General features: G+C 67.8%; 50 protein-coding genes and 1 riboswitch (2 of these 51 running past the window's edge). Of the genes, 22 read left to right on the plus strand and 28 right to left on the minus strand.

The genetic code is table 11. From position 1 onward, the window contains the following. The 8 genes from araA to ALI44B_RS06625 all read right to left on the minus strand — a co-directional run. Positions 1 to 1,032, minus strand: the 5' portion of a protein-coding gene (gene araA, locus ALI44B_RS06590) for an L-arabinose isomerase (protein WP_077053815.1). The gene continues 486 nt to the left of window position 1, outside the view; only the first 1,032 of its 1,518 coding nucleotides appear in the window; its start codon is at positions 1,030 to 1,032; its stop codon lies off the left edge, out of view. After that, positions 1,032 to 1,742 carry an L-ribulose-5-phosphate 4-epimerase gene (locus ALI44B_RS06595; protein ID WP_077053816.1) on the minus strand — a complete coding sequence of 237 codons (711 nt, stop codon included), beginning with the start codon at positions 1,740 to 1,742 and terminating at the stop codon, positions 1,032 to 1,034. Before ALI44B_RS06595 ends, araA begins: the two co-directional genes overlap by 1 nt. After that, positions 1,739 to 3,574 carry a ribulokinase gene (gene araB, locus ALI44B_RS06600; RefSeq protein ID WP_083709613.1) on the minus strand — a complete coding sequence of 612 codons (1,836 nt, stop codon included), beginning with the start codon at positions 3,572 to 3,574 and terminating at the stop codon, positions 1,739 to 1,741. Before araB ends, ALI44B_RS06595 begins: the two co-directional genes overlap by 4 nt. A 232-nt stretch (positions 3,575 to 3,806) precedes the next feature. Next, positions 3,807 to 5,429 carry a DUF2142 domain-containing protein gene (locus ALI44B_RS06605; protein ID WP_077053817.1) on the minus strand — a complete coding sequence of 541 codons (1,623 nt, stop codon included), beginning with the start codon at positions 5,427 to 5,429 and terminating at the stop codon, positions 3,807 to 3,809. Positions 5,430 to 5,468: 39 nt separating this feature from the next. Beyond that, positions 5,469 to 6,506 carry a LacI family DNA-binding transcriptional regulator gene (locus tag ALI44B_RS06610; protein WP_077053818.1) on the minus strand — a complete coding sequence of 346 codons (1,038 nt, stop codon included), beginning with the start codon at positions 6,504 to 6,506 and terminating at the stop codon, positions 5,469 to 5,471. 1,295 nt (positions 6,507 to 7,801) lie between these two features. Beyond that, positions 7,802 to 9,238 carry a GH1 family beta-glucosidase gene (locus ALI44B_RS06615; protein ID WP_077053819.1) on the minus strand — a complete coding sequence of 479 codons (1,437 nt, stop codon included), beginning with the start codon at positions 9,236 to 9,238 and terminating at the stop codon, positions 7,802 to 7,804. Further along, the gene (locus ALI44B_RS06620; protein WP_238592100.1) at positions 9,231 to 10,505 is read right to left on the minus strand and encodes an ROK family protein; all 1,275 of its coding nucleotides are present in this window, start codon (positions 10,503 to 10,505) and stop codon (positions 9,231 to 9,233) included. The genes ALI44B_RS06615 and ALI44B_RS06620 overlap by 8 nt, the downstream gene beginning before the upstream one ends. 285 nt (positions 10,506 to 10,790) lie before the next feature. Continuing rightward, complete coding sequence (locus tag ALI44B_RS06625; RefSeq protein ID WP_077053821.1) at positions 10,791 to 11,207, minus strand: CBS domain-containing protein; 417 nt, start codon at positions 11,205 to 11,207, stop codon at positions 10,791 to 10,793. A gap of 171 nt (positions 11,208 to 11,378) precedes the next feature. Here ALI44B_RS06625 and xylA point away from each other — a divergent pair, with 171 nt between their 5' ends. Both xylA and xylB read left to right on the plus strand, forming a co-directional pair. Then, positions 11,379 to 12,569, plus strand: coding sequence for a xylose isomerase (gene xylA, locus ALI44B_RS06630; protein ID WP_077053822.1), 1,191 nt, complete (start codon positions 11,379 to 11,381; stop codon positions 12,567 to 12,569). 270 nt (positions 12,570 to 12,839) lie between these two features. After that, positions 12,840 to 14,240, plus strand: a complete 1,401-nt coding sequence (xylB, locus tag ALI44B_RS06635) for a xylulokinase (RefSeq protein ID WP_077053823.1) — start codon at positions 12,840 to 12,842, stop codon at positions 14,238 to 14,240. A 120-nt stretch (positions 14,241 to 14,360) separates the two neighbouring features. Here the strand turns inward: xylB and ALI44B_RS06640 are convergent, their stop codons facing one another. The 5 genes from ALI44B_RS06640 to ALI44B_RS06660 all read right to left on the minus strand — a co-directional run bounded on the left by ALI44B_RS06640 (position 14,361) and on the right by ALI44B_RS06660 (position 19,058). Next, positions 14,361 to 15,530, minus strand: a complete 1,170-nt coding sequence (locus tag ALI44B_RS06640; RefSeq protein ID WP_077053824.1) for a glycerate kinase — start codon at positions 15,528 to 15,530, stop codon at positions 14,361 to 14,363. Between the two features lie 226 nt (positions 15,531 to 15,756). After that, positions 15,757 to 15,990 (minus strand): hypothetical protein, encoded by a 234-nt coding sequence (locus ALI44B_RS06645; RefSeq protein ID WP_077053825.1) that lies wholly within the window; start codon positions 15,988 to 15,990, stop codon positions 15,757 to 15,759. After that, entirely contained in the window at positions 15,987 to 16,325 is a 339-nt protein-coding gene (locus ALI44B_RS06650; RefSeq protein WP_077053826.1) for a hypothetical protein, read from the minus strand. Before ALI44B_RS06650 ends, ALI44B_RS06645 begins: the two co-directional genes overlap by 4 nt. A 181-nt stretch (positions 16,326 to 16,506) precedes the next feature. Then, positions 16,507 to 17,667: a cystathionine gamma-synthase gene (locus tag ALI44B_RS06655; RefSeq protein WP_077053827.1), complete on the minus strand. Its 1,161-nt coding sequence runs from the start codon at positions 17,665 to 17,667 to the stop codon at positions 16,507 to 16,509. Between the two features lie 26 nt (positions 17,668 to 17,693). After that, on the minus strand, positions 17,694 to 19,058 hold the full coding sequence (locus ALI44B_RS06660; RefSeq protein ID WP_077054039.1) for a cystathionine beta-synthase: 1,365 nt from the start codon (positions 19,056 to 19,058) through the stop codon (positions 17,694 to 17,696). Positions 19,059 to 19,239: 181 nt separating this feature from the next. Between ALI44B_RS06660 and ALI44B_RS06665 the strand changes: the two genes are divergently transcribed. The 3 genes from ALI44B_RS06665 (at position 19,240) to ALI44B_RS06675 (ending at position 22,088) form a co-directional block, all read left to right on the plus strand. After that, positions 19,240 to 20,511, plus strand: coding sequence for an Nramp family divalent metal transporter (locus ALI44B_RS06665; protein WP_496507418.1), 1,272 nt, complete (start codon positions 19,240 to 19,242; stop codon positions 20,509 to 20,511). A 141-nt stretch (positions 20,512 to 20,652) separates the two neighbouring features. After that, positions 20,653 to 21,366 (plus strand): DUF3105 domain-containing protein, encoded by a 714-nt coding sequence (locus ALI44B_RS06670; RefSeq protein WP_077053828.1) that lies wholly within the window; start codon positions 20,653 to 20,655, stop codon positions 21,364 to 21,366. Then, on the plus strand, positions 21,366 to 22,088 hold the full coding sequence (locus tag ALI44B_RS06675; protein WP_083709615.1) for a DUF305 domain-containing protein: 723 nt from the start codon (positions 21,366 to 21,368) through the stop codon (positions 22,086 to 22,088). The genes ALI44B_RS06670 and ALI44B_RS06675 overlap by 1 nt, the downstream gene beginning before the upstream one ends. A gap of 88 nt (positions 22,089 to 22,176) precedes the next feature. Here the strand turns inward: ALI44B_RS06675 and ALI44B_RS06680 are convergent, their stop codons facing one another. The 6 genes from ALI44B_RS06680 to ALI44B_RS06705 all read right to left on the minus strand — a co-directional run bounded on the left by ALI44B_RS06680 (position 22,177) and on the right by ALI44B_RS06705 (position 28,983). Then, positions 22,177 to 22,482, minus strand: coding sequence for a VOC family protein (locus ALI44B_RS06680; RefSeq protein ID WP_202969357.1), 306 nt, complete (start codon positions 22,480 to 22,482; stop codon positions 22,177 to 22,179). A gap of 292 nt (positions 22,483 to 22,774) precedes the next feature. Then, positions 22,775 to 23,449, minus strand: coding sequence for a sortase domain-containing protein (locus tag ALI44B_RS06685; protein WP_083709616.1), 675 nt, complete (start codon positions 23,447 to 23,449; stop codon positions 22,775 to 22,777). 52 nt (positions 23,450 to 23,501) lie between these two features. After that, positions 23,502 to 25,346 carry an ABC transporter ATP-binding protein gene (locus ALI44B_RS06690; RefSeq protein ID WP_077053830.1) on the minus strand — a complete coding sequence of 615 codons (1,845 nt, stop codon included), beginning with the start codon at positions 25,344 to 25,346 and terminating at the stop codon, positions 23,502 to 23,504. 238 nt (positions 25,347 to 25,584) lie between these two features. Continuing rightward, the gene (locus tag ALI44B_RS06695) at positions 25,585 to 26,583 is read right to left on the minus strand and encodes a carbohydrate ABC transporter permease (RefSeq protein WP_077053831.1); all 999 of its coding nucleotides are present in this window, start codon (positions 26,581 to 26,583) and stop codon (positions 25,585 to 25,587) included. Further along, a complete protein-coding gene (locus ALI44B_RS06700; protein WP_077053832.1) occupies positions 26,580 to 27,548 on the minus strand; it encodes a carbohydrate ABC transporter permease in 969 nt (322 codons plus the stop codon). Before ALI44B_RS06700 ends, ALI44B_RS06695 begins: the two co-directional genes overlap by 4 nt. Positions 27,549 to 27,630: 82 nt before the next feature. After that, positions 27,631 to 28,983, minus strand: a complete 1,353-nt coding sequence (locus ALI44B_RS06705; RefSeq protein WP_077053833.1) for an ABC transporter substrate-binding protein — start codon at positions 28,981 to 28,983, stop codon at positions 27,631 to 27,633. Between the two features lie 378 nt (positions 28,984 to 29,361). Between ALI44B_RS06705 and ALI44B_RS06710 the strand changes: the two genes are divergently transcribed. Both ALI44B_RS06710 and ALI44B_RS06715 read left to right on the plus strand, forming a co-directional pair. Then, entirely contained in the window at positions 29,362 to 30,375 is a 1,014-nt protein-coding gene (locus ALI44B_RS06710) for a LacI family DNA-binding transcriptional regulator (RefSeq protein ID WP_077054042.1), read from the plus strand. A 158-nt stretch (positions 30,376 to 30,533) separates the two neighbouring features. Next, positions 30,534 to 32,885 (plus strand): arylsulfatase, encoded by a 2,352-nt coding sequence (locus ALI44B_RS06715; RefSeq protein WP_077053834.1) that lies wholly within the window; start codon positions 30,534 to 30,536, stop codon positions 32,883 to 32,885. Between the two features lie 67 nt (positions 32,886 to 32,952). On the opposite strand, the gene ALI44B_RS06720 is transcribed toward ALI44B_RS06715, so the two are convergent. Together ALI44B_RS06720 and ALI44B_RS06725 are read right to left on the minus strand one after the other, a co-directional pair. Continuing rightward, the gene (locus ALI44B_RS06720) at positions 32,953 to 35,592 is read right to left on the minus strand and encodes a LamG-like jellyroll fold domain-containing protein (protein WP_202969358.1); all 2,640 of its coding nucleotides are present in this window, start codon (positions 35,590 to 35,592) and stop codon (positions 32,953 to 32,955) included. 123 nt (positions 35,593 to 35,715) lie between these two features. Then, on the minus strand, positions 35,716 to 37,266 hold the full coding sequence (locus ALI44B_RS06725; RefSeq protein ID WP_077053836.1) for an FAD-binding oxidoreductase: 1,551 nt from the start codon (positions 37,264 to 37,266) through the stop codon (positions 35,716 to 35,718). An 86-nt stretch (positions 37,267 to 37,352) separates the two neighbouring features. Continuing rightward, positions 37,353 to 37,450, plus strand: a riboswitch (TPP riboswitch). Here ALI44B_RS06725 and thiM point away from each other — a divergent pair. The 4 genes from thiM (at position 37,443) to ALI44B_RS06745 (ending at position 40,709) form a co-directional block, all read left to right on the plus strand. Further along, positions 37,443 to 38,309, plus strand: coding sequence for a hydroxyethylthiazole kinase (gene thiM, locus ALI44B_RS06730; RefSeq protein ID WP_077053837.1), 867 nt, complete (start codon positions 37,443 to 37,445; stop codon positions 38,307 to 38,309). (Overlaps the previous riboswitch by 8 nt.) Then, positions 38,306 to 38,962 (plus strand): thiamine phosphate synthase, encoded by a 657-nt coding sequence (gene thiE, locus ALI44B_RS06735; protein ID WP_077053838.1) that lies wholly within the window; start codon positions 38,306 to 38,308, stop codon positions 38,960 to 38,962. The genes thiM and thiE overlap by 4 nt, the downstream gene beginning before the upstream one ends. Then, positions 38,959 to 39,891: a bifunctional hydroxymethylpyrimidine kinase/phosphomethylpyrimidine kinase gene (gene thiD, locus ALI44B_RS06740; protein WP_083709619.1), complete on the plus strand. Its 933-nt coding sequence runs from the start codon at positions 38,959 to 38,961 to the stop codon at positions 39,889 to 39,891. Before thiE ends, thiD begins: the two co-directional genes overlap by 4 nt. Before the next feature lie 41 nt (positions 39,892 to 39,932). After that, a complete protein-coding gene (locus ALI44B_RS06745; protein WP_077053839.1) occupies positions 39,933 to 40,709 on the plus strand; it encodes a 3-oxoacyl-ACP reductase in 777 nt (258 codons plus the stop codon). A gap of 24 nt (positions 40,710 to 40,733) precedes the next feature. On the opposite strand, the gene ALI44B_RS06750 is transcribed toward ALI44B_RS06745, so the two are convergent. From ALI44B_RS06750 to ALI44B_RS06780, 7 genes are all read right to left on the minus strand, one after another. Continuing rightward, entirely contained in the window at positions 40,734 to 41,075 is a 342-nt protein-coding gene (locus ALI44B_RS06750; RefSeq protein ID WP_143459019.1) for a hypothetical protein, read from the minus strand. A gap of 163 nt (positions 41,076 to 41,238) precedes the next feature. Then, on the minus strand, positions 41,239 to 42,471 hold the full coding sequence (locus ALI44B_RS06755; RefSeq protein ID WP_077053841.1) for an MFS transporter: 1,233 nt from the start codon (positions 42,469 to 42,471) through the stop codon (positions 41,239 to 41,241). After that, a complete protein-coding gene (locus ALI44B_RS06760) occupies positions 42,471 to 42,959 on the minus strand; it encodes a MarR family winged helix-turn-helix transcriptional regulator (protein WP_077053842.1) in 489 nt (162 codons plus the stop codon). The genes ALI44B_RS06755 and ALI44B_RS06760 overlap by 1 nt, the downstream gene beginning before the upstream one ends. Before the next feature lie 185 nt (positions 42,960 to 43,144). Continuing rightward, complete coding sequence (rplL, locus tag ALI44B_RS06765; RefSeq protein ID WP_077053843.1) at positions 43,145 to 43,528, minus strand: 50S ribosomal protein L7/L12; 384 nt, start codon at positions 43,526 to 43,528, stop codon at positions 43,145 to 43,147. 51 nt (positions 43,529 to 43,579) lie between these two features. Continuing rightward, positions 43,580 to 44,095, minus strand: a complete 516-nt coding sequence (gene rplJ / locus ALI44B_RS06770) for a 50S ribosomal protein L10 (RefSeq protein WP_077053844.1) — start codon at positions 44,093 to 44,095, stop codon at positions 43,580 to 43,582. Between the two features lie 299 nt (positions 44,096 to 44,394). Next, the gene (locus tag ALI44B_RS06775) at positions 44,395 to 45,984 is read right to left on the minus strand and encodes a sensor histidine kinase (protein ID WP_238592103.1); all 1,590 of its coding nucleotides are present in this window, start codon (positions 45,982 to 45,984) and stop codon (positions 44,395 to 44,397) included. After that, a complete protein-coding gene (locus tag ALI44B_RS06780) occupies positions 45,981 to 46,736 on the minus strand; it encodes a response regulator transcription factor (protein ID WP_238592109.1) in 756 nt (251 codons plus the stop codon). Before ALI44B_RS06780 ends, ALI44B_RS06775 begins: the two co-directional genes overlap by 4 nt. Positions 46,737 to 46,894: 158 nt before the next feature. On the opposite strand from ALI44B_RS06780, the gene ALI44B_RS06785 reads away from it, so the two are divergent. The 11 genes from ALI44B_RS06785 to ALI44B_RS06835 form a co-directional block, all read left to right on the plus strand. Then, a complete protein-coding gene (locus ALI44B_RS06785; protein WP_077053846.1) occupies positions 46,895 to 48,451 on the plus strand; it encodes an FtsX-like permease family protein in 1,557 nt (518 codons plus the stop codon). A gap of 54 nt (positions 48,452 to 48,505) precedes the next feature. Then, positions 48,506 to 49,177, plus strand: a complete 672-nt coding sequence (locus tag ALI44B_RS06790; RefSeq protein ID WP_077053847.1) for an ABC transporter ATP-binding protein — start codon at positions 48,506 to 48,508, stop codon at positions 49,175 to 49,177. 92 nt (positions 49,178 to 49,269) lie between these two features. Continuing rightward, on the plus strand, positions 49,270 to 49,551 hold the full coding sequence (locus ALI44B_RS06795; RefSeq protein ID WP_077053848.1) for a DUF4190 domain-containing protein: 282 nt from the start codon (positions 49,270 to 49,272) through the stop codon (positions 49,549 to 49,551). A 194-nt stretch (positions 49,552 to 49,745) separates the two neighbouring features. After that, positions 49,746 to 50,372 carry a hypothetical protein gene (locus ALI44B_RS06800; RefSeq protein ID WP_077053849.1) on the plus strand — a complete coding sequence of 209 codons (627 nt, stop codon included), beginning with the start codon at positions 49,746 to 49,748 and terminating at the stop codon, positions 50,370 to 50,372. A 65-nt stretch (positions 50,373 to 50,437) separates the two neighbouring features. After that, positions 50,438 to 51,313 (plus strand): hypothetical protein, encoded by an 876-nt coding sequence (locus ALI44B_RS06805; RefSeq protein ID WP_077053850.1) that lies wholly within the window; start codon positions 50,438 to 50,440, stop codon positions 51,311 to 51,313. An 83-nt stretch (positions 51,314 to 51,396) separates the two neighbouring features. Next, positions 51,397 to 52,461: a permease gene (locus tag ALI44B_RS06810; protein WP_238592112.1), complete on the plus strand. Its 1,065-nt coding sequence runs from the start codon at positions 51,397 to 51,399 to the stop codon at positions 52,459 to 52,461. Continuing rightward, a complete protein-coding gene (locus tag ALI44B_RS06815) occupies positions 52,454 to 53,383 on the plus strand; it encodes a TIGR03943 family putative permease subunit (protein WP_143459021.1) in 930 nt (309 codons plus the stop codon). Before ALI44B_RS06810 ends, ALI44B_RS06815 begins: the two co-directional genes overlap by 8 nt. Next, positions 53,373 to 54,827, plus strand: a complete 1,455-nt coding sequence (locus ALI44B_RS06820) for a hypothetical protein (RefSeq protein ID WP_077053852.1) — start codon at positions 53,373 to 53,375, stop codon at positions 54,825 to 54,827. The genes ALI44B_RS06815 and ALI44B_RS06820 overlap by 11 nt, the downstream gene beginning before the upstream one ends. Positions 54,828 to 54,887: 60 nt before the next feature. Further along, positions 54,888 to 56,120 carry a sensor histidine kinase gene (locus ALI44B_RS06825; protein ID WP_077053853.1) on the plus strand — a complete coding sequence of 411 codons (1,233 nt, stop codon included), beginning with the start codon at positions 54,888 to 54,890 and terminating at the stop codon, positions 56,118 to 56,120. Between the two features lie 28 nt (positions 56,121 to 56,148). Beyond that, positions 56,149 to 56,565: a hypothetical protein gene (locus ALI44B_RS06830; RefSeq protein WP_077053854.1), complete on the plus strand. Its 417-nt coding sequence runs from the start codon at positions 56,149 to 56,151 to the stop codon at positions 56,563 to 56,565. Positions 56,566 to 56,715: 150 nt separating this feature from the next. Further along, positions 56,716 to 57,671: the 5' portion of an MDR family MFS transporter gene (locus tag ALI44B_RS06835; RefSeq protein ID WP_496507419.1), read on the plus strand. 796 nt of this gene lie beyond the right edge of the window; 956 of the gene's 1,752 nt are visible here — the first part of the coding sequence; its start codon is at positions 56,716 to 56,718; its stop codon lies beyond the right edge, outside the window.

A 57,671-nucleotide genomic window follows, 5' to 3' on the forward strand; every position in this document is an offset into this window, starting at 1 on the left:
TTCGAGGTGGTAGGTGTAGTCCTCCATGAGGCTCGCACCACCGGGCAGGCCGGCACCCATCACGTTGGCGGTGCGCACGAGGATGGCGGTCTTCCAGTCGCCCTCGGCACCGAAACCGTAACCCTCGGCCATGAGGCGCTGGACGGCCAGGCCGGGCAGCTGACGCAGGGCACCGAGGTCTTCGAAGCTCGTCGTGAAGGCGTGGAAACCGCCCGCCTCGAGGAACGTGCGCAGGCTGATCTCGATGGCGGCGCCGTAGCGCAGCGACTCGTGGCGTTCGGCACCCTTGCGCAGCTCGGGGACGACGTCGTAAAGCTCCTCGTATTCGGCGACGAGCGCGTCGATGTCGGCATCCGATGCGGCGTGCACGGCCTCGGCCAGCTCGTTGACGCCCCAGGTGTTGACCTGAACTCCGAAACGGATCTCGGCCTCGGTCTTGTCGCCCTCGGTGACGGCGACGTAGCGCATGTTGTCACCGAAGCGGGCGAGCTTCATCGAGTTCGTCGCGGCCCAACCGGCGGCCGCACGCATCCAGGTGCCGACCTGCTCCTGCACGACGGGGTTCGACACGTGGCCGACGACCGTCTTGCGCGAGATGCCGAGGCGGGTCTGGATGTAACCGAACTCGCGGTCGCCGTGGGCGGCCTGGTTGAGGTTCATGAAGTCGAAGTCGATCTCGGACCAGGGCAGCTCGACGTTGGCCTGCGTGTGCAGGTGCAGCAGCGGCTTCTGCAGCGCGTCGAGACCCGAGATCCACATCTTGGCGGGGCTGAACGTGTGCATCCAGGCGATGAGGCCGATGACCTTGTCGTCGGAGTTCGCGTCGAGGGCTGCGCGCCGGATGGACTCGGAGTCCTTCAGCACGTCCTTCCAGACGATCTTCACGGGCACGGATGCCGCGGCACCGAGTTCGCGCGCGATGACCTGGGACTGCTCGGCGACCTGACGCAGGGTCTCCTCGCCGTAGAGGTTCTGACTTCCCGTGAGGAACCAGACTTCGTAGGCGTCGAGGGTGGTGGTGAGTTTCGGCATCAGTTGATCTGTCCTTGAGGCTGCTGTCCGTAGACGTTCTGGTAACGGTCGAAGAGGGAGTCGATGGCATCCGTGGGGATGGCGGTGGGCTCGCCGAGCTGGCGGGCGAGGTGCACGCTGCGCGCGACGTCCTCGACCATGACGGCGGCCTTGACGGCGTCTTTCGCGTCGCGCCCGATGGTGAACGGGCCGTGGTTGGCCATGAGCACGGCGCGGCTGCGGTGACCCGTGAGGGTCTCGACGATGCCGCGGCCGATGGAGTCGTCGCCGATGATGGCGAACGGGCCAACGGGGATCTCGCCGCCGAACTCGTCGGCCATGGCCGTGATGACGCACGGGATGGGTTCGCGGCGCGCGGCCCAGGCCACGGCGTAGGTGGAGTGCGTGTGCACGACTCCCCCGACCTCGGGCATGTGGCGGTAGACGTAGGCGTGCGCGGCCGTGTCGCTCGAGGGCGAGCGGTCGGAGACGGGCGTGCCGGGGATGACGTCGCCGTTCAGGTCGCACAGGATCATGTTCTCGGGCGCCAGGTCGTCGTAGCTCACACCGGACGGTTTGATGACGAAGAGGTCGGCGCCGGGCACGCGGCCCGAGACGTTTCCGCCGGTCCACACGATCAGGTTGTAGCGGACCAGTTCGTTGTGCAGGCGGGCGACATCGGCGCGCACGCGGGCGATCTGGACCTCGAGTTCGGGGCCGTAGGTGCTCATGCGTTCACCCCGCTGTTCTCGTCGAGGGCGGATGCTTCGGTGTCGAAGGCGTCGGCGGCCGAGGCGGAGGTGCCCGCGTCGACGGCGGCTGCAGCATCCTGAGCGGTCTGCGGCGCGTCGGTCTCGCCGAGCACGGCGCGGCGGATGGCCTTCAGGCGGTGCATGACGTCGTTGCCGCCGCGACCGAAGTAGTCGTAGAGCGTGGAGTATTCGGCGAACAGCGCGTCGTAGGCGTCGGCGCGCTCGGCGTCGGGCGTGTAGACGGCGCGGTCGACCTTGCCCATGGCCTGGCTGGCGGCCGTGATGTCGGCGTAGGCACCGGCGGCGACGGCCGCGTGGATGGCGGAGCCGAGCGCGGGGCCCTGGTCGCTCGCGATGATCGAGATGGGCATGCGCAGGATGTCGGAGTAGGTCTGCATGAGGAACGCGTTCTTCAGCAGGCCGCCGGCGACGATGAACTCGGTCACGGGAACGCCCGAGGCATTGAACGTCTCGACGATGACACGCGTTCCGAAGGCCGTGGCCTCGAACAGCGCGCGGTAGACCTCTTCGGGGCGCGTCGTCAGCGTGGTGCCGAGCACGACGCCCGACAGCTCGTGGTCGACGAGAACCGAGCGGTTGCCCGACTGCCAGTCGAGCGCGATGAGGCCGTGGCCGCCGACGGGCTGGTCCTCGATGAGGGTGGTCAAGTATTGGTGGATGCTGAGGCCACGCGCCTCGGCTTCGGCGTAGTAGGAGCCGGGGACCTGGTTCTTCACGTACCACGCGAAGATGTCGCCGACACCGGACTGGCCGGCCTCGTAGCCGTAGAGGCCCGAGACGATGCCACCGTCGACGACGCCGCACATGCCGGGCACGACGGCCAGGGTGTCGGAGTTCATGACGTGGCAGGTGGAGGTGCCCATGATGGCGACCATCTGGCCGGGGTTGGTGGCCTGGGCGGCGGGGGCCGAGACGTGCGCGTCGACGTTTCCGACGGCCACGGCGATGCCCTCGGGCAGGCCGGTCCAGGAGGCGGCTTCGGCGCTCAGGCGGCCGGCGGCGTCGCCCAGCTGACCGATGGTGTGGGCCACCTTGGTTTCGGCGAAGTCGGCGAAGTCGGGGTTGAGCGCGCCGAGGAACTCCTGCGACGGGTATTCGCCGTTCTGCAGAATGCCCTTGTAGCCAGCGGTGCAGGCGTTGCGCACGTATTCGCCCGTGAGCTGCCAGACGATCCAATCGGCCGCTTCGACCCAGTGGTCCATGCGGTTGTAGAGCTCGGGGTCTTCTTCGAGCAGCTGCAGGCCCTTGGCGAATTCCCACTCGCTCGAGATGAGGCCGCCGTAGCGGGGCAGCCACTCTTCGCCGCGTTCGGCGGCGAGCTCGTTGATGCGGTCGGCCTGCGGCTGCGCGGAGTGGTGCTTCCACAGCTTGACGTAGGCGTGCGGTCGGTCGGCGTATTCGGGCAGCTCGTTGAGCGGCGTGCCGTCGGCCAGGGTCGGGACCATGGTGCAGGCGGTGAAGTCGGTGCCGATGCCGATGACCTGCGACGGGTCGATGCCCGCCTTCTGAACGGCCTCGGGGACGGCGGTCTTCAGCACGTCCACGTAGTCGGAGGGCACCTGCAATGCCCAGTCCGGCGAGAGCGTCTTGCCGGATGCCGCGAGCGTCGTGTCCATCACGGCGTGCGGGTAGTCGAGTGCTGCTGAGGCCAATTCGGTGCCGTCGGAGACGCGCACGACGACCGCGCGGCCCGAGAGGGTGCCGTAGTCGACGCCGATGACGTACTGCTCCGCCTGATCGCCCGCGGGCGTGGCGGCTGCCGTCGGCTGGCCATGGTCGGTGTTGCTCACTGAGACTCCTTTGTCGTGTCAGGTTCAGCGCCTCAGCCGATTGCAGGTCGGGGAGGATGTGCTGGGATGTGACCGGTCACATCGTTGACAAACACTACCCCCAATCTCGAAACATTTGTCAATTCGGCTATGTCTCGATTCGGTAAACGAACACCCCCGTTCGGGGCGAGCGACGGCGCGGATGGCGTCACACCGGTGTCACACGGGTGTCACACCGCCTGGGGCCGTGTGGTCAGACCGTTGCGGCTGTGGCGGCGCGTGTGGGCGCCCGTGAGGGAGCGATGGCTGACACGAGCCACAACCCGACCGCGAAGCACACGGCTCCACCGGCCACGAGCACGGTGGGGCCCATGATGCCCGCGGCGGGAATCCACTCGGGTGAGGTGAAGAAACCCGCCCACGTGCCGTCGGTGCCGATGGCGAACCGGCGGAACGCGTAGAGGAAGGCGTAGCCCTGGACGGCCAGGTTGACGACTCCGACCGCGACGAGCGCGAACCCTCCGACGGCGGACCCGCCTCGAACCGGCACGGCCGGTACATCGCTCCGCTGCGAAGCGAAATCAGCAGCAGCCTCACGAACGGGGACCAATGGGGTGCGCCCGGACGCGGCGGATCCGAGTGCCGGCCGGCGCGAGCGCATACCGAGCGCCAGCGCCGCTAAGGCAATTGCGACGACCGCGAACGGCAACGAATAGCGGCCCTGCCAGATATAGCCGTAGTCGGCCGCGGTGACGGCCTGCAGAATGGCGGGCACGAGCACCGTGGCTCCGGCGGCCAGGACGATCGCGAGACGGAAACGCAGGGTGCCGGCGATCAGTCCGGCGAGGAGGGCCAGGACGGCGAGGACGAGCCAGAGCACGTAGAACTGTTCGGGCAGGACGGTGTCGAGCCATCCGAACACCCCGACAGCATTGCGGCCGTAGTCGGGCGTCAAGGCGAAGGTGTGCCAGAAGGCCTCTGCCACGTCGGGGCGTTCTGCGCCCGACGACGGGATGTAGCCGCTGCCCGAGCTGACGAAGAACGCCCACCACAGCGCGAAGACGACCGCGGCGGCGCCGGCGAGAAGGACGAGACGATTGACAGTGGATCGCCAGATCTCGCGCAGCGGTGGCACACCCACAGAGACGGCCACGAGCACCAGGATCATCAGCAGGATCGCGGGTGAGATGCTGCGCAGATTGCAGAGGAACGCCGCGGCCGCCGTCGTGACCGCGACTGCGCCCGGTGTCGCGGCGAGGCGCCTCGACGCCAGAGCCACGAGCAGCACCAGCGCGGCACCGGCCGACGACACCTCGGCACCGCTCGGGTTGACGAGGCCGCCGAGATACACGGCGAAGGGGGTGAGGCCGACCAACATTACGGCCAGCGTGGTCCGAGGCCGCGAGGAGACGAGGGCCGCGACCGTGAACGTGATCGCCCACAAGGCCGAGGACAGGAGGGCACTGACGAGCCGCATGGCAATGACGGCGACGTCGCCCGGAACGATGAGCGACGGCCATCCGACCAGTGCGTAATAGACCGGGTTGTAGGCCGCGACACCGCTCTCGGCCGTCATCGTGTCGGTCGAGGCCATCAGCTCGTTCGGCGCGCAGGCCGCCGACTCGGTCGCCGTGAAGACGTAGCAGCGCAGGGAACCGCCCGGCTCGCCGAGGGTGCCGGGCAGCTGGAACGATCGGATGCCGGGTGAAGCCGTCTCGGTGCCGTCGAAGTCGCCGCGCACGGTGGCAGCAGCCTTCATGATGTGCCCGGATTCGTCGGGGCCGGAGGCGGGAGGGGACGCGAGCGCCCAGGCGGCCATCATGATGAAGAGGCCGAGCCAGACGAGAAGGGCACGCACAACGACTCGGCGCGTCACTCGGCGATTCTTTCCACGAACGAGAGTCTAGATGAGCGCCTAGAAGCTGGGGCCCGCCGTCGACCCGCGCACCACGAGCTCGGCGGTCATGCCCTCGATGTTGACGACCTCCGGTTCGGAGATGTTGCCGAGCAGCTGCGCCACGCAGCGGCGGCCCAGCTCGGTGAAGTCCTGGCGCACGGTCGTGAGGGGCGGCCAGAAGTGCGCCGCCTCGGGAATGTCGTCGAAACCGACGATGCTCACATCGCGCGGGCAGTCGAGCCCCTCATCCCGGATCGCGTGAATCAGCCCCAGCGCCATCTGGTCGTTCGACGAGAAAATCGCCGTGAAGTCGCGGAACCGCAGCAGCTCGCGGCCCGCCCGGTAGCCGAAGTCGGCCGACCAGTCGCCGAGAATCGGGGCCGTCGTCGGGATGTCTTGCGCGCTCATCTCCTCGAGGAAACCGGCCATGCGTTCCTCGGCCTCGATCCAGTCCTGCGGGCCGGCCAGGTGGTAGATCATGCGGTGGCCGCGTTCGATGAGGTGCCGGGTGGCCAGGCGCGCCCCACCCCGTTGGTCGACCGAGACGGTATGCGGCGAATCCGACGACGACTGCATGGTGACGTAGGGAACCGAGACCTGCAGCTCGGAAATGACGTCGAACACGCGTTTCTGCGGGGCGATCACCACAATGCCCTCGACCGATTGAGACACGAGGTGGTTCAGGGCATCCTGAATGCCGGATGTCTCGGTGTTGTGCATATTGGCCGTGCTGACGTAATAGCCCGCCTCACGTGCGGCGTCTTGGATGGCGCCGATGCTCGAAGCCGGCCCGTAATGCGAGGCGCTCGTGGCGGCCAGGATGCCGATGGTGCGCGACTTCGACGTCACGAGCGTGCGAGCCGCACGGTTGGGCCGGTACTGCAGCTGCTCCATCACCTGGAGCACACGCTCCTTGGTGGCTTCGCGGATGCTCGGGTGGTCGTTGAGCACGCGGGACACCGTCTGATGCGAGACCCCCGCCGCTTTTGCGACGTCGCGGATGTTGGGCGCGCGAGGCGGGCTCACGGAATCCGCAGCCCCCGACAGCTCTGTCATGTTCGAACCTCGCACGATATGTGCACGGTCACATCGGCCGCACCCCCCAATTATGCCCCGGGCCGAGGACCCCGCTGCATCATGGTTTGGGTTTCGGTTCAGGACGAAGGGCGACGAAGCCGCATACGAACGTGACCATCAGCAGCAAGACGTCCGAGAGCACAAAGCTCCCCCTGAGCGAAAGTACGAGCCAGTAACACGCAAAGTAGGCGAGCCCCGTGAAAACGAGGCGCGGAATTCGTCTCGACATGGCTCAACCCAGCAAGCTCGCGACAGCGAGAGTACCGACTGACGTGACGACCCCGCAGGTCATGGAATTGCGTGAACACCACTTTTGGAGTGCCGTGTACCCCTGCCCGACGACTCCCCAGATGTTGGGACCCGAGCGGCTTTGAGCCGCGAACACGACTTTGCCGTTGATGTAGAGGCGGTAGTACTGGCCGCATGTGGAGGGATTTCTCCCCGTCCAGTCATATGACTTCGTCATTCCACCCGAGTAGGTGCACGTTGCCCGCGTGTATCCCGATGCCATGCGCGTAGTTGGGGCCGGGGATGTCGCAGGCGTCAGGAGCCGGTAAGAACCGTCGCGCTCGACTTCTTCCAGCGTCAATGGCTGAAGGATCACCGGGGATGAGCGCTCGCTGGCCTGGGCGTGAGGGACTGTCACTGGGTTCACTACGGTCACGGCAATGACGGCCGCAGAAAGGAGAATGCGTGTAGAAAGAAGTTGAACGGTCATGGAAACCTCGCTGTTTCGGGGAGCGCCGGAGACGTTCCTAAAACAGTGATATGCCTGCACCCTGACGACCACTTCAGGCTCGGTTCCGTTGAGGTGCTAGACAACTCGGGCACGACCGTTTTCCACGCAAAATGGCCGATGTGGAACCTTGAGGCAGCCACTTCAGGCGTCGATGGCGCGCCACTTCGCCCGACCCACGGGGAGACACGCCGCGGTTTTCAAGAGCGCTCACACGGAATCACCGCGACCGGATGCAAATATTCTGATTTTCGACCGGCGAACATCGCCCTTGGGCCGATAAAGACTTGGGGAAGCGTCCGCACTATCACGCGAGGAGGAGTCGTTGAGTGAAACGAAAGGCCGCCCACACGGGGCTAGCTGGGCCTATTTCCTCATTCTCGCCCCTGCGTTTGGCGCACTCGCCATCTGGAATGGCTCGACGGGGTCAGTCGGTGTTGGCATCGCATTCGCCACCCTGAGCGTTGGCCTCGCCATCTACGCCCTCCTGAAGCGACGCTCCGCGCGACGCCGCGACCGCTGACCTCGCGGCCGACGCTCAGTCGGGGATGCGGTTGGTGGCGGCGAGCTCCGAGTACCAGAGGGCAGAGTCCTTGGGGGTGCGCTCGAGCGTGTCGTAGTCGACGCGGACGATGCCGAAACGCTTCGAGTAGCCGTAGGCCCACTCGAAGTTGTCCATGAGCGACCAGACCTGGTAGCCGCGCAGGTCCACTCCGCGCGACAGGGCCTTGTGTGCGGCCGTGATGTGGCGGCGCAGGTAGTCGGTGCGGTCGGCGTCGGGCACGCGACCATCCACGACCTGGTCGTCGAAGGCGGCGCCGTTCTCGGTGATCATGAGCGGCAGGTTCGGGTAGGCCGTCGACACGCTCACGAGCAGCTCTTCGAGGCCAGAAGGGTCGATGTTCCAGCCCATCTCGGTGTGCGGGCCGGGCTGCTCGAGGAATTCGATGTCGGATGCCGCGGGCCAGGGCGAGACGGACGCTTCACCGTGCCCGTCGGCGCTCTGCTTGGGGCTCACGCCATCCCACACCCGCACGAGGTTGGTGGAGTAGTAGTTGACGCCCAGCAGGTCGAGGGGCTGCTTGATGAGGTCGAGGTCGCCGTCGTGCACGAAGGACCAGTCGGTGACCTCGCGCGTGTCGGCGATGACATCCGCGGGGTATTCGCCGTCGAGCAGCGGGCCGAGGAAGACGCGGTTGCCGAGGCCGTCGATGCGGCGAACAGCCTCGGCGCCGGTCTCGCCCTCTGGACGCAGCACGTGCAGGTTGAGCGTGATGGAGAACTGAGGATCGTTGGTGACGACCTCTTTCAGCGCAGTGACCGCGAGGCCGTGCGCGAGGTTGAGGTGGTGCACGGCCGCGAGGGAGGCGGCGTAGTCGTTCAGGCCGGGCGCGTGCACGCCGGAGGCGTAGCCCAGGTAGGCCGAGCACCAGGGTTCGTTGAGTGTGGTCCACGTGCCGATGCGGTCGCCGAAGGCCTCTCCCACGATGCGGGCGTAGTCGGCGAAGGCGTAGGAGGTGGCCCGGTTCGTCCAGCCGCCCTCGTCTTCGAGGGCCTGCGGCAGGTCCCAGTGGTAGAGCGTGACGATGGGGGTGATGCCGCGTTCGATGAGGCCGTCGATGAGGCGCGTGTAGAACGCGATGCCCTCGGGGTTGGCGGGGCCACGACCGGTGGGCTGGATGCGGGGCCACGAGATCGAGAAGCGGTAGGCCTGCAGGTTGAGCGACTTCATCAGGTCGAGGTCGTCGTCGAGGCGGTGGTAGTGGTCGTCGGCCTGGTCGCCCGTGTCGCCGTTGTGCACTTTGCCGGGCGTGTGGCTGAAGGTGTCCCAGATGGAGGGGCCGCGGCCGCCCTCGTTCACGGCGCCTTCGATCTGGTAGGACGCCGTGGCGGAGCCGAAGACGAAGTCGGCCGGGAACTGCAGCCCGGCGTTGCGGTAGTCGTCGCGGTAGTCGGTGGTTGCCACATCAGTCATCGGAGGTGCCTTTCTGTTCGTCGACGGCGGCGGTGCCGTCGGCGCGGGCGTGCGCAGCCCGCTGGTCCATTATTGCAGGGATGAGAGCGCGATCATGCCCGCTTGGTTTCGCGCCGGCGCGTCGGGCGAACCGCGCGGGATCGGCGATCACGGCCGAAAACGGCATTTCGGCCGCCCCGATGAGCAGCAGATCGCTGCCCAGCTCGGCCGACACGATGCTGACGCCCTCCCACGACGCCGCGAGCGTCTGCGCGCCGACCTGGCGCTCGAGATAGGCGGGATCGCATTCGGCGAGCGCGGCCAGAAACCCTCCCAGCACGACGCGTTCGGGGTTCAAGACGTTGATGGCGTTGCGCAGGGCGACCGACAGGATGTCGAGCTCGCGGCGAATCTCGGCGTGCACCCGTTCGTCATCCGACCGCCGCAGCGCGCTCGCGAACTCCTCGGGGTCAGCGCCATCGAGCCCCAGCAGGCCGAGCAGCCGCGCGCGACTGACCTCCTCCTCGAGCGTGCCCCCCGTGGTGGGCGACGACGGGCCGTGCGGCGCCGTGACGAGATTGTGCCCGAACTCGCCCGCGAAACCGTTGAGGCCGCCGAGGGGCGCACCATTGGCCACCACTCCCCCACCGATGCCCGAGGCGCCGCCGTTGAGGTAGATGAAGTCGTTGTGACCGCGGCCCGCGCCGAAGAGTTGCTCGGCTTGCGCGCCCAGGCTGGCATCGTTCGCAGCGGAGGCCGCGAGGCCGGTCGCCTCGGCCATCCGCTCGGCAACGGGGGCGTCCCGCCAGCCGAGGTGGGGGGCCAGGCGCACGAGGCCGTCGCGCGAACGAACGAGGCCCGGAACCGCCACGCCCACGCCGGCGATCTGCCAACCCGGGGCTTCGGGATGCTCCCGGCGGATGGCGGCGATCGACTCGGCGGCCACGCGCACGGCGTCGTCGACCGACGGCACCTGTGAGACCTCGCGGCGCACGCGCGAGACGACCTCGCCGTTCATGCGCACGAGGCCGACCGTGATGGCGTCGAGCTCGGGGTTGACGGCGAACGCGACGCACGAGGCATCCGCGCGCACGACCGGCGAGGGGCGGCCCACCTGGCCCTGCGTGTCGGGAACGGATTCCGAGACGAGGCCCGCGGCCGCGAGTTCGGCGACGAGTGCGGCGATCGTCGATCTGTTGAGGCCCGTGTGCCGCGTGAGCTCGGATCTCGACGACGGGCCGTGCCGGTGCACCAATGACAGCACGCGGGACAAGTTGTGCCGGCGCACGGATTCGAGCGTATTGCCGCGACCCGCGGCGCTCGGCCCCCGTGGCACGCTCGGCTCGCCGGGCGCGGCGGTCATGCGCGGCCCGGCCCGGGCAGCAGACGGCGAGCGGATGTCGTGATCATTAGGTGGAACCCTATCGAACGGTTGCCGCCTGGCATGCAGCGCCGGCCGATAAGACCGAGAAGACCCGGGAGGGCGGCAGGTCAGGGGGGTGACGGCCTCCCTCTCGGGCCGGACGCCGAAGGCCGGCGGAACGCACGGGTGCCTTCGGCGAGTGCAGGGCGATCAGCTCGTGCTGATGTCCTCGACCAGGCGCCCCGTGTCGTCGGACTGCTGCGAGCGCGCGATGTCGGCCTGGCTCAGCATGCCGACGAGGTCGTGCCCGTCGATGACCGGCAGGCGGCGGACGTCGTGTTTGGTCATGGTCTCGATGGCCTCGTCGATGGTGTCGTCGGCGCCGATGGTGACGGGTTTGCCCTCGCCGAGCGAACCGGCCGTGACCTCGGACGGGTTGCCACCCTCGGCCAGGCACTTCACGACGATGTCGCGGTCGGTGACGACACCGGCCAGGCGCCCGTCTTCGCCGCAGATCGGCAGGGCTCCGACGTCGAGATCGCGCAGCTTCTGGGCCACGACGACGAGCGTGTCCCCGGATTGGGCGCATTCGGCACCGGCGGTCATGATCTCTCGAACGGTCGTCATAGCGGTTGTCCTTTCTCTCGGAAACAGGAGGTGACGCCACGTTACGACGGGCGCCCCTCGACGTCAGGAGGCTTGACAAATTCGGAGGGCGGGAGGGTTGCCGCGGCATCCGATCGGTTATATGTTGTAACCACCAACAAATCACCAACGACGTTGACAGAAGGAATTCGCATGTCACTCACGCCCACCCGCGACGACAAATTCTCATTCGGCCTCTGGACCATCGGCTACAACGGCGCCGACCCGTTCGGCGGCCCCACCCGGCCCCCGCTCGATGTGGTGCACGGCGTTGAGAAACTCTCGGAGCTCGGCGCCTACGGCCTCACGTTCCACGACGATGACCTGTTCGCCTTCGGCTCGACGGATGCGGAGCGCCAGACGCAGATCGACCGCCTGAAGGGCGCGCTCGACGACACCGGGATCATCGTGCCCATGGTCACCACGAACCTGTTCTCGGCCCCCGTTTTCAAGGACGGCGGCTTCACGTCGAACGACCGCGCCGTGCGACGCTTCGCGCTGCGCAAGGTGCTGCGCAACATCGACCTGGCCGCCGAGCTCGGGGCCAAGACGTTCGTCATGTGGGGCGGCCGCGAGGGTGCCGAATACGATTCGGCCAAGGACATCCGCCAGGCGCTCGAGCGCTACCGCGAGGCCGTCAACCTGCTGGGCGACTACGTGACCGACAAGGGTTATGACATTCGCTTCGCGATCGAGCCCAAGCCCAACGAGCCCCGCGGCGACATCCTGCTGCCGACGCTCGGCCACGCGCTCGCGTTCATCGAGACGCTCGAGCGACCCGAGCTCGTGGGTGTGAACCCCGAGGTCGGCCACGAGCAGATGGCGGGCCTGAACTTCGCCGCCGGAATCGCGCAGGCGCTCTACCAGGGCAAGCTCTACCACATCGACCTCAACGGGCAGCGCGGCATCAAGTACGACCAGGACCTCGTGTTCGGTCACGGTGACCTGCAGAACGCTTTCGCGCTCGTCGACCTGCTGGAGAACGGCGGCCCCAACGGCGGGCCCGCCTATGACGGACCGCGTCACTTCGACTACAAGCCGAGCCGCACCGAAGACGAGACGGGTGTCTGGGAGTCGGCCGCGGCCAACATGCGCACCTACCTGCTGCTCAAGGAGCGCGCGGCATCGTTCCGTGCCGACCCCGAGGTGCAGGAGGCCCTCACGGCAGCCCGCGTGCCCGAGTTGAGCGTCAACACGCTGAACGACGGCGAGAGCTACGACGACCTGCTGGCCGACCGCAGCGCTTACGAGGAATTCAACAGCGACGAGTACTTCGGCGGCAAGGGCTTCGGGTTCGTGAAGTTGCAGCAGCTTGCATTGGAGCACCTGCTTGGCGCGCGTTAGAGCTCGCTCTAACCCGCGTCACGCAGGCGCTCAAAGGCGGTAGCCCTATGGCGCGGGCGCTTTGCACCCGCGAAATGCGCGGGCGCTTCGCACCCGCGAAAGGCGGTAGCCCTAGGGCGGAAGAGCGATTCAGCTCTTCCGCCCGTCCCGCGGCAGCCTGTGAACCGCAACCGCCAAGTCGCGCTTCGAAAACCCCGCCATCTCTCTTCCCCACCCCAAACACCCTGTAAACCAAAACCCCGCACCCCCACCCCCGAAAGGCCCCGACCAATGCCGCTCGTAGCCGGAGTCGATTCCTCCACGCAGTCCTGCAAGATCGTCATCCGCGACGCGGACACGGGCAAGGTCGTCCGCCGCGGCCGCGCCATCCACCCGGTGGGCACGGAGGTCGACCCGGCGGCCTGGTGGCAGGCCCTGAACGACGCCATCGCCGACGCGGGCGGTCTCGGCGACGTAGCCGCGATCTCGATCGCGGGCCAGCAGCACGGCATGGTGGTTCTCGACTCCGAGGGCCGCGTCATCCGCCCCGCCCTGCTCTGGAACGACACCCGCAGCGCGCAGGCCGCCGCCGATCTCGCGGCCGAAGTGGGCGCCACCCAATATGCCGCCCAGACGGGCGTAGTCCCCGTGGCCTCGTTCACAGCCTCCAAGCTCCGCTGGCTGCGCGACGCCGAGCCCGAGAACGCCGCGCGCGTCGCCGCTGTGGCGCTCCCCCACGACTGGCTGACGTGGCGCCTGCTCGGCTTCGGCCCGGCCGACGACAGCGCGCTCGGCCCCGTGCTCGACGCCCTGACGACCGACCGTTCCGACGCCTCCGGCACCGCTTATTGGTCGGCCATCACCGAGGACTACGACCGAGGTTTGCTCGAGCGTGCGCTCGGACACGACGCCATCCTGCCGCGCGTGCTGCGCTCCGACGAACGCGCGGGCACCACCCCCGACGGCCTCATCGTCGGTCCGGGCGCCGGCGATAATGCGGGCGCCGCTCTCGGACTCGACGCGGGCGCGGGCGACGTGGTCGTCTCGATCGGCACCTCGGGCACCGTTTTCGCCGTTACCGACACCGTGTCGACCGACGCGTCGGGAACCGTGGCCGGTTTCGCCGACGCCTCCGGCCGCTACCTCCCTCTCGTCGCGACGCTCAACGCCGCGCGCATCCTCGACGCCGTGGCCGGCCTGCTGGGCGTCGACCACGACGAACTCGGGCGGCTCGCGCTCGAAGCCGAGCCCGGCGCTTCCGGCCTGGTATTGCAGCCCTATTTCGAGGGCGAGCGCACGCCCAACCGACCGGATGCCACGGCCACCCTCTTCGGCCTGACGCTGTCGAGCACCACACGCCCGACGCTCGCCCGCGCGGCCATCGAGGGCTTGCTGTGCGGTCTCGCCGACGGACTCGACGCCGTGCGCGCCCAGGGCGTCGAGGTGTCGCGCGTGCTCGTCATCGGCGGTGCGGCGCTCAACCCCGCCGTTCAGGCCATCGCGGCCGAGGTGTTCGCCGAACCCGTCGTGATTCCTCAGCCGGGCGAATACGTGGCGGATGGCGCAGCCGTGCAAGCGGCCTGGGCCCTGACGGGTTCGCGCCCCTCGTGGCCCGTGGCCACCCTCGCGACGCCCACGCCGAACGCGCAGCCCCTCATTCGGGAGCAGTACGCGGCCCGCCGGGACGGCTGATCGGCTGATCGGCTGATCGGCTGATCGGCTGATCGGCTCGACAAGCCTGGCAGGTCTGGCAGGCTCGGCAGGTCCGGCAGGCTCGGCAGGCTCGGCAGGCCTGGCAGGCTCGATATCGATCTACCGTGTGGCCGAGTGGCGCCTGGCGAGTTCGGCTCCGGCGCGGCGCACGTACTCGAGCGGGCCGGCCAGTGCGGCCTCGAGGCTGCCCGCGAGCTCGACCAACGAGACCGCGTCGTCGAAGAGACCGCTCGGATCATCCGCGATCATCCCCGCGACGAGCAGCGTGCGCGCATCCTCGGGGGCCAGCCCGGTGACATACGAGGGCACCTTACCGGCCGCCGACTGCGCGTCGTAACGGCCCTCGCCCGTGATGATCACGTCGGCGGATGCGGCGGCGGCCGGTAGTCCGATCGCTTCTCCCACCGCGACCGAACCGGCCGCCATCGTGGCGCCCCAGAGGAGCAGCCCGAAACCTGTCCCGCCAGCGGCACCCGAGCCGGGTTGCTCGGCAAGACGATCCACCTCCGACGCGTCGAGGGCACCGAGGTCACCCCGGGCGGCGGACGAACGGGCCGCGTCGACGAGGCGTGCGAGCGCCGCATCCAGCACCGCGATGTCGGGCACCGTTGCGCCCTTCTGCGGGCCAAAGACTGCGGCGGCGCCCGACAGGCCACGCAGCGGGTTGGTCACGTCGGACAGGATGGCGACACCGCGCGTTGGCAGCCCGCGCACGTCACCGAGGTCGAGCGTCGCGAGCGTCTCGAGGCCCCGCGCTCCCGAGGCGATCGGCGAACCGTCGTCGGTGAGGAGTCGGGCACCGAGGGCGCTCAGCATGCCCGCGCCACCGTCGGTCGACGAGCTGCCCCCGAGACCAACGAGCACGCGCTCGGCACCCGCATCGAGCGCGTGCGCGATGGCCTCGCCGAAGCCGTGCGTGTGCGCATCGTGCGGGCGCAGCGGGTCGAGCAGCGTGATGCCGCTCGCCGACGCCAGCTCGACGACCGCGGTGCCGTCGGGCAGGAGCAACCAGTCGGTCTCGACGAGCTCGTCATCGGGGCCCGAGACCTGAATGGTGTGCCGAGCCGCACCGGGAACGGCGGCCGCGAAAGCCTCGACCGTGCCCTCTCCGCCATCCGCCATGGGCAGCAGGACGAGTTCGTCGCCGGGGCGCACTTCGTGCCATCCGGCCGCGATCTCTTCGGCGACCTCGGTGGCGGTAGCCGTGCCCTTGAACGAGTCGGGCGCGATCACGACGCGCACCCCCTGCTGTTGTGCAACTGACGTCATCGTCATTCTCCGGGCCGAGCGCGCGCTTCACGGCGCGACTCGGCCTTCTGCGCGACGGGCGCGCCTTGCGGGACAAAGGAGCGAAACACGAATGCCGAGCGGGCATTGGTTTCGCGCGCCAGTCTAGCGAGCGGCTCGGGTCACGACGCGCTCAACGAGCGTGACGCGACTGCATGGAGTGGGCGAGACGGTCGATGAGCGGATTTCGGTCAGCGCGCCGGTTCAGTCAGCGCGCCGCGCGGCGCCGGGACGCAAGCGACTCGACGGCGGTCGAGAAATCGTCGAAGGTGCGCACACCGGCGGGATCGGCCAGCGGCAGAACGGCGAAGCCGCTGCCGGAGCGCTCGACGAAACCGAGCACGGCGGTACCATCCGCTTCGTCGATAGAGGGATCACTGACGCGCCAGCCATCGCCGGGGATCGGGATGACTGTCAGGGCGACACCGTCTCGCGTTTTCACGGACGGCCTTCGGAACCGGCGGAACCGGCGTAAGCGGCGCCGGCGGCGCGGGTGGCACCGACGCTGCGGTCGAACCAGCGACGGAACGTGTTGAAAGCCATGTCGCGCGACGAATACGGGCCACTGCCGACGGGAGGCAGATTGCCCCGTCGCAATTCGGGGCGCAGCCCGCGCAGGTAATAGGTAACCCCGCGTTCCTCGGTGACGGCGATGATGGCCGCATAACGCGAGCCGTTTTCGCCCATGACGAGCCACGTGTTCGCTCGATCTTCGACGAGTCGCAGCTCGCCCTGCTCGGCGGATCGGGGAGCCGACGCCGTTGTTGTTTCATCCACCGAAAATCCTCCTTGGTGCTTCCTCTCCATTGTGGAACGTGCCCCCAACGGGGGTCGAGAGGCTTGACAGTTCTCGGGGGCGTGTGCGTGCCTGCGTGCGGATGCGCTCAGCGGGCGGATGAACGGCGAAGCGCCCGCCACCGAGGACCGGCGCGGGCGCTTCGACGAGCGAGAAACGTGCTTACAGGGCGGCGAGCGCCTGCTTCACATCGGCGAGCAGATCGTCGATGTCTTCGAGCCCGACCGAGAGCCGCACCACGTTCTCGGGCACGGCCAGCTCGGTGCCCTTGACCGACGCGTGCGTCATCTCGGACGGGTAGTTGACGAGCGATTCGACGCCACCGAGCGATTCGGCGAGCTGGAACACCGACGTGCTCTCGGCGAATTTTCGCGCCGCCGCCTCGCCGCCGCGCAGTCCCAGCGAGATCATGCCGCCGAACGCGACCATCTGACTGGCGGCCAGCTCGTGGCCGGGGTGCGATTCGAGGCCGGGGTAGTACACGGTCTCGACGGCGTCGTGCGTCGACAGGTATTCGGCCAGGCGCTGCGCGTTCTCGGAGTGGCGCTGCATGCGCACCTGCAGGGTCTTGATGCCGCGCGTCGTCAGCCAGGCGTCGAGGGGGCCCGACACGGCTCCCGCTGCGAACTGCAGGAAACCGATCTTCTCGGCCAGCTCGGCGTCGGCGAAGACGAGCGCCCCGCCCACGACATCCGAGTGACCGCCCAAGTATTTGGTGGTCGAGTGCACGACCACATCGGCGCCCAGCGAGATCGGCTGTTGCAGCGCCGGGGATGCGAACGTGTTGTCGACGACGACCGTGAGCCCGGCCTCGTGCCCGGCGTTGGCCAGGGCGCGGATGTCGGTGATCTTCATGAGCGGGTTGGAGGGCGTCTCGACCCACAGCACGCGCGTCGAATCGGCCCGGATGGCGGCCGCCACGGCGTCGAGGTCGCTCAGGTCGACGACCGTGTGCTCGATGCCCCAGGCGCCGAAGACGCGCGCGATGAGACGATAGGTGCCGCCGTACGCGTCGTTGCCCAGCACGACATGGTCGCCGGGTTTCAGGATGCCGCGCAGCAGCGCATCTTCGGCCGCGAGGCCCGAGGCGAACGACAGGGCGCGCACGCCACCCTCGAGTGCCGCCAGCTGCTCTTCGAGGCCCGTGCGCGTGGGGTTGCCGCCACGGCTGTACTCGTAGCCGCCGCGCAGCCCGCCGATGCCGTCTTGCACGAACGTGGAGGTGAGGTAGAGCGGAGGGATGACGGCGCCCGTGGTGGGGTCGAAGTCTTGCCCGGCGTGGATGGCGCGCGTGGCGAAACCGCGGTCGTCGTGTGAAGTCATGGTGTTCTCCTCGAAATCAGTGTGCGCTACTCGCTGAGAAACGCGAGCAGGTCGTGACGGGTGATGACGGCGGCGGGTTTGCCGTCGGCGCTCACGAGGAGCGCGTCGGAATCTTTCAGGGCGGCGCGGGCGGCGGCGAACGACTCGTTCACGCCGATGAGCGGCAGGGCCGATCCCACGACCGATCCCACCGAGTCGGTCATCTGCGCGTCGCCGGCGAAGACCTTCTCGAGCAGTTCGGCCTCGGACAGCGCGCCCACGACCTCGCCCATGACGACGGGCGGTTCGGCGCTCAGCACGGGCAGCTGCGAGATGCCGTACTCGGCCATGATCTGGATGGCGTCGCGCACCGTGTCGCTGGGGTGCGCGTGCACGAGCGCGGGCAGGTCGCCCGTCTTGGCGCGCACGACGTCGCCCACCGTGCGCTCGTCGGCCACATCGCTGAACCCGTAGGACTGCAACCACTTGTCGTTGAAGATCTTGCCGATGTAGCCGCGACCCGAGTCGGGCAGCAGCACGACCACGACGGCGGATGCGGGCAGGTCGCGGGCGGCCTCGAGGGCGGCGACGACGGCCATACCGCTCGATCCGCCGACGAGCAGACCCTCCTCGCGGGCGAGGCGGCGCGTCATGGCGAACGACTGAGCGTCGCTCACGGCGATGACGCGGTCGACCACGGTGGGGTCGTAGGCGGCGGGCCAGAAGTCCTCGCCGACGCCCTCGACCAGGTAGGGGCGCCCGGTGCCGCCAGAGTAGACGGAACCCTCGGGGTCGGCGCCGATGATCTCGACGTCGGTGCCGGCGACCTCGCGCAGGTAACGGCCGGTGCCCGAGATGGTGCCGCCGGTGCCGACGCCCGCGACGAAGTGGGTGACGCGGCCATCCGTGTCTCGCCAGATCTCGGGGCCCGTCGACTCGTAGTGGCTGAGCGGGCCGTTGGGGTTGGCGTACTGGTTGGGCTTGAAGGCGCCGGGGATCTCGCGGGCCAGGCGGTCGGAGACGCTGTAGTAGGAGTCGGGGTCGTCGGGCGCCACCGAGGTGGGCGTGACGATGACCTCGGCGCCGTAGGCCTTGAGCACGTTGCGCTTGTCTTCGCCGACCTTGTCGGGGCACACGAAAACGCATTTGTAGCCGCGCTGCTGGGCGACGAGGGCCAGGCCCACGCCCGTGTTGCCGCTCGTGGGCTCGACGATGGTGCCGCCCGGTTTCAGCAGGCCGTCGCGTTCGGCGGCATCGATGATGCGCGTCGCGATGCGGTCCTTGGCCGAACCGCCGGGGTTCACGTATTCGATTTTGGCGAGCACGGTGGCGGCGATGCCCTCGGTGACCTTGTTCAGTTTGACCAGGGGGGTGTTGCCCACCAGGCCCAGGACGGTTTCTGCGTACTTCACGTCTGTCCTCACGATGTCGACGGGCCCGTTGTTCGGCGCCCGGTGATCCATCGAGCCTAACCGCTTCTACCCGGTTGTTACGGGCCGCGCCATCCCTTGCGCCGTCTGGGCCACCGCCGTAATGTTCGTATAGCCGAACTTTTACTTCCGTCACTACGTACGACACGACGAAAAGGATGCCGTGAGCCCGAGCACCCCCGCCACCCCGGTCTCGTCCACCCCGCGCCGAGCGCCCGACGTCGTGGGCCGGCGCATCCTGCCGCTGCTCGGCCCTGCGCTCGTCGCGGGTGTCGCCTACCTCGACCCGGGCAACGTCGCCAGCAACATGACGGCGGGCGCGCTCTTCGGCTACCTGCTCGTGTGGGTCGTGCTGCTGGCCAACACGATGGCGTGGCTCATCCAATACCTGTCGGCCAAACTCGGCATCGTCACGGGCAAGAGCCTGCCCGAGATCTTGGGTGAGCGCATGAAGCGGCCCTGGGCGCGCCGGGCGTACTGGGCGCAGGCCGAGCTCATCGCCATGGCCACCGACCTGGCCGAGGTCATCGGCGGGGCCATCGCGCTCAACCTGCTCTTCGGCCTCCCCCTCCTCTGGGGCGGCGTGATCACGGGCGCGGTGTCGCTCGTCGTGCTCGCCATCTCGCAGCGACGGGGCGCCCGGGCATTCGAGCGCGTCATCACATCGTTCCTCGCCATCATCGTGGTCGGATTCTGTTTCAGCATCGTCATCAGCCCGCCGGATGTCGCGGCCACGCTCGCGGGCGTCGTGCCCCGTTTCGAGGGCACCTCGTCGGTGCTGCTCGCCGCCTCCATCCTGGGCGCCACGATCATGCCGCACGCCATCTATGCGCACTCGGCGCTCAGCCGCGACCGGTTCGGGCTCGTGCGGGCGGAGGCCCGGCGACGCCTGGTCTTGCGTGCCACCCGGGTCGATGTCACGATCGCCCTGGCCATCGCGGGCACCGTCAACCTCGTCATGCTGCTCGTCGCCGCGTCCACGCTGCAGGGGGTCGAAGGCACCGACACGTTGCAGGGCGCCCACGACGCCATCGGCGATGCGATCGGGCCGGTCGCCGCCACCCTGTTCGCGGTCGGCCTGCTCGCGTCGGGGCTCGCGTCGTCGTCGGTGGGCGCCTATGCCGGTTCAGAGATCATGGGCGGTTTGCTGCGCATCCGCGTGCCCCTGCTCTGGCGGCGCGTGATCACGCTCATCCCGGCGCTGCTCGTGCTGGGCTCCGGCATCGATCCCACGTGGGCGCTCGTGCTGAGCCAGGTGTTGCTGAGCTTCGGCATCCCGTTCGCGCTCATCCCGCTCGTCGCCCTGACCGCGAAGCGCGAGGTGATGGGGGATGACGTCAACCGCCGTTTCACGACCGTGCTCGCGGTCGCGGCCGCCGTCTTCCTCGTGGTCTTGAACGTCGCTCTCATCGCGCTCACCGTGACGGGCGCGTAACACCGGGCCGCCGACACGCCGCGTTTCGGGGCTAAACGGTTACATTTGGCTGAGAATTATCTGCGGAAGAGCGACTCGGGGAAGAGCTGTCCGCTGCCTCAGGTTTGACTTGATGCAATCGCATAGATCCGAGAGGCCCCCGTGACCCCCCAGAACCCCCCGACCGGCCCGTCCGGTGCCGGCCGCCCGAGCGGCAACCCCCAGAAGCAGCAGACCGTCAAGCAGCAGCGCGCCCAGCAGCGCGAGGCCAAGGTCGAGGCGTTCAAGAAAGAGCGGGCCCGCAAAGCGCGCAACAAGAAGATCGGCATCGTGTCGGCCATCGTCGGCGGCGTCGCGATCATCGCACTCGTGGTGGTCGCCGTCTCGACCACCATCCCCCGTTTCGCCACCTACGCGGGCGGCGGCAAGGGTGACACCAGCATCGAGGGCCTCGAAACCTTCACCAACACCAACAACCACACCGAGGACACGGTCGACTACGCGCAGACTCCCCCGGCCGGCGGCGACCACAACGCCATCTGGCTGAACTGCGGCATCTACACCGAGCCCGTCCCCAACGAGAACGCCGTGCACGTGCTCGAACACGGCGCCATCTGGGTGACCTACGACCCCTCGATGTCGGACGAAGACCTCGCGACGCTCAAGTCGAAGCTGCCGGCATCCTATGTTCTGCTGTCGCCCTTCGAGGGCCTCGACAGCGAGTTCGTGCTGAGCGCCTGGGATGCCCAGTTGAAGCTCGACGACGTGAACGACGAGCGCATCGCCGACTTCTTCACCGGCTACTGGAAGGGCGGCACCGCTCCCGAGATCGGCGCCCCGTGCTCCGGCGGGATCGACGCCCCCGGCAAGGTCTGATGACCGACACCGAGCCGACCGACGCCGAACTCGAAGCCTTCGAGGCCGCGCAACGTGGCCCGAAACCACGACTCCCCCGCTGGATGCTCGTGGTGGCCAGCATCCTGGTCATCGTCGTCGTGGGACTCGTGGCCTTCTCGGTCGGCCGCCTCTCGACCCTCGCCGACCCGACGCCCACGCAGAACTCGGCCGAGGCCGGCTTCTCGCGCGATATGCAGCTGCACCACGATCAGGGTGTCGAACTGGCGTTCCTGATTCGCGACCGCTCGACGTCCGACGACATCCGCACCCTCGCTTACGACATCGCCTTCACGCAGGCCAATCAGTCGGGCCAGATGCTCGGATGGTTACAGAGCTGGGGTCTTCCGGCCGCCGCCAGCGAACCCTCCATGACGTGGATGACGCGCCCCACGCTCGAGGGAGCCAGCCACGCGCACGGCGGCACCTCGACCGATGCGGCGGCGCACGAACCCGGCGCCCCCATGCCCGGCCTCGCCACACCCGCGCAGATTCAGCAACTCACCGACGCGACGGGCACCGACGCCGAGAAGATCTTCCTCACGCTCATGATCGCGCACCACAAGGGCGCCATCGAGATGGCTGACGCTGTGCTCGAGCGCAGCACCAACACCGTGGTCACGAAGTTCGCCCGCGGCGTCGTCAACTCTCAAGAGTCCGAGATCGGGCTCATGGAGGATCTCCTCGCCAAGCGCGGCGGCTGAGGCTTCTCGCGGAAGGAACGCGTGCGCTCTCCGGCAGGCCGGACTCTGCGCCCGCGGGCTCTCTCCCCGCCGACTGCCTGCTCGCGGCCTATTCGGGCGGGGTGGCGTCGGGGTATTTGGCGGCGATAGCGTCCCAGCCGCCGGCCTGCGCGATCGGGTCCATCCAGGTGATCTCCCAGTTGTGGCCGTCGGCGTCGGCGAAGGCGCGCGAGCGCATCCAGCCGTAGTCCTGCGACTGGCCCTCGGTGGCACCGGCCGCAACGGCTTTGTCGACGATGGTGTCGATCTCCGAGGCGTCGTCCACACCGAGCGCGTTGATGACGGAGGACGTCTCACTCGGGTCGGTGATGGGCTTGGACATGAACCGCGCCCACATGCCGTGCGTGAGCAACATGATGTAGATGCTGTCGCTCAGCTTGACGGCGGCGGCGTTCTCGTCGGTGAAGTTCGGGTCGAGCTCGAAGCCGGCGGCGGTCCAGAACTCGGTCGGCGGGTGAGGTCACTCACGGGCAGATTGATGAAGACGTTCGACAACATTCGTGCCTCTCTGCGGCGCGAGTCTCGCGCGCAGCACCAGCATCCTCGCGCGGTACGACCTTCGTCAAGAAACGCATCCGTTTTGCGGCGCGTCGGCGCTCGGCGCTGGGCGCTGAGCGCTGGGCGCTCGGCTCGCCAGTGTGGGGTGACTACTTCGGGGTCACGCGGTCGAGCACGCCGTAGACGATGATGCGCTCGGCAGTTGAGCGCAGCGGGTTGCAGGCCACGAACGTGATCGTGCCCGTCGTCGCGGGCGTCTCGGATCGCGGCGTCGGCCAGGTGACGTCGATTGCGCTAGCCGAGACGTACTCGAGCGAGCGGAACTTATAGACGATGTTGCTCGTGGCGGTTTCGACCAGGATCTCGTCGCCGACGACGAGCTCGTTGATGCGCAGCAGGGGTGCGTGGTGCGAGGTGCGGTGCCCGGCCAGCGCGAAGTTGCCGACCTCGCCAGCAGCCGCGGTGCCCGGGAAATGACCAATGCGCGTGTTCAAGACGCTGCGCTCGCTGACGCCCTCGCCGATCTCCTGGGCGTAGTCGCCGCCGAGGCGCGGAATGCGCAGGATGCCGATCGACCCGTTGCCGATCGCGGCGGAGCGCAGGGGGCCCGCGGCAACCGTGCGGGAGTCGAACGCGGCCGATTCGGCCGCCGCGGTGCCCGGGTCAACTGACTGGGGGGCAGCCGATTCGGCGGCCGTGGAGCTGACAGCGGAGGTTTCGACGGCGCCGACCGGAGCGGCCACGGTGAGCGGCACGACGGCTGCGGTCACGGCGAGCATGCCCAAGGCAAGCGCCGCACGCGCGGAACGGTGTGTGGCAGGCATCCGGTCGCTCCCCCTTTGTCGTCTCAAGTGTAGGCAGGGCGGCGGGGCCGCGTCACGACATTTGTTGGCGATAGAGCGACTCGTAGGTGCCGCCGGCCGCGATGAGTTCGGCGTGCGTGCCCTGCTCGACGATGTGGCCGCCGTCGAGCACGAAGATGACGTCGGCGTTCACGATGGTCGACAGGCGATGCGCGATCGACACGGTGGTGCGCCCGTGGGCGGCGGCGTCGAGGGCCGTCTGGACGACACGTTCCGAGATCGAGTCGAGCGCGCTCGTGGCCTCGTCGAGGATGAGCACCGCTGGATCTTTCAGCAGCACGCGCGCGATGGCGATGCGCTGCTTCTCGCCGCCCGACAGGCGGTAGCCGCGCTCCCCCACGATGGTGTCGAACCTCTCGGGGAAACGAGCGATCGTCTCATAGATGTTGGCCGCGCGCGTGGCCGCCTCGAGCTCTTCGAGCGTGGCATCCGGTTTGGCATAGCGCAGGTTGTCGGCGATGGAGGCGTGGAAGAGGTAGGTCTCCTGGCTGACGACGCCGATGCGCGACACGAGGGACTGCTGCGTGAGGTCGCGAACGTCCGTGTCACCGAAGAGGATGCGGCCATCCGACGCCTCTTGGAAGCGCGGGATGAGATAGGAGATCGTCGTCTTGCCCGCCCCCGAGGGCCCCACGAACGCGGCGAACTGGCCGGGCTCGATGCTGAACGACACCCGGTCGAGCGTGGGCGCCGTCTCGGGCCCGGCGTCGGGGTAGCGGAACGTAACATCCTCGAACCGGATCGCGGGATGCTGCACCTGCAGTTCGACCGCCCCCGGTTTGTCGGCGATCGACGGCTTCAGGTCGAGGTATTCGAAGATGCGGGCGAACAGCGCACCTGAGGTCTGCAGGTCGAGCGCCACACGCATGAGTCCGATGAGCGGGAACAGCAGGCGCGACTGCACGGTCGTGAACGCCACGATGGCACCCGCCGTGATGTCGGTCGAACCGCCCGTGACGAGCCATCCGGCAACCAGGTAAACGATGGCGGGGATGGAGGACAGGAAGATGCTCACGAGCGCGAAGAACCACTGCCCGCTCATGGCCTGCTGCACCTGCAAGCCGATCTGCGTGCGGTTCTCGCGGTTGTAGCGGTCGACCTCGGCCTGCTGTCGGTTGAAGCTCTTGGCGAGCAGCACGCCCGACACGCTCAGCGCCTCTTGCGTGATGGCCGTCATATCGCTCAGCGATTCCTGCGTCTTGGTCGCGATGCGCGCGCGCACCTGGCCCACCCGACGCTGGGCGATGACGAGGAAGGGCATGAGCACGAGCGCCACGATCGTGAGCTGCCAATTGATGATGAGCATGGCCACGAGCGCCGCGATCACGTTGACGGTGTTGCCGAGCACGCTTTGGATAGTGTTGGTGAGCACGCTCGCCACACCGCCCACATCGTTCTGCAGACGCGATTGGATGACGCCGGTCTTCGTGCGCGTGAAGAACCCGAGTTCCATGGACTGCAGTTTGGTGAAGAGCGTCACGCGCAGATCGCCCATGACGGTGTTGCCGACCGTGGCCGTGAGGTAGGTCTGCCAGACGCCCACGAGTGCCGCGACGATGTAGATCACGATCATGAGGCCGACGATTTCGGCAAGCGCTGTCAGGTTGGGGCCGCCGTCGGGCGGGAAGAGCCCCACGTCGAAGGCCTGCTCGACGAGCAGCGGCGGGATGACTGTGAGGGCCGCGCCGACCAGCACGAGCGCGACCGTGAGCGTGATGCGGGTGCGGTGCGGGGCGAACAGCTCCATGATGCGGCGGAACAGATTCGGGATGCGCGGTGCCTCGGCGTTCGCGGCGCGCTGGGCTTCTTCGTCGGCCCCGCCGACACGCCTGCCGCCCGGGCCCCCACGCATACTCATCCCCTCACCTTACGCCGCGAAAACGCCGGTCCCGTGCGGCCGGCGGGCCCTCGCGACAGGCACCGGTGCACGCTATAAGAGGGCTCGTGCGGGCCGCGCTGCGCGACGCATCGCGAGGCACGCTGTGAGCCACATTGCGAGACTCATCATGAGCGCTGCGACACGGAAACGGCGAACCGCCCCGAGCGTGTGCCTGAGGCATCCGTTCGGGGCGGTTCGTGACGAAGGAAGGTTCGGGTCAGCCCTTCGTCGATCCGGCCAGCAACCCGCGCACGAAGTAGCGCTGCAGGCTGAAGAACACGATGAGCGGCACGACGAGCGAGACGAAGGCGGCGGCCGTGAGTCGCTGCCAGTCTTGTCCGCGCGTTCCCGACAGCTCGGCCAGGCGCTGGGTGAGCGGCGCCACGTCTTGGGTGCCTCCCGAGAAGATCAACGCCACCAAGAGGTCGTTCCAGACCCACAGGAACTGGAAGATCGCGAACGACGCGATGGCCGGCAGGGCCAGCGGCAACACGATGCGGAAGAAGATCTGGCTGTGCGTGGCACCGTCGACGCGCGCGGCCTCGATGACCTCGCCCGGGATCTCGGCGATGAAGTTGTGCAGCAGGAAGATCGCCAGCGGCAGCGCGAAGATCGTGTGCGCCACCCACACGGGCAGGTAGTTCTGCTCGGGGATCATCGGAATAGCGTCGTGCAAACCCGCCTGGATGGGCCGCAGCACCGCGGTGAACATCTGCAGCAGGGGCAGCAGGGCCATCTGGATGGGGATGATCTGCAGCGCGAACACGAGGATGAACAGCGCGTTCGAGCCCTTGAACTTGATCCAGGCGAAGGCGTAGGCCGCCATGCAGGCGATCACGAGCGGGAACACGGTGGCCGGGATGGCGATGGCCAGCGAGTTGACGAAGTAGGCACCCAGCTGCGGCGACGACTGCGAGGCCGAGAACAGCACCTCCGAGTAGTTGTCGAACGTGAAGCCCGGGTTCTGGAAGATCGTCCACCAGCCGTTCGACTGGATCTCCTCGGCCGGTCGGAACGACGAGACGAAAAGTCCGAAGGTGGGGATGGTCCAGACGATCGCGATGATCAGGGCGACGACCGTGGCGCTGCGCGACGTGAGCCGCTTCTTGACGCGGCCGGCCTTGGTGGGCTGCTCTTCGAGCTCTTCACCACGACGCAGGCGGCGGGCCGTCTTCTCGTCGGTGGCCACTTCGATCGGGGTCGGTGTGACGCTCATCGGATCTCCCTCTGCTTCCGCATCGTGCGCACGTTGTAGATGACGATCGGCATGACGAGCAGGAACAGGATGAGCGCGAGTGCGGCGCCTCGTCCCTGCTCACCGGCGCGGAACGCCTGGGTGTACATCTCGTTGGCCACCACGCTGGTGTTGAAGTTTCCGCCCGTCATCGTGCGGACGATGTCGAAGACCTTCAGGGTGGCGATGGAGATGGTGGTCACGACGACGACGAGCGAGCCGCGGATGCCGGGCAGAACCACGTTGCGGAACCGCTGCCATCCGTTGGTGCCGTCGAGCTGCGCGGCCTCGAGCTGCTCCACGGGAACGGCCTTGATGGCTGCCGACAGGATCACCATGGCGAAACCGGTCTGGATCCAGATCATGACGACGATCAGCAGGAACGTGTTGATGGGCGACGACTGCAGCCACTGCACCGGGGCCCCGCCGAACCAGACGACGATCTGGTTGAGCAGACCGATCTGTTCGCGACCCTCGCCGCGGTAGTCGTAGACGAAGCGCCAGATGATTCCGGCGCCGACGAACGAGATGGCCATGGGCATGAAGACCAGGGCCTTGTAGATCTTCTCGCCGCGGGCCTTGTCGATGAAGTAGGCGTAGGCCAAACCGATGGATGTCGCGAGCAGCGGCACCAGGATGACCCAGATGACCGTGTTGCCGAGCGTGACGAGCGTCGAGGGCTGTGTGAACATCCAGACGAAGTTGTCGAGGGTCCACTCACCCGAGTTGTTCTGGAACGCGAGGAGGCTCGTGCGGAACGCGGGGTAGATCAGTCCGGCGATGATGAGAACGGCGGTGGGAAGGAGGAATCCGGCCAACTGCCAGTAGTCGCGGCCGCGCTTGGGGGCGCGGTCGAGGAAGAACAGGAGAAGACCGATCACGGCGGCGAAGATGGCGAGGCCACCCACCACTTGGAGGATCTTTCCGATGAGATCAGCACTGGTCATAGCTCAGCACCCTTCATTCGTCGGTGAATTGAACGGAGTGGGCCCGCCTCTCGGCGAGCCCACCCCGGGTGTTCGGGTGTTGTTAGCTGGAGGGCCAGCTGTTTTCGATGAAGTCGACCGTGGTCTTGGTGTCCTGGCCACCGACCCAGGCGACGATGCCCTTCCAGAAGGAGTCGGTGCCGACGGCACCGGGCATCAGGTCAGAACCGTCGAAGCGGAACGTGGTGTTCTCGTCCTGCAGGATCTTGACGCTGTCCTGCAGCAACTCGCTCGAGGCGTTGGAGGCATCGAGGCCCTTGTTGGCGCTGATGACACCGCCGAGCTTCACGCGGTTGTTGGCCCAGGTGTCGCTCGAGAGGTAGGCGCGCACGGCGTCGATCTCTTTGCTCTCCTTGAAGGCGCCGACGAACTCGCCACCACCGGTGACGACCTTGTCGTCGCTGGCTTCGGTGCCGGGCAGGAGGAAGGCGTAGACGTCGCCGTCAGAGGCAACCTTGGTGCCTTCCTTCCAGAAGCCCTCGTAGAACGAGGCCTGGTGGTGCAGCGAGCAGGTTCCGTCGAGGATCGGCAGGCCGGCGTCGCCGAACTCGGTCGAGATGACCGAGGCCACGTCGCCGAGGCCACCGTTCACGTAGTCCGGGTTCTTGATGATCTCGCCGACCGAGTCGAAGGCTTCGACGATGGCGGGGTCGTTGAACGGGATCTCGTGCTTGACCCACTTGTCGTAGGTGTCAGCGCCGGCCTGGCGCAGGACGTAGTCCTCGATCCAGTCCGTTCCCGGCCAACCGGTGGCGTCACCGGAACCGAGTCCGACACACCAGGGCTTGTGGTCGCCCTCGTCGGCGATCTTCTTCGTCAGCGTGTTGAGCTCGTCGAGCGTCTTCGGGATCTCGTAGCCCTTGTCCTCGAACTCCGTCGGGGAGTACCAGACGTAGCCCTTGATGCTGGCCATGAGGGGCGCGGCGTAGAACGTGCCGTCGCTGCCGGTGCCGTAGCCCTTCCAGTCTTCAGACCAGAACTCGTCGACGTTCTCTTCTACCTCTTTGGTGGCGGGCTTCAGGAAGCCGCCGTCGACGAGGCGGTTGAACAGACCGGGCTGCGGGATGATGCCCAGGTCGGGCGCGTTGCCGGCCTCGGCGAGCACCGAGATCTGCGATTCGAACTCTTTGGTGCCCTGGTAGTTGACCGTGATGCCGGTGCAGGTCTGGAAGTCTTTCCAGGATTCGACGAGGCGGTCGGCCTCGGCGTCTTGGATCGTGCCGCCGATCGACACCTCGGGGCTGCCCTCGAAGGTGCCGTAGGCGTCGTAGGCCGAGCAGTCGGTGTTCTCTTTGTCGCCGGCTGCGATGTCACCGGTACAACCGGTGAGGGCCAGGCCGACGATTCCAGCGGCTGCGAGCGGAAGAAGTGCTCGGCGATAGCGCTTGGGACTCATCTCATATCTCCTCATTGAGTGTGGTGCATTCGGGATTGCTGCAGGGTGAAATCCGCGATCGCAGTTCGTTGGAACGAGCCGCATCATTGCGTGCCGCACCCCCGGAAGGATGTCGGCGATTTCGTCGTGCGTAGCTGCCGTGTGGAACAGGTCGGGCCCTGTTAGGGAACCGGTTCCATGCGCCAAGCTACGGCATCGTCGGGGGTATTACAAGCACAGATTGGTAACGAATACGGCGATGATCGCGCTCTCACGATTTCTTGCCCTAGCGTACACGATGGGCGGCAGGCATCCGCAAGTCGTGAATTTGTGTAACCGGTTCCACGGGTCGAATTTTGCCGCTACGCTAACCCAGGACACCCAATGGAGGGAGGCGACATGGCCGGTGCAATAGCGGATGTCGCCGCACTCGCGGGCGTGTCGAAGGCCACGGCGTCCAGGGCGCTGTCAGGAAAAGGCTACGTTTCTCCCGAAACGCGCCAGCGTGTCGTTGAGGCCGCCAGCACCATCGGATATGTCGCTTCACCCAACGCTGCGAGCCTCGTCACGGGGCACACCAAGAACGTGGGCGTCGTCATCCCCTATATCGGTCGGTGGTTCTTCGGGCAGATCCTCGAGGGAATCGAGCAGCAGCTGCTGGCGCGCGGCTACGACATGACGCTCTACACGCTCGAGCCGTTCAGCCCGGCGCGCGACCGCGTCTTCGACTTCTTCCTGGCGCGCAAACGGTTCGACGGTGTCATCGCCGTGAACATCCAGCCGGCGGGCGACGAGCTCGAGCGCTTGCACCGCCTCGGCATCCCCCTCGTCGGCATCGGCGGACCCCTCGAAGGCATTCCCACGATCGCCATCGACGATGAGCGCGTCGCGGCCCTCGCCACCGAGCACCTGATCCGGCTCGGGCATCAGCGCATCGCGCACATCGGCGGCAGCCTCGCCGAACAGCTCGACTTCTCGGTGCACGGCGAGCGCCTGGCCGGGTATCGCGCCGCCCTGGCCGACGCCGGGCTCGCCGAAGCCGACCACTTCATCCCCACCCAGCTGAGCGTGCCGGGCGGTTACGATGCGGCCGTCCAGCTGCTCAGCAACCCGGAGAATCGACCGACCGCCATCTTCGCGGCCAGCGACGAGGTCGCCATCGGCACCATCATCGCGGCGCGGCGCATGGGTATCGCCGTGCCGACCGACCTCTCGGTCATCGGTATCGACGGTCACGATTATGCCGAATTGTTCTCGCTGACGACCATCGAGCAGCATCCGCGTGAGCAGGGCGTCATCGCCGCCGACATGATTCTCGCGGGTATCGACGGCGAATCAGCAGAGGCGGGGGTGCGCGATCTGCCCACGCGACTCGTGATGCGTTCGAGCACGGGACGACCCGCTCCGGCCTAGAGTTCGACCGGTCGAATTCAGCTCTTGTCTGCACCTTCCGATAACGGATATCGTCGGCCGCACGAGCGCAGTCCTCCCGGTAGGACAGTAGTGGAGGAACATTCGCGCTGGTGAGGACAGTCCGCTCATCGGGGCGGCTTCGACGAACTGGGGACACAGTGACCGATCGGAAAGCATTCGCGGGAAAGATTGAGCTCGACGTCAGGGATTCGACATCCGATTGGGATGCGTTCCTGCCAGAGAAGGCGCCGGCGGGTGCGCCGAACGTGCTTGTGGTGTTATACGACGACACGGGGCAGGCAGCCTGGTCGCCCTACGGCGGCCGCATCAACATGCCCACCATGCAGAGGCTCGCCGATCGCGGCCTCACCTACAGCCAATGGCACACCACGGCGCTCTGCTCGCCGACGCGTTCGACGTTCCTCACGGGGCGCAACCACCATTCCAACGGCTTCGCGACCATCTCCGAATCCTCGACCGGCTTCCCGGGCTACAACTCGCACATCCCGCCCGAAAACGTGCCCATGGCCCACCTGCTGAGGGATGCCGGCTGGGCCACGTTCTGGGTCGGCAAGAACCACAACGTCCCCATCGACGAGTGGACGGCGGGTTCGTCGAAGAAGAACTGGCCGCTCGCGCAGGGGTACGACCGCTTCTATGGCTTCATCGGCGGCGAGACCAACAACTGGTACCCGTCCCTGGCCGAGGACAACCACTACATCGACCAGCCCTCGCTGCCCGAGGACGGCTACCACCTGTCGAAAGACTTGGCCGACCAGGCGCTCAAGATGATCCGCGACGTGAAGCAGACCGACCCCGAGAAGCCCTGGTATCTGTGGTTCTGCCCGGGTGCCAACCACGCCCCGCACCACGCGCCCGAGGAGTACATCGCCAAATACAAAGGCGTCTTCGACGACGGCTACGAGGCCTACCGCGAGTGGGTGCTCGCGCGCATGATCGAGAAGGGTGTCCTCCCCGAGGGCACCGAGCTGACCCCGCTCAACCCGATGCCGGAAGGTACCTACGCGGCCACGGACTACGTGCGACCGTGGGCCGAGCTCAACGCCGAGGAGCGCGCCATGTTCTCGCGCATGGCCGAGGTTTTCGCGGGTTTCTCCGAGTACACCGACGCTCAGGTCGGGCGCATCGTCGACTACCTCGAGGAGTCCGGTCAACTCGACAACACCCTCGTCATCTACTGCGCCGACAACGGCGCATCGGGCGAGGGATCGCCGAACGGTTCGGTGAACGAGGGCAAGATCTTCGGAGGTTACCCCGACGACGAAGAGGACAACTTGCGGCACGTCGACGTGCTCGGAAGCCCCGACACCTACAATCACTACCCCACCGGGTGGGCGGCGGCTTTCTCGACTCCGTACCGCATGTTCAAGCGCTACACCTATCAAGGCGGCATCTGCGACCCGATGGTCATCTCCTGGCCGGCGGGGATCACCGCCCACGGTGAGGTCCGCGATCAGTACCACCACTCCACCGATGTGGTCGCCACCATCCTGGATGTATGCGGCCTCGAGTTGCCCGCCCAGTACAACGGGGTCGAGCAGCGCCCCCTGGACGGGGTGTCGATGCGCTACACCTTCGACTCCGGCCCCGACGTCCCAACCGAGAAGAAGACCCAGTACTACGAGATGTTCGGCCAGCGCGCGATCTGGCACGAGGGGTGGAAGGCAGCCACCGTGCACGGGCCCATGAGCGGCTCAGGCGCCTTCGATCAGGACCAGTGGCAGCTCTTCCACACCGACATCGACCGGTCGGAATCGCAGGACCTCGCCTCCGAGCATCCCGAGAAGTTGGAGGAGCTCAAGGCGCTCTGGATGGAGGAGGCCAGAGACAACCATGTCCTGCCTCTCAACGATCTACAGGTCATCGGCAACCCCAAGGACCTCGAGACCTTCATCGAGATGGAGTTCCATCTGCCGGTGTCACCGACCGGTCAGTACACGTACTACCCCGGCACATCCGAGATTCCCGAACGATCGGCGGCCAATACGCACGGCGTCTCCTACAAGGTGCTCGCCGAGGTTGAATTGACGCCGGATTCCGAGGGCGTCATCTTCGCGCACGGCTCGCGATTCGGAGGCCATTCGCTCTTCATCAAGGACGGTCAGGTGGTGTACGTCTACAACTTCCTCGGCGTCCCGCCGATCTATCGAGTGACGGCACCGGCACCCACCTCGGGCAAGCACATCATCGGCGTCGAATTCACGAAGACGGGCATGGGCGAGCACCGGGAAGGCGTCGGCCCGCTGGCGCTGCACATCGACGAGGAGAAGGTCGCCGAAACGGAGATCCGCACGGTTCTCGGTCATTTCTCTCTGTGCGGCGAGGGCCTCTGCATCGGCTACGACTCGGGCGATGCCGTCGCGGCCGACTATGCGGGCAGCCGCTTCGACTTCACGGGCGGCGAGATCGCCAAGGTCGTCTTCGATATCGCCGACGACGCCTACGTGGACCTCGAGGCGCATCTCGCGGCAGCGATGTCGCGCGACTGAACGAAGCGCGCCGCCCCGGTGTTCCGGGGCGGCGCGTCTCTTTTCTGCCGTGTATCGCCGTCGTCTGTTACTGCAGGAGGCGCGCCCGACGCGAGCGCTGCAGGAGCAGAAGGCATGCCCCGATCAGGAGGATGAGTCCCGATGCGAACAGACCACCGATCGGTTCGACACCCGTCTCTGCCAGGTCAGCGTCGCCGTCGGATGCACCGGGCTGGCCGATGGGCGTCGCGCCACCCGGGGCGTTCGGACCGGCAGGAACCGGCGCGGGCGTGGCCGACGGGTCGCCGGGCGTTCCGGGGGTCGGCGCGGGCGTCGGCGTCGGGTCGACCGGAGCCGCGGCGATGGCGAAGGCCACCGTCACGGGGTCGGAGGCCCGCGTGCCGAGCGCTTGCACGGCCTCGTAGGAGTAGGAGCCCGAGGCCGTCAGCGGCGTGGGGAACGAGTACGACCAGGTGCCGTCCTCGGCCACGACGGTCGCGGCATCCAGGGCCATCACGCGGGCGTTCGACTCGACGCGCGCGGTCATGGGCTCGGCGTCGGTGACGCCTCCGTCGATGCGCACCTCGGCACCGGGCAGGCCCGTTCCCGAGAGCGTGGTGACACGGGAGCCGGCCTGAAGGGTGCCGCTCGGGGCATCCGTGACCGTGAAGCCGGTGAGGTCGGCGCGCGAGGTCAGCCACTCGGCCGGGCCCGTCGCGTGGTCGATGATGCGGGTTTCACCCACGCAGCCGTTCCAGCCGTTGCGGGCGGCGTCGTCGACCCAGTCCGAGCCGATGATCCACGGCATGTCCGGGTTGGCCGAGATGCCGGCGGCGTCGACCGCGTTGCGCAGAACGGGTGCACCGTCGACGTACATGGTGATGGTGCCCTTCTCGGCGTCGCTCACGACGGCCACGTGCGACCAGGAGTCGACCATGATCTCGCCCGACCAGTTGGTGCGGTCGCCCTTGGTGGGGTCACCCGGAACGGTCGTCCACTGGAACTCGCGCAGGTTCGAGATGCCGAGGGCCGTGGGCGAGGCCGTCCAGTCCCACTGCGTCTTGGCGAAGCCGTCGATCTTCGAGCGGTTGCCCGTGTGGGTCAGGAATTTCGACCACTGGTTGGCGGCGGGGGTCCACTCGGGGCTCATCTTCACGAACGTCTCGATCGTGTAGCCCTTCGAAAGGTCGGCGTTGTTGACCGGGGCATCCTTGTCGGTCGTGAGGTAGCTGTAGCGGCTGCCCGACGAGTTGGTGAAGCACGCACCCGCCTGGTCGGCCGAGTAACCGTGCACGTCATCGGACTCGATGGTGACGTCCGAGAGCTCGGTGCCCACCGAGTTGGTGGCGGTGGGGTCGGCGCGGTGCAGGTCGTTCGACCCGTCGCCCGCGACATCCGGAATGGTCACATCGGTGCCCACGACGCCATCGAGGCCGTTGAACTGCCAGTGCGCGAGCGTGCCCGGGACCTCGGGGTAGTCGGCCGGCGAGCCCGGGAATTCGGTCGTGATGGGGTCGGGGCCGACGAAACCGTCGAGCAGGATGTCGCGCGCCTTCTGGCCGAGCGACGGGGTGTCGGCGGGGCCGGCGGCGAACGTCGGGTTGAAGCCCTTGAACCGCTCGGAGAAGTCGATGGGCAGGCTGAACTGCTGCTGCGAACCCTCGAGGAACGGCTGGTCGTAGCTCGTCAGGGTCTCCTGCGGCTTCCAGGTCACCCACGGCGAGGCCGTCTGCACGTTGATCACGTCGTTCGTCAGGTCGAACTCGTAGAGGCCCAGGTAGCCGTCGCCGCCTTCATAGGCCATCTGGTAATCGATGACGACCTCGGTGACCGTGTGACCGAAGTCGTTGGTCTTGTCGAGGCGCGACGAGCCGTGGAAGTGGCCGTTCAGCGTGAGGAAGATCTGGTCGTGGTTCTTGATGAGTTTGTCCCACAGGCGCAGGCCATAGTCGGTCTCGCGGGGCGTCTCGCCGTCGGGCGCGATGTCGATCACCTGGTGCGTGGTCAAGATGACGGGCACGGTGGGATGCTGCGCCATCACGTCGGCGGCCCACGCGAGCGTCGCATCCGAGGCACGCCACGAGAGCGCCAGCACCATGTACTTCTGGCCGTCGGCCTCGAAGATGTGGAACTGGTTGAAGCCCGTGGGGTCGCTGCCCTGGAAGGTCGACACGTTCTGCGCGCGATTCGGGCCGAACCACTTCAGGAAGGGCTCGTTGGCGAGGTTGTACTGGTCGTCGAAGAGGTTGTCGTTGCTGTCGCGCACGTCGTGGTTGCCGGCGAGGATCGAGTAGGGCAGCTTCGCCTCGTCGAGGTTCTTCATGGCGTTATCAGCGGCGATCCACTCGTTGTTCACGCCCACGCGGTCGACGACGTCGCCGAGGTGGGTGACGAACGGGATCTGCAGCGCGTCGGCGTTCTTCGCGAGCCAGTCCGTCTGCACCGAGAACGGGTCGTCGCCGTAGCGCGGGATGAACTGGTCGGCCGAGTAGCGCGAGTAGAACTGCGTGTCGGGCAGCACGGCGAGCGTGAAGCGCGACGCGTCGGTGGTGGCGCCGGGGGCGGGCGCTGCGGCCGCGGCGACGGGGGATGCCGCTGCGGCAGTTTCGGCGGGCAGGGTGGCGGGCGTCGGGGCGGCGGATGCGGGAGCGGCGGCGATGAGGCCGGCCCCCAGACATCCGACCAACGCCGCCGCGGGGAACGCGGAGAGGAGTCGAGGAGTTTTCACGCTCGCCAGCCTCGGGGAGGGCATCGACCGGGCGCTGGCCGCGTGGCAAACTGGCCCCCATCCGGGGGTGAACAACGGGTGTCTGCGTGCGCGGAGTGACTCGGCCGGCTGAAGCGTACGGCCCTACTGCGGCTGCGTGAACAGCCCAGCCGGGTCGTACTTCTTGCGTGCCGCCTGCAGCCGCGCCTTGTTCGCGCCGAAGTAGGCGGTGTCGGGGTCGGCGATCGAGGCATCCGAGTAGTTCACGTAGGCGCCATCGCCCCAGTGTGGCTGCATGGCCTGACGGAACCCGCGCGCGTAGGTGTCGAACGGTGCGGGATCGGCGCCGTTCTCGAACGTGGCCGTGTATTGCACGGTGGCGAGCGCATCGCGCCACGGGAACGCGGTATCGCCCGCGCCGACCTTCGCGACCTGCCCGCCGAGCGCGTCGATCGACACGCCACCCTCGATCATCCCGCTCACCTGCCCCGCCGCCGTCGCCTGGCCGACCAGGGCCTGGATGCCGGCCGCGTCGAGCGGTGCCTGCGCGATATGCGAGGTTGCCCCGAACGACTCGCGTTTCAAGCTGCCGCCCGGGCCCGTGTTGCACTGCGCGACCGCGATGTTCGAGCATCCGGCGTAGATCGCCATGGCCTGCCCGTAGTCGTGCGTCGACGACGTGTTGGTGCTGGGCTTCACAGCATTCGTGAGACCTGCCAGCTGTGCGGCGAGCTGCGCGGGCGCGCCCAACCAGGTGCCCGACATGGTGATCGCCGGGCCGGTCGGATGCTTCACGGGCCCGCCCAGCAGCTTCAACGTCGACCAGAGACCCGGGTCGGTCTGGGGCATCCAGCTCTGCCACGCCTCGACCACGGCAGCGGCCTGCGCGAACGGCCAGGAGAGGAAGAACATGGTGACGGTGGGCGCCGCCTGCGTCTGGAACGTGAACGACGTGACCACGCCCAGGTGCCCGCCACCCCCGCCGCGCAATGCCCAGAACAGCTCGGGTTCGTTGGCCGTCGAAGCCGTGACGACCTTGCCGTCGCCGGTGACGATCTCGATGGCCGTGACCTGGTCGCACGTCAGCCCGAAGGTGCGCGTGAGCACGCCGACGCCGCCGCCCAGGGTGAGCCCGGCGACACCGACTGTGGCACACGACCCGGCCCCGATGGCCCGACCCTCGGCCGAGAGCGCGGCATACACGGATGCGAGCGCCGCCCCCGACCCGATCGTTGCCGTCCCGTCGCTGCCGACCGTCACCTGGTTCAGCGGGCGCACGTCGATCACGAGCGACGGTGGCACATCGGTTCCACTCGCCCCACCCGCCGAGTATCCGGGATAGCTGTGACCGCCCGACCGGATGGCGAGTGGCACGGCATGAGCGGTCGCGAACGTGATCGCGGCCGCCACATCATCCGCGCTCGAGGCCTCGAGGATGGCGAGCGGTTGGGCGTCGTCGAAGCGCGGGTTCTCGACGAGCTTGAGTTGCGCATAGTCGGCGTCGGCCGGCAACACGAGCGCGCCCTTCAGCTGCGCCGCGAACGCCTGCCAATCGGCCGCCGTCGCGGTCTTCACGGCCGTCGGCGCGGCCGCGCCCGTGGGACTCGCGGTGGGCGTTGCGGGCGATGTGCACCCCGAGAGCATCAGCGTCGCGCCCGCGAGCAGAATCGCCTGGCGCCTCGTCAGTTCGGCCATGACCGGAGCCTACTGCGCGAGCGCCGCGCGCGGCAGGACCTCTCCCCCATCCGTGAGTCGGCGTCACGATCGGCCGCTATAGTCGTCTCAGTGACACGGGGTGCCCGCACGATTGCGGGCTGAGAACACACCCGTCGAACCTGATCTAGTTAGAACTAGCGAAGGGATGTCCGCGGATGAGCATTCGCCCAGGCACCAGTACGACCCTGCCCACCACCGGCCCGTTCTCGCCGGCCGCTCACCTCGAGCGGATGCGTTCGACCGCTCCGCTCGTGCAGTGCATCACCAATCACGTGGTCACCAACATCACCGCGAACGTGCTGCTCGCTCAGGGCGCCTCCCCCGCCATGGTCGACATCCCCGTCGAGGCCGGCCTGTTCGCACGCATCGCCTCGGGCCTGCTCATCAATTTGGGAACCCCGACATCCGAGCAACGGGATGCCGCGCGCGAGGCCGCGGTCGCTGCATCCGAGGCGGGCACACCGTGGGTGCTCGACCCCGTCGCCATCGGAGCGCTTCCCGTGCGCACCGAGCTGGCCCGAGAGCTGGTCGCAATGCGGCCGAGCGTGATCCGCGGCAACCCGTCAGAAATCCTGGCGCTGGCCGGCGCGGGCGCGGGTGGTCGCGGCGTCGACTCGGTGGCCGGCGCCGACGACGCGCTCGAAGCGGCCCGGATGCTCGCGCGCACGCACGGCAGCATCGTGGCCGTCTCGGGCGCGGTCGACCTCGTGACCGACGGCGAGCGCGTGGCCCGTCTGGCGAACGGAACCGAACTGCTGACGCTCATCACGGGCGGCGGATGTGCGCTCGGTGCGACCATCGCCGCCTACCTCTCGGTCGCCCACGATGGCGACTTCTTCGAGGCCACGGTAGCCGCGGTGACGAACTACACCGTCGCCGCCGAGGTCGCCGCCGGGGTCGTCGCCGAGGTCGCGGCCGAGGCGACCCGTGGCGCGGGGCCCGGCTCCTTCGCGGTCGCCTTCATCGACGCCCTTCATGCCCTCGACGCCGCAACTGTCGTCGACCGCGCGGTGCGTTCGTGACCGCGCGTCACGCCCTCGATCTCTCCCTCTACCTCGTCACCGACACGGCCCTGTGCGGCGAGCGCGGTGTCGCGGCGACGGTCGAGGCGGCCGTGCGGGGAGGGGCCACGACCGTGCAGGTGCGCGCGAAGGACAGCAGCGCGGCCGAGGCCCTGCAGCTGCTCCTCGCCGTGGCGCAGGCGTGCAATGGCCGGGCTCCCGTGCTCATGAACGATCGCGTCGACGTCTTCCTCGCCGCGCGCGCCCGGGGTGCGGCGGTTCACGGCGTCCACGTGGGCCAGAGCGACCTGCCGGCGACAGATGTGCGGCAGATCGTGGGCGAGACGGCGATCGTCGGGCTCACGGCATCTTCCTTCGCCGAGGTCGAGACGGCAAACGCGTTGCCCGTCGGCGTCGTCGACTACCTGGGCATCGGGGTCATCCGGGCGACCACCACGAAACCCGACCACCCCGAGCCGATCGGTGTCGCGGGGTTCGGCGAACGCCGGGCCGCGAGCCGCCTTCCTGCCGTGGCCATCGGCGGCATCGGGTTCGACGACCTTCGCCCGTTGCGTGATGCCGGAGCCGACGGCGTCGCGGTCGTCTCGGCACTGTGCGCGGCCCCCGATCCGGAACGCTCCGCCCGCGAGCTGCGAGAGGAGTGGGCACGATGAACGGCGATTCGACCATCCGCAGCGACTCGCGCGCACAGCATGACTCGACCGCGCCCCACGACAGGATCGGCGCCGCCGACATCCCTCGCGTGCTGAGCATTGCGGGCACCGACCCGACGGGCGGCGCCGGCATCCAGGCGGACCTCAAGAGCATCGCGGCGAACGGCGGCTACGGCATGGCCGTGGTCACGGCGCTGGTCGCTCAGAACACCTGCGGTGTTCGCTCGGTCCACACCCCACCCGCGGCGTTCCTCGGCGAACAGCTCGACGCGGTCAGCGACGACGTCGAGATCGACGCGGTCAAGATCGGCATGTTGGGCGACGAGACGACGGTCGCGGTGGTGGACGAGTGGCTCGCCCGCATGCGCCCGCCCCTCGTCGTGCTCGACCCCGTGATGGTGGCGACGAGCGGCGACCGTCTGCTCGACGCCCGCGCCGAGGATGCCGTGCGGCGGCTCATCGAGCGCTGCGACCTCGTCACCCCGAACCTCAGCGAGCTGGGCGTGCTGGTGCGCGAACCGACGGCATCGACGTGGGCGGAGGCACTCGACCAGGCGCGCCGCCTCTCCGAGAGTTCGGGCGCGATCGTGCTGGCCAAGGGCGGGCACCTGGCGGGCGACGACTGCCCCGACGCCCTCGTCGACGTCGCATCGCGCGGACGTATCCCCGACGGGCTCGCCGAGGTTGCCGGCATCCGCGCGGCCACACGCAACACCCACGGCACGGGATGCTCGCTCTCCTCAGCCCTCGCCACCCAGCGTGCCCGCACCGATGACTGGGTCGCCGCCCTCGTCGCGTCGAAGGCCTGGCTGCTCGACAGTCTGCGCTCCGCCGACGACCTCCACGTGGGCCGCGGCAACGGCCCGATCAACCACTTCCACTCCCTGTGGGCCGATGCCGCGGCGACCTCCTCCCGCGCTGCGCGATAGCCACTGCCCGCCGACCCAACAGACCACGCAGAAAGAACCTCATGCTCCTCTCCGAACAGACCGTCCTCGTCACGGGCGCCGGTCGCGGCCTCGGCAACTCCATCGCTCGCGCGTTCGCCCGCGAAGGCGCCCGCGTCGTCGTCAACTACCGCTCGTCGCGTGCCAGCGCCGAAGCCCTTGCCGACACGCTCAACGCCGGCTCGAGCATCCTGCGTGCCGTCGCGCTGCAAGCCGACGTCACCTCACCCGACGACGTGGCGGCGCTCTTCTCGGCCGCCCACGCCCACTTCGGCCACCCCATCACGACCGTCGTCAACAATGCCCTCGCCGACTTCTCCTTCAACGGCGACGCCCGCGCATCCGCCGACACCATCGGCTGGGATGCTTTCGCCGCCCAGTTCGAGGGCACGGTCCGGGCCACCCTCAACACGACGCAGGCCGCCCTGCCCGCAATGCGCGCGGCGGGCTTCGGCCGCCTCATCACCATCGGCACGAACCTGTTCCAGAACCCGGTCGTGCCCTACCACGACTACACGGCGGCGAAGGCGGCGGTCCTCTCCCTCACGCGCACGCTCGCGGCCGACCTCGGCCAACACGGCATTACGGTCAACATGGCGTCGGGCGGCCTTCTCCGCACCACCGACGCGAGCGCCGCCACCCCCGAGGCCGTCTTCGACGCCATCGCCGCCGCCACCCCGCTCGGCCGCGTCGTCACCCCCGACGAGTTCGCCGACGCCGTCCTCTTCTTCGCGAGCCCGCTCTCCCGCTCGGTCACGGGCCAAAACCTCGTCGTCGACGGCGGCCTCGTCAAAAACTGATGTCGAACCATCGGCGCGCAGATCTCACGAGGTAGGAATCGAAACCTGCGCGCGCCATTCTGTCGAGGCCGAGAGGTCGGTCGTCAGCAACCCGGTGACGCCCAGGTCGGCGAACGACGCGGACGGCACAAACCGCCGGAGGTAGTCACCCGCCGCGGTCACGCAAAACAGCAACGCCTGCACGTCATCGAGGCCGAAAGTCGTCAGCGTCTCGACGATGCCGCCGTCCTCGCCCGTAAACCGGTACGCGAACGCAGGCGCATCGTCGTCGCCTCGGAGGATCTCTAGCGTCAACGCGCCACTATCGGTCGCGAACTCACGTCGTGCGACGACAATCAGATAGCGCTCTTCCATTTGCTGCTTCATGTGGAGCCTCCTTATAGCGCTCTCCAACATATCGACATGCACGGATGTTTTCTGACGGTCTTCCGGGGGACCGACGCGACACACGACCGGACGCGGGGCCGACGACAAGAGAATGCGGTGCCGCCCACGCAGGGATGGCACCGCATTCACGTCTCGTCGAGGATCAGCTCTCGCCGATGGCGATCGCCTCGGCCTCCTCGAGTTCAGATTCGATGGGGGCGTTCACGCGAGCGAGCGCCTTGCGGCCGAGCAGCACGATGAGCATGGCCACGAGGGCCGAACCGGCCGCGGCGTAATACGGCACCGACGGCGTGAAGATCTTGGCCAGCTCGGACGCGACGGGCGGGGCAACGGCTCCGCCGAGGAAACGCACGGCCGAGTAGGACGACGACGCCACCGAGCGGGGCAGGTCGGTCGCCTCCATGACGCATTCGGTCAGCACCGTGTTCATAATGCCGAGGATGAGCCCGCCGACGATGACGCAGACGATCAGTCCCGCCTTGACGTCGATCAGCAGCCCCGCCGCGATGAGGTCGAGCGACAGCAAGATGAGCGTCATCCAGAGCACGCGGGTGCGCGGCATCCGGGCGGTGAGAACGGGGGCGACGAGCACGCTCGTGACGGCCAGCCCGATGCCCCAGCCGAAGAACACGAAGCCCAGTTGCAGGGCGGGCAGCTCGAGCGGGAACGGCGTGTAGGCCAGCAGCACGAAGAACGCGATGTTGTAGAACAGCGCGGTCGCGGCGAGCACGGCCAAAGCCGGCCGGCCGAGCGCCTTGAACGGGGCCGACAGCTTGATGGGCGTGGGCTTCGTCTCTTCTTTACCCAGCAGCACGACGATGGCGATGAAACCGACGGCCATGAGCACGGCGGTGCCGAAGAACGGTCCGCGCCAGCTCCACGAGCCGAGCAATCCGCCGAGCAGAGGCCCGATGGCGATACCGAGACCGAGCGCAGCCTCGTAGAGGATGATGGCGGTCGACGTTCCCCCGGATGCCGCACCCACGATCGTGGCCAGCGCCGTCGAGATGAACAGGGCGTTGCCGAGACCCCAGCCGGCGCGGAAGCCGATCACGGATTCGACGTTGCCCGACAGCCCGGCCGCCAGCGCGAAGGCGACGATGAGCGCGAGGCCGATGAGCAGCGTGCGCTTGGCGCCGATGCGGCTCGACAGCCAGCTCGTGAAGAACATGGCCACACCGGTGACGACGAGGTAGCTGGTGAACAGCATCTCGGCCTCGGTGGGCGTGGCCTGCAGGTCGGCAGCGATGGCCGGCAGGATGGGGTCGACGAGGCCGATGCCCATGAACGCGATGACGCTCGCGAAGGCGACGGCCCACACCGACCGGGGCTGCTTGAGAACGGCGCCGAGGCCGGCGCTCTGGTGGCCCGCCATCAGGCGTCGTCCCGTTTGGAGAGGAGCGTGCCCACGGCGACGCGCTGCTGCAGAATGCGCGTGGCCTCGGTCAGGTGCTCGGTCTCTTCGGCCGTGAGGTCGGAGAAGTGCGGCACGAGGGCCTCGGCGAGGGTGTCGCGCCACTCGTGCAACGCCTTCTCCCCCTTGGGCGTGATGGCGATCTGCCACGCGCGCCCGTCATCGACGTCGACGATGCGCTTGACCCAGTCGACCTGGTCGAGGTTGCGGATGATCTTCGTCATCGTGGGCTGCGACACGCGGCTCTGGCGGGCGAGCTCTCCGAGACGCACGGGGCCCAGCGAGACGAGGGTCGAGAGCGTGCGCCACACGGCGGGCGATTCTGCGCTCTCGGTGGACTGCGCGGCGAGGCGGGTGAGACGGTTGGCGACGGTCACGAGATCGCCGAGGAGGAGGGGTAGCTGTTCGGCGGAGACTCCCGGCTCTGCCTTCTGATCTACGGTAAGCATTACTCGATTATATACATAGCCTGGCTATGCAATGCGTCGCATCTCTGTCAGCGAACCGTCGGGCACACGCATCCGGAAACGCCGATAGGCGCCACCCCGTGTGGGATGACGCCTATCGAACTGAGACGAGCGGATGACCGGAGCCACCCGACCGAACCCGAGTAAGAGGCCCTCTCGGGCCCTGATTACTTGAGGGTAACGGTTGCGCCGGCCTCTTCGAGCGAAGCCTTTGCCTTCTCGGCAGCTTCCTTGGTCGCGCCTTCGAGGACAGCCTTGGGGGCTCCGTCGACGACGGCCTTGGCCTCGCCGAGGCCGAGGCTGGTGAGCTCGCGCACAACCTTGATGACCTGGATCTTCTTGTCGCCGACCGACTCGAGAACGACGTCGAAGGAGTCCTTCTCTTCGACCTCTTCAGCAGCGGCGCCGGCAGCAGCCGGACCAGCAACGGCGACGGGGGCGGCCGCGGTGACCTCGAAGGTCTCCTCGAATGCCTTGACGAACTCGGAGAGCTCGATGAGGGTCAGGCCCTTGAACTGCTCGAGCAGCTCTTCAGTTGACAGCTTTGCCATGATATTTCTCCCTTTGTCTGTGATGTACTCAACCGCGTGTCTAGGTGAAACCTAGGACGCGGACTCCTGCTTCTCACGCAGCGCGTCGACCGTGCGAACGGCCTTCGACAGCGGTGCGTTGAACAGATATGCGGCTCCGAACAGCGAGGCCTTGAAGGCGCCGGCAAGCTTGCCGAGCAGAACTTCGCGGGACTCGAGGTCGGCGAGCTTGCCTACCTCTGCGGCGGACAGCGGGTTACCGTCGAAGTAACCGCCCTTGACCACCAGGAGAGGGTTTGCCTTGGCAAAGTCGCGCAGACCCTTCGCAACGGCGACCGGGTCACCGTGAACGAATGCGATGGCGGACGGACCGGCGAGCTCGTCGTCGAACGACGAGATGCCAGCGTTGTTCGCCGCAATCTTGGTCAGCGTGTTCTTCACCACGGCAAAGGTTGCGTCCTCACTGATGGACTTGCGCAGCGTCTTGAGCTGAGCAACAGTGAGACCGCGGTACTCGGTCAGCAGAACGGCAGTCGAGCTCTGGAATTTCTCCGTGAGTTCGGCAACCGAGGCTTCCTTGTTCGCCATGGCCACTCCTTATGTATTAGTTCCGTAACGCGGTGAGCGTTACGTGACCAGGCCACCGGCAACTCTGTTGGAGTCACACCCGCACATGAAAAAAGCTCCGGCGCAAGCGCTCGGAGCAGAATGACGATCTCGGGAAAAACCCGAACCATCGAAAACTTCGAATCACCTGCGCGGGCGTTCTCGTGAGAGAGCCTTAGTTCGTCGTGCATTGCTGCACTCGGATAACCAGCGGTCTTTGGTCCTGGATCAGAGTACGCGAGCGGATGCCGTGGCGCAAGTTCGGCCGCGACATCCGCTCGTCATTCCGTCGTGGCGCGCGGCGTCACTCCGGCGAGCGGAAGGGTGACGCGGAAAACGGTGCGGCCCGGGCGACTCTCGGCCGTCACCGTTCCGCCGTGCGCCTGCACGACACCCTGGACGATGGCGAGGCCGAGACCCGTCGACCCCGTGGCCCGCGAGCGGGAGTCGTCGCCGCGCGTGAAGCGTTCGAACAGGTGGGGCGTGAGCTCGGGGTCGATGCCCGGGCCGTCGTCCGAGATCTCAATAACGGCCGTGGATGCTTCGCCGAGCGCGAGCGATGCCGTCACCGTGGTGCCGGCGGGCGTGTGCACGCGCGCGTTGCCGAGCAGGTTGGCCACGACCTGGTGCAGGCGCGGGGCATCCCCGACCACGCTGATGGGCTCGTCGGGGATGTCGAGCTCGAAGACGTGGTCGGGCGCCGCGGCATGCGCGTCGTTGACGGTGTGGATGAGGAGGTCGGTCAGGTCGACGGGCGCGCGGTCGAGCTCGCGCCCCTCGTCGAGGCGGGCGAGCAGCAGCAGGTCCTCGACGATGGTGGTCATGCGGCCCGACTCCGACTGGATGCGGCCGAGCGAGTAGTTGACGTCGTCGGGCAGGGCGTCGCTGTGCCGCGTGGCGAGCTCGGAGTATCCGCGGATGGAGGCGAGCGGCGTGCGCAGTTCGTGCGAAGCATCCGAGACGAACTGCCGCACCTTGCTCTCGGAGGCCTGACGGGCTGTGAGCGCCGAACCGACGTGCCCGAGCATCCGGTTGATGGAGGAACCGACGCGGCCCACCTCGGTGCGGGGGTCGGCGTCGGCGTCGGCCACGCGCACGCCCAACGCCACCTCTCCGCGGTCGAGCGGCATCTGCGACACGGCCGCGGCGGTGGCGGCGACCCGGTCGAGCGGGCGCAACGACAGACGCACGATGAGCCAGGCCACGAGGCCCGCCAGCACGGCGCCGAAGAGCGAGATGAGCAGCACGATGAGCACCTGCTGCGAGACGGTGGCGTCGACCTCGTCGAGCGGCAGGCCGAAGATGTAGTCGCCGTAGGGCGTCGGCACCACGACCATGCGGTAGTCGCCGAAGTCCCCGCCGAGGCTGACCGTGCGGGGCCGCTCGATCTGGATGACTCCGTCATAGCCGGGCGTGCCGGACGACGCCGCATCGACCTCGGCCGCATACGCCGCGAGCGCACGGCCCTGGGCGGCGGGCAACGTGTAGGCCGCCCCGTGCGCCACATAGCCGGCGTCGATGAGCGAACCGTTGCGGTAGATGGCGCCGATGAAGCCCTGCGAATAGCCGGGGCGCTGGATGAACCCGGGGGGCGTCGTGTAGGTGTCGGAATTCGTCGATCCTGTGCCGGGCTCCGAGCCCGAAGACGTCGCTCCGCCGCGGCTCACGACCTCGCGCAGTTGGTTGTCGACGCCCGCGATAAGGAGGGATTGCGTCGAGAGCACGGTGGCGAAGCCCACGATGAGGCTCGCGATGGCGAGCAGCGCGATGACCGCGACCGTGAGCTGGCGGCGCAAAGTCCACGGCAGGCCGAGAGCCCGGCGCCAGAACGCGGGGCGCGGTTCGGCGGGCGTTGCAGGGGGCGTGGTCACGCGCCATCCGCCGGTTTGATCATGTAACCGACGCCGCGGATGGTGTGGATCATGGCGGGGCGCCCGGCGTCGATCTTTTTGCGCAGATAGGAGATGTAGATCTCGACGACGCTGGCCTTGCCGCCGAAGTCGTAGCTCCACACGCGGTCGAGGATCTGACTCTTCGAGAGCACGCGGCGCGGGTTGCGCATGAGGTAGCGCAGCAGCTCGAATTCGGTGGCGGTGAGCTCGATGGGGGTGCCGTCGCGGTAGACCTCGTGGCTGTCCTCGTTGAGCGTCAGGTCGCCGACCTGCACGGTGGGGCCGTCGTTGTTCACAGCGAGCAGCGTCGACCGGCGGATGAGGCCCCGCAGGCGCGCGACGAGCTCTTCGAGGCTGAACGGTTTGGTGACGTAGTCGTCGCCGCCCGCGGTGAGCCCCGCAATGCGGTCGTCGAGGGAGTCCTTGGCGGTGAGGAAGAGCACGGGCATATCGTCGCCGTTCGCACGCAGGCGGCTGAGGATCTGCAGGCCGTCGAGATCGGGCAGCATGATGTCGAGCACGACGGCGTCGGGGCGGAAATCGCGCGCGGCGGCGAGCGCGGCCTGGCCGGTGGCGGCGGTGCGCACCTCCCAGCCCTCGTAGCGCAGGGCCATCTTGAGCAGATCGGTGAGGGTGGCCTCGTCGTCGACGACGAGCACGCGAACGGGCGAGCCGTCGGCGCGAGTGAGGGCGGTGCGGTGGGCGCTCGAGGCGAAGGGTGTGTTACTCACAATCTTCAGTATGGGCATCTTCCTATGAGCGGTCTATGAGCCAGCCAGATGCTCGCCGACATAGAAAGCGCATAGGAATCGGCGTGGTCGGTCATAGGCCGTCTTCCTACCTTCTGGAGTGCGGCACCTCGGCCGCCCCAACGTCAGAAGGAACCTTCATGTTTGGCACCTATCTTCGGCGCGAGCTGATCGGCAGAAGAAAACAGACCATCATCATCGCCATCGGCATGGCCCTCGCGATCGCGCTCGTCATCATCGTCAACTCGGTCTCGGCCGGGGTGAGGAATGCTCAGACGACGGTGCTGCAATCGGTGTACGGCGTCGGCACGGACATCACCGTGAGCCAGGCCGCCACTCCCCCGACCGAGGGCGGCACCGACGGCCCGGGCCAGCGATTCGATTTCGGGGCGGATGCCGGAGCCACCACTGACGGATCGACGACGGTCGCGACATCCCGCCTCGAGGCCGGCCGCGGAACCACCACCTTCGCGGCCTCCGACCTCGACAAGGTCACGGCCCTGCAGGGTGTCTCAGGCGCCGCCGGAACCCTCGCTCTGACGAACACGACGTTCGACGGTGAGTTGCCGGACTTCTCGCAGATGCAGGCGCCCGGGGCGACCGGCTCCGACGCGGGCACGGGCACGGACTCGGGCACCGATTCCGGCACGGGCACGGCCCCTCAGGGCGGCGCGGATGGCGCGGGCGGCAGCTCCTTCAACGTGGACTCGTTCACGGTGCTCGGCCTCGACCCCACGTCCGATGCCGTCGGCCCCCTCTCGGCCGTGACCCTGACGGACGGACGCGGGCTCGAAGCATCCGACACCGGCACCGACATTGCCGTACTCGATGCCACCTACGCCACGGCCAACGACCTCGCCACGGGCGACACCCTCGACATCGGCGGCACGACGTTCACGGTCGTGGGCATCGTCGGCGCGACGGGTAGCGACGCCGAGACCGCGTCGAACGTCTACATCCCGCTCGACCGCGCGCAGGCCATCTCGGGCCTGACCGACCAGATCTCGACCATCTCGGTGCAGGCGTCGTCGTCGACCGAGATCGCCGCCGTGAAGGCCGCCATCGAGAAGGACCTGCCCGACGCCACCGTCTCGACGCAGGAGGACCTCGCCTCGAGCGTTTCGGGTTCGCTGTCCTCGGCCTCCGGCCTCGTCTCGAGCCTCGGCACCTGGTTGTCGATCATCGTGTTGGCCGCGGCCTTCCTCATCGCCATCCTCTTCACCATCTCGGGCGTCTCGCGGCGCACGCGAGAGTTCGGCACGCTCAAGGCCATCGGATGGTCCAACCGCCGCATCGTGGGCCAGGTCGCCGGTGAATCGGTCGTGCAGTCGCTCATCGGCGGCGCCGTCGGCGTGGCCGTCGGACTCCTCGGCGTGGTCGTGGTGAACCTGTTCGCCCCCACCCTCACGGCCTCGGCCAGTTCGACCACCGCGGGCGGCGGCATGCCGGGAGGCGCACCCGGCGCAGCAACGGGTTCTGCCGCAGGCGAAGCGACGGCCACGATGCCCGGTGGCGGTTTCGGCGCAGGTCAGGCGGCGGCATCCACGACCGACGTCGTGTTGAACGCGCCCGTCACGCCCCTCATCATCGTCATCGCCGTGGCCCTCGCGGTGGTCGGCGGCCTGCTCGCCGGCGCGATCGGCGGATGGCGCGCCTCCCGCCTGCGCCCCGCCGAGGCCCTGCGCTCGGTCGGTTAGACCCCACGCCCCTCCCTGTTATTACTTCTCCTCAACGAATCCCAGGAGCATCCGATGTACACCCTCACCTCCCTCAGCAAGACCTATTCGCAACCCAAACGCACCGTCACGGCGCTGAAGGGCGTCGACCTCACCATCCCCGACGGCCAGCTCGTCGCTATCCAGGGCCCCACGGGCGGCGGCAAGTCGACGCTGCTGCAGATGCTCGGGGCCCTCGACCGGCCCACCTCCGGCTCGATCGCGTTGCGTGGCGACGACCTGTCGACGCTCAGCGAGGCGAAGCTCGCCACCATCCGGGCATCCGAGATCGGCTTCGTCTTCCAGGGCTTCAACCTCATCCCCACCCTCACGGCGCTCGAAAACGTCGAGATGGCGCTGGTTCCCGCAAAAGTGCCGGCTCAGGAGCGCGCCCATCGGGCCACCCAGGCGCTCGAATCGGTGGGCCTCGGCGAGCGCGTCACACACCTGCCCAACGAGCTCTCGGGCGGCCAGCAGCAGCGCGTCGCCATCGCCCGCGCGCTGGTCAAGAACCCGAAAGTGCTCCTCGCCGACGAGCCCACGGGCAACCTCGACGAACAGACGCGCGACGAGATCATGCAGCTGCTAGAGGGGCTTTGGCGCGACCAGAACCTCACGGTCATCATCGTCACGCACGATTCAGCGGTGGCCAAACGCGCCGAGCGTCGACTGCGCATCGCGAACGGCACGATCAGCGAAGTGGCCTGAATAACCGAAAAAACCCCGATCGGATGCTGAGAACCCCTACGATATTGGATGCCCACCGTGGGCGCTCTGCCACCTCCCCTGAAAGGGACACAATGACAAACGCTCCCCAGTACCAGTCCGCCCCCGGCCAGCAGGCCACGCCCGCCGATTACCCCGGCAAGACCCTGGGCCTCGTCGGCTTCATCCTCAGCATCGTCGTGCCGGTCGTCGGCCTCATCCTGAGCCTCGTCGCCCGTTCGCAGTCGAAGAACGCCGGCTTCGAGAACAAGTGGGCCAAGATCGGCATCATCGTCGGCATCATCCTGACGATCCTCGGCATCATCGGTTTCATCATCAACATGGCGGTCCTGCTGCCCATGCTGCAGCAGTACTAAATCGCGACAGCACCACCAGCGCGACAGTACGAGCAGGGCGGTACTCCGGAGACGGGGTGCCGCCCTTCGTCGTGTGGCCGGGCGGGCGGCCCCGCGAGCGGTGGGTAGTCCTGCCCCTGGCGGCCCGGTAGCCATCCGTGTTTAGAGTGGGGTGGACGAGCCGACCCCGGCCCCATTCATCATCAGGAGACGCCGTGATCACATCGCCTTCCGCGCCCGCGCGCCTCCCCTTTCCCGGCTGGCCGCTGTGGCTCATCTTCGGGCTCGGCATCATCCCGAGCCTCCTCGCCCTGCTCGTGCTCGGCCTTGCCAAGGATGCATCCATCGACACGGCCGCCCGGCAAGCACCCCTCGTCGACCGAACCGTCGTCGTCACGGGCACGCTCGACTCGATCGACACGACCTCGGGCATGCCGAACGTGACGGGCTACTACACACTCGAGGTGCCGGCAGAGGCTGAGGGCGGAACGCCCATCGAGCTCACGGCGCGCGGCGGCACGAACTGGGGTTTCCCGCCCTCGAAAGACTTCCCCGAGCAGATGTCGTTCCTGGTCGAGCGGGGTGCCGACCCGACGGTCGTGGACAGCGGCCGCCTCGGCAGCCTCAAGCCAGTTACCGCGGCTAGCGCGCGCGGGGACCGAATGGATGTCGTCATCGCCGTCGCCGCATGGGTGATCTCCATCATCCTCTTCTGGGTGTGCGCCCTCGGCCTGCCCATCCTCGCGGTCGTACAGACCATCCGCCGCCGTCGCGCCCGCGTCGAACAGGCCGTCGCCGCGGGCGGACACCGCTGGACGCAGCCCTACCCCAAGCGCGGCTGACGCCACCCTCAGCATGGGTAGTCCTGCCCGTGGCCCACCCGACGCCCCGCCGCTACGTTCGACATATGACGACCAGCACCACGCCCGCCGCCGACACTCCCGCCCCCGCCAGCCCCTCGGCCGCTCGCCGACCGCGTCGCCGTCTGCGCATCGAGCTGTCACCCCTGCGCTGGACACAGGTCGGATTGGCTGCCCTCGCCGTGCTGTCGGTGCTCGTCGGCGTCGGCTACATCCTGCCGGCCGTACCGAACAAGGGGCCCACCTACGAACTGCCGGAGTCGTTCACGGCCAAGACCGACGACGGCCGCAGCATCACGTTCACGGCCGAACGCGGCATACGCTTCGGCCTCCTGCGCCAGGACACGTCCCAGGGCTACCGCGCCGACATCCTCGAGGTGAAGACGCCGAAACCGTCGTCGACCGAGTTCCCGTTCTCGGGAGAGACCTTCGGTCGGCACGAGCGCAACGAAATCACGCTGTCGTACGCCCGGATCGCCCAGCGCAGCAGCCAAAAGGGCCCGAACCCGCCCGTCACCGACACATTCGGTGACGTCGACACGATCTACGTCGCCTCCGAGAGTCTGTTTCCCGGCCTCACCGAGCGCGAGATCGAAGATCTGCCCGACGATGCGATGACACTGACGAGCGATATCGACACGATTCAGAACATCCGGTACGCCTACGGCCCCGCCGAGAACGCCGATGATGCCAGCGAGTGGTGGGTCACCTTCAACTACGACGCCCTGCAGAAGGCGGGCAAGACCAACCTGCTCTACCCGCTCGAGTGGTACACCAACCCGCTCTTCCCCGAGCTGCGCCGCATCGCGCCCTGGGTGGCCGGTTACGCGGTCCTCGCCGCGCTGCTCGCGCCGATCCCCTTCGGCATCGCCCGCCGCCTGCGCGAGCGCCGCGACGACAAGGATGCAGCCTCGGCAGGTTAACAAACGGCGACTCCCGGCCCGCCTCGCGCCAGACGGCAGCGCTTCTGCCTAAGATCGCCGAGGGCAGATCACCGGAGGTACGCGTGTCGGCATACGACATCGACGAATACGACGACGTGCGACACGAGCACATCGACGCCGACGCGATCCGGCGACGGCGAGAACCCGACGGCCGCGGCGGATGGATCACGCTCGGCATCGTGCTCATGGCCCTGTTCATCACGATCCGACTGGTCGCGCAGGCGGCCAACATCGAGATCGGCGAGCCGCTCCGCGACTTCTTCACGCTGTCGATCAGCGTGGTCGTCGAGTCGCTGCCGTTCGTGTTCCTCGGCATCCTGCTGTCGATCTTCGTGCAGATCTGGTTGCCCGAGAACTTCCTGCTGAAACGGCTGCCCCGCAACCCGTTCCTCCGGCGCATGGTGCTGTCGCTGCTGGGCGTGCTCTTCCCCGTCTGCGAGTGCGGCAACATGCCCCTCGCGCGCGGCCTCATGTTGAAGGGCCTGTCGACGGCCGACGCCATCACGTTCTTGCTCGCGGCGCCCATCCTCAACCCGATCACGATCATCACGACCTATCAGGCGTTCGGGTGGAACGACGGCATCCTCATCTCGCGCATCATCGGCGGTTTCGTGATCGCGAACCTGGTCGGCATGCTCATCAGCCGTCACCCGAAGCCGGATTCCCTCATCACGCCGGGGTTCCAGGCCGCGTGCGCCAACCAGGGCCACGGGCACGACCAGGGCCGCCGCACCACCCGCAGCGTGCGCGCCTTCGCCGAGGAAAGCTCGGCAATGTTGCCGGCGCTGTTCATCGGTTCGGCCATCGCGGGCGCCATCCAGGTGGGCATCCCCCGAGACTTCCTCGTCGCGCTCGGCTCGAACCCCATGCTCTCGGTCATCGCGCTCGTGCTGCTGGCCTTCGTGATCTCGATCTGCGCCAACGTCGACGCCTTCTTCATCCTGTCGTTCGGGGCCTCCTTTATGCCCGGCGGAATCGTCGCGTTCCTCGTGTTCGGTCCCATGATCGACATCAAGATGCTCACGCTCATGCGCACGACCTACACGACGCGCGCGCTCGTCCTCATCACGGCCCTCGTCGCGGCGGGCGCCATCATCCTCGGCCTGGCAGTGAACCTCCTTGCATAACAACTTCCTCCGGCGCTGGGTCGGGCCGGTGCTCGCCCTCATCGGAATCGTCGCCATGCTGTGGCTCGGGCTGACGGGCAAACTCGAGCTCTACATCCATCCCCGCTATGTCGTGTTCACCGTCGTCATGGCGGTCATCGGCCTGGTCTTCACGCTCGCGTCGTTCTTCATGGCGCCCCAGTGGCGAGACAAACACACGCATGACGAGGATGCTTCGGCCGGCACTTTCGGCCAGAACCCCGCGACGCCCTCCCTCACGACGTCGGCCCCGGGTGGCTCCGGACACGCGTCGTCGTCGGGAGCGCCCGGAACGACGTCGAGACGCGCTCGGCGCGCAGACCGTGGGGCTCGAGCCGGAGCCGCCCGAAGCGGACGCGCCCGCCGCGTCGCCAAGGCCACGGCCCTGCAGCTGAGCGCCGCCGCCATCATCGTGGCCGCGATTTTCGCCATGCTCGTGCTGCCGCCCGCGCCCCTCTCCCTGTCGGCGGCCGAGCAGCGCAGCGTCAACAGCTCGGTCGGCAGCGCGCCCGTCGCCCCTATCAGCGACGAACAGCTGGCCAGCATCGACACCTCCACCTTCACGGTCAAGGAGTGGACGACCTATCTGAACATGGGTGTGAGCGCCGAGTTCCTGGCCGAGAACCCCGTCGACGTGACGGGCTTCGTGAGCGCCGACACCAACGATCCCGACAACGTCTTCTTCGTGACGCGTTTCTCGATCACGTGCTGCGCCGTCGACGCCAGTCCCCTGGGTCTCGCGGTCTACCACCCGAACTGGCAGAACGAGCTCACCGAGGGCAAATGGGTGCGCGTGCGCGGGGGCATCGTGCCCAATCCGAGCGCTTTCAGCACCGAGACGTATGCGGTCGTGCCGACCGACGTCGAGCCCGCCGACGATGCGACGGAACCGTATGTCTTCTAGTGTCCCCGCGTCTCCGCCGTCGCGGAGCACGAAGCGCACACAGCGCACCCCGGCGCAGCGCTACCGGCGCCTCGTCGTCGCGACCTTCAGTGTGCTCGTGCTGCTGCTCGGCGGCCTCACACTCGCCAACTTCGGCCTCGCGCCCGCGCTCGAGCAGGCGCGCTTCGACGCCACGACGCTCACGCAATCTCGCGGCCAGACGGTCGAATTCCAGGCCAACCAACCGCTCGCCGACGCCGGAAAAATCACGGTAAAACCCGAGACCGCCTTCACCACCTCGCTCGACGATCGCACGCTCGTCGTCACCTTCCCCGAGCCGCTGCTCTCCGACACCGACTACACGATCACGGCCTCGGATGTCGGGGGCTCCCAGACCTTCGGCCGCGCCACGTTCGAGACCTCCTTCAGCACGCCCGGCTCGGAGATCCTCACGCTGATCGACGGCGCGAGCGCCCCCGGTACCGGCACTGAGAGCGACACGGGCCGCGACACCATCCGACGCACGCTTCTGACCGACTCGTCGCACGAGGACATCCTCGAGGCCGACAGCATCGACGAGTTCGTCAGCACGGGTCAACTCGTCATCGCCGCCGTGACGAGCGACTCCGGCATCCGCTCGCTCATCGTGCACCGCCTGCGCGACGGCTACGAGGAGCGCGTGCGCCTGCCGGCCGGGTCGAGCGCTGTGCAGCTGCGGTCGTCGCCCACCACCAACCTGTTCGGCTTCGTGCAGCGCACGCCGGGCGCGAGCGACACCCTCACGCTCTACGACACCACCGATCTGACGCAGCCTCAGTATGTCCTGGGCGCGACCGAGGGCATCCCCGAGAGCATGCTCGAGTGGCGTTTCGTGCCGAACACCTCGCAGCTCATCGTGCAATCGGACAAGCAGGCCCTCAGCCTGATCGACCCGGCCGGCGCCCAGCCGCCCCTGCCGCTCGGTTTGCATGCCGACATCCGCGCCTTCATCCCCGGCACGCTGTCGTTCGCGGTCTCCGACCCGACCGGCGGTTCGATCGTCAACCTGCAGACGGGCGAGACCACGCCCCTCGAGGCCATCGCCAACCCCGATGCCGCCGGCGAACCCGACCGTCTCGCCGTCGTCTCGGTGCCAGAGGGTGGCGGCCCGGCCAGCCTCGTCGAATCGCGCGTCGTGCGCGACCCCGCAACCTTCGCCGACCTGCGCTACGCCGTCTACAGCCTCACCCCCGACGGCGCGCGCATGCTCTACGACCGCCCCGCGTCGAGCGGCGAGGTGCGCTCCCTCTGCCTCTCCGACAACGGGCAGTACCTGGCCATCGACGTGCGCCCCAACATCGGGGATGCCGACGCCGCCGCTTCCGAAACCGCCACCGCCCCCGGCGCCCAAACCCTCATCACCGACCTGCGCACGCAGAAGGACGTCGGCGTCGTCGAGGGTGCCTCGGCCGACTGGTGCCTCTGAGGTTCTGTATCGTGAAGTGGTCGGCGGTGGGCCGATAGCCGAGCGGAGGCGGAGTTCGACATGACGGTTGCTCAAGACGTGACGCGCCGCGAGGCCATCGCGGAGTATCAGATCCTCGACCAGCCGCCCGAGCCCGATCTGCTGGGCCTCGTGCAGCTCGCCGCCACGGTCTGCGGCGTTCCGACGGCCGTCATCAATATCATCGACGATCGCTCTCAGCACCAGATCGCGGCCATCGGCATGCAGGCCTCGACCTGTTCGCGCGAAGACTCGATGTGCGCGGCCGTGCTGCAGAACCCGGGTCTCGTCGTGGTGCCCGACGCGCGCGACGACGACCGTTTCGCGGCCAACCCGTTCGTCACGGGCGTGATCGGCAACGTGCGTTTCTACGCATCGAGCCCGCTCATCACGCCGCAGGGTGTGTCCATCGGCACCATCTGCATCTTCGACGAGCAGACGGGTGATCTCACGCCCGAGCGCCGCGATTCGCTCAACCTCATCGCGCACCAGGTGATCGACGTGCTCGAGCTGCGCCGCATCGCCACCGAGCTGAACCGGTCCAATGAGCAACTCGAGCGTTTCGCCGCCCAGGTGAGCCATGATCTGAAGAACCCGCTCATGGCCGTCTCGGGCTTCATCGAGCTGGCCGCCGACAGCCCCGAGATGGCGGATGCCCCGCAGGCCACCGAGTCCCTGGCGCGCGCCGAATCCGCGGCCACGCGCATGGGCACGATGATCGGCGACCTGCTCGACTACGCCCGCGCGGGTGGCGCACGCCCCCGCCAGGACGACGTCGATGTGCAGCACATCGTGCGCGCCGTGGTCGACGACCTGTCCACGGCCATTGCCGCGTCGGGTGCGCGCATCGAGGTGGATGCGGCAATCCGACTCACGGGCGACGCGACGCTCCTGCGTGCCCTCGTGCAGAACCTCGTGGCCAACGCCATCAAGTTCACGAGCGCCGCGGGCGTCGAGCCATACATCGTGATCGTCGCCGAGACGCTCGTGGGCGGCTGGCGCCTGTCGGTCGACGACAACGGCCCGGGTGTCGCGCCCGAGGACCGCGAACGCGTCTTCGACCTCATGGACCGGGGATCCTCAGACGATGTGCCCGGCCTCGGCATCGGCCTCTCGACCTGCCAGCGCATCGTCGAGGCACACGGGGGCTCGATCGGCATCGGCGAATCGGCCCTGGGTGGCGCGAGCGTCTGGGTCGTGCTGCCGCGGCCGGGCATCGCCTCCCGCCCGACCGACGCCGTCACCCCCGAAGCCTCCCGGCCCGACTCGGTCTGATCCCATTCGCGTGTAATACGGTGGCGATGTGGATGCCGCAGCCAAATTCGTCGACCTCGCCAGAACCCTCGGCGCCGCCGAGCCCGATGCGCGACGTTTCCTCGCCGAACTCGGCCGCCGGGGAGCCGGCGTGCGGCGCGGCCCGCTCTGGTTCCTCGACGCGGGCCGCGGCGGTCGCAACACCATCTCCGGCACGGGCGTGAAGCCCGAATTCGACGACGGCACACGCGGCCAGATCCGCCACTTCACCGGCACGGCCGCGACCGTCGCGCGCATCGGTGCGCGCGCCACGCGTTGGGCCACACTCCACATCCTGCGCGACGGCCCCGACACGGCCGACGGTCGCCTGAGCGAGGCGGCCATCTCCTTCGCCGAGGCACTCCTCTCGGGCGAACTCGCGACGCGCGATGCGGCCGACTGGATCGCCCGCAACATCCTCGCCTGATCGGCTTTTCGGGCGCAGGAATACCGCGAGCACTCCCCTGCTTATAGATAGTTGACCAAAGTCCACTAGATGGTTATAGTTGACCTTTATCAACGATATGGCGCAGCGTCGGGCCAGCAACCACACACGTTTCCTCTGGAGCATCCACTCATGACCACCGCATCAACCGAGGCGCCGCCCGCCCCGAAGATGACGCACCGCCAGGTGCTCGAAGCCCTCTCGGGCCTCCTGCTCGGCATGTTCGTCGCCATCCTCGCCGGCACCGTCGTCTCGACCTCGCTTCCCCGCATCGTCTCCGACCTCAACGGCGACCAGACCGCCTACACCTGGGTCGTCACCGGCACCCTGCTCGCGACCACGGTCTCGACGCCCATCTGGGGCAAGCTCGCCGACCTCTTCAACCGCAAGCTGCTCATCCAGCTCTCGCTCGTCATCTTCGTGATCGGTTCGGCCCTCGCCGGCTTCTCGCAAGACACCAACACGCTCATCATCTTCCGTGTGCTGCAGGGTCTCGGCGCCGGTGGCCTCACGGCACTCAGCCAGATCATCATGGCCGACATCATCAGCCCGCGTGAGCGCGGTCGCTACATGGGCCTCTTCGGCGGCGTCATGGCGGTCGGCACCGTCGGGGGCCCGCTCATCGGCGGCCTGCTCACGGATGGCTTCGGATGGCGCTGGAACTTCTTCGTGGCCCTGCCCGTCGCGATCGTAGCCATCATCCTGTTGCAGAAGACGCTGCACCTGCCCAAGGTCGTCAAGCGCGTCGTCTCGATCGACTACCTCGGTGCCATCCTCATCGCCGGCGGTGTCTCGTTGCTGCTGATCTGGGTCTCCATGGCCGGAAACCAGTTCGACTGGTGGAGCACCACGACCGCGTGGATGGTGGGAGGCGCCGTCGTGGCCCTCGTGCTCGCTGTTATCGTCGAGCTGCGCGCCAAGGAGCCCATCCTGCCGATGAGCCTCTTCAAGAACCGCACCTTCACGCTCGCCGTCATCGCCTCGATCTCGGTCGGTGTGGCCATGTTCGGCACGTCGGTCTACCTCGCGCAGTACATGCAGCTCGCCCGTGGCGCCTCGCCCACCGAGTCGGGTCTGCTCACGCTGCC

The sequence above is a fragment of the Leifsonia sp. ALI-44-B genome (assembly GCF_001984125.1).
GTDB lineage: Bacteria > Actinomycetota > Actinomycetes > Actinomycetales > Microbacteriaceae > Okibacterium.

Bases quoted from the DNA above. Each gene is read 5' to 3' on its own strand.
- ALI44B_RS06690 (WP_077053830.1), bottom strand. From the start codon at position 25,346: ATGAGTATGCGTGGGGGCCCGGGCGGCAGGCGTGTCGGCGGGGCCGAC.
- ALI44B_RS06700 (WP_077053832.1), bottom strand. From the start codon at position 27,548: ATGACCAGTGCTGATCTCATCGGAAAGATCCTCCAAGTGGTGGGTGGC.
- xylA (WP_077053822.1), top strand. From the start codon at position 11,379: ATGTCACTCACGCCCACCCGCGACGACAAATTCTCATTCGGCCTCTGG.
- ALI44B_RS06640 (WP_077053824.1), bottom strand. From the start codon at position 15,530: ATGACGTCAGTTGCACAACAGCAGGGGGTGCGCGTCGTGATCGCGCCC.
- ALI44B_RS06745 (WP_077053839.1), top strand. From the start codon at position 39,933: ATGCTCCTCTCCGAACAGACCGTCCTCGTCACGGGCGCCGGTCGCGGC.
- ALI44B_RS06825 (WP_077053853.1), top strand. From the start codon at position 54,888: ATGACGGTTGCTCAAGACGTGACGCGCCGCGAGGCCATCGCGGAGTAT.
- ALI44B_RS06595 (WP_077053816.1), bottom strand. From the start codon at position 1,742: ATGAGCACCTACGGCCCCGAACTCGAGGTCCAGATCGCCCGCGTGCGC.
- rplJ (WP_077053844.1), bottom strand. From the start codon at position 44,095: ATGGCGAACAAGGAAGCCTCGGTTGCCGAACTCACGGAGAAATTCCAG.
- ALI44B_RS06615 (WP_077053819.1), bottom strand. From the start codon at position 9,238: ATGACTGATGTGGCAACCACCGACTACCGCGACGACTACCGCAACGCC.
- ALI44B_RS06710 (WP_077054042.1), top strand. From the start codon at position 29,362: ATGGCCGGTGCAATAGCGGATGTCGCCGCACTCGCGGGCGTGTCGAAG.
- ALI44B_RS06705 (WP_077053833.1), bottom strand. From the start codon at position 28,983: ATGAGTCCCAAGCGCTATCGCCGAGCACTTCTTCCGCTCGCAGCCGCT.
- ALI44B_RS06805 (WP_077053850.1), top strand. From the start codon at position 50,438: ATGACGACCAGCACCACGCCCGCCGCCGACACTCCCGCCCCCGCCAGC.
- ALI44B_RS06610 (WP_077053818.1), bottom strand. From the start codon at position 6,506: ATGACAGAGCTGTCGGGGGCTGCGGATTCCGTGAGCCCGCCTCGCGCG.
- ALI44B_RS06675 (WP_083709615.1), top strand. From the start codon at position 21,366: ATGACCGACACCGAGCCGACCGACGCCGAACTCGAAGCCTTCGAGGCC.
- rplL (WP_077053843.1), bottom strand. From the start codon at position 43,528: ATGGCAAAGCTGTCAACTGAAGAGCTGCTCGAGCAGTTCAAGGGCCTG.
- ALI44B_RS06725 (WP_077053836.1), bottom strand. From the start codon at position 37,266: ATGGCCGAACTGACGAGGCGCCAGGCGATTCTGCTCGCGGGCGCGACG.
- ALI44B_RS06785 (WP_077053846.1), top strand. From the start codon at position 46,895: ATGTTTGGCACCTATCTTCGGCGCGAGCTGATCGGCAGAAGAAAACAG.
- ALI44B_RS06625 (WP_077053821.1), bottom strand. From the start codon at position 11,207: ATGACGACCGTTCGAGAGATCATGACCGCCGGTGCCGAATGCGCCCAA.
- xylB (WP_077053823.1), top strand. From the start codon at position 12,840: ATGCCGCTCGTAGCCGGAGTCGATTCCTCCACGCAGTCCTGCAAGATC.
- ALI44B_RS06750 (WP_143459019.1), bottom strand. From the start codon at position 41,075: ATGAAGCAGCAAATGGAAGAGCGCTATCTGATTGTCGTCGCACGACGT.
- thiD (WP_083709619.1), top strand. From the start codon at position 38,959: ATGAACGGCGATTCGACCATCCGCAGCGACTCGCGCGCACAGCATGAC.
- ALI44B_RS06755 (WP_077053841.1), bottom strand. From the start codon at position 42,471: ATGGCGGGCCACCAGAGCGCCGGCCTCGGCGCCGTTCTCAAGCAGCCC.
- ALI44B_RS06820 (WP_077053852.1), top strand. From the start codon at position 53,373: ATGTCTTCTAGTGTCCCCGCGTCTCCGCCGTCGCGGAGCACGAAGCGC.
- ALI44B_RS06790 (WP_077053847.1), top strand. From the start codon at position 48,506: ATGTACACCCTCACCTCCCTCAGCAAGACCTATTCGCAACCCAAACGC.
- thiM (WP_077053837.1), top strand. From the start codon at position 37,443: ATGAGCATTCGCCCAGGCACCAGTACGACCCTGCCCACCACCGGCCCG.
- ALI44B_RS06680 (WP_202969357.1), bottom strand. From the start codon at position 22,482: ATGTTGCTCACGCACGGCATGTGGGCGCGGTTCATGTCCAAGCCCATC.
- ALI44B_RS06760 (WP_077053842.1), bottom strand. From the start codon at position 42,959: ATGCTTACCGTAGATCAGAAGGCAGAGCCGGGAGTCTCCGCCGAACAG.
- ALI44B_RS06685 (WP_083709616.1), bottom strand. From the start codon at position 23,449: ATGCCTGCCACACACCGTTCCGCGCGTGCGGCGCTTGCCTTGGGCATG.
- ALI44B_RS06655 (WP_077053827.1), bottom strand. From the start codon at position 17,667: ATGACTTCACACGACGACCGCGGTTTCGCCACGCGCGCCATCCACGCC.
- ALI44B_RS06695 (WP_077053831.1), bottom strand. From the start codon at position 26,583: ATGAGCGTCACACCGACCCCGATCGAAGTGGCCACCGACGAGAAGACG.
- ALI44B_RS06795 (WP_077053848.1), top strand. From the start codon at position 49,270: ATGACAAACGCTCCCCAGTACCAGTCCGCCCCCGGCCAGCAGGCCACG.